This window comes from Blautia sp. NSJ-140 (genome assembly GCF_022868965.1).
GTDB lineage: Bacteria > Bacillota > Clostridia > Lachnospirales > Lachnospiraceae > Blautia_A.
Genome location: NZ_JALIFS010000010.1, coordinates 1 through 57,671, shown reverse-complemented (window position 1 = coordinate 57,671; position 57,671 = coordinate 1). Strand labels below are relative to the sequence as shown.

The following is a 57,671-nucleotide window of genomic DNA, read 5'->3' as shown; positions in this document are numbered from 1 at the left end:
AAAGCTCATTCTCCGGGATCAGACCAACAGAAAGAAGAAGCGTATCGCATTCAAAAAATTCCTCTGTACCGGGAATCGGGCGTCTGTTTTCATCTACCTCTGCAAGAGTGATTCCTTCCACACGCTCTTTTCCTTTTATGTCAACCACTGTATGGCTAAGCTTCAACGGGATCCCAAAGTCGTCCAGACACTGCACGATATTTCGCTTCAGGCCTCCGGAATATGGCATCAGTTCTGCCACTGCCTTAACCTCTGCGCCTTCCAGCGTCATACGTCTGGCCATGATCAGTCCGATATCACCGGATCCCAGGATCACTACTTTTTTTCCCGGCATAAATCCTTCCATGTTTACAAGGCGCTGTGCTGTTCCCGCTGAATAAATGCCTGCCGGTCGATATCCCGGAATGTTCAGTGCACCTCGCGGTCTCTCCCTGCAGCCCATGGCAAGGATCACAGCTTTTGCCCGGATCTGATACATTCCCTCCTGGCGGCTCATGGCAGTGATCACCTTATCCTGGCTGATATCCATGACCATGGTGTTCAGCCGGTACTCGATCTGCTGCTCTTTTACCATCCGGATAAAGCGTGCCGCATATTCCGGTCCTGTCAGCTCCTCCTGAAATGTATGAAGGCCAAATCCATTATGGATACACTGATTCAGGATCCCGCCCAGTTCCTTATCACGTTCCAGGATCAGGATACTCTCTGCTCCCTCTTTCTTTGCAGCCAGGGCTGCTGCCAGTCCTGCAGGGCCTCCGCCTATGATCACGATATCTCTCTTCACCATAATCTTATCACTCATGGTTCTCGCCCTCCTCTGCAATTTTCTTGTTGATTCCTTCGATCAGTCTGGAATCTCCGCCTGTTTTTGTGATCTCCTCCATGGAAATGCCAAGCTCCCGGCTGAGGATCTCCATTGTTCTGGGAGAGCAAAAGCCTGACTGACATCTTCCCATTCCTGCTCTTGTACGACGTTTTACTCCATCCAGAGATTTCGCTCCGAGAGGTCTTCGGATCGCATCCAGAATCTCTCCCTCAGAGATCATCTCACATCTGCAGATGATATTTCCATATTCCGGTGATCTTTTGATCAGCTCATTTCTTTCTTCCAGAGAAAGCTCTGACGGATCCAGGATCCCTTTTCTCACCGGATCAAAATCCGGATTTACTTCCGGATGTAATTTTTCTTTTACGATGTCAGCAATCATACAGCCAATGGCCGGTGAGCTGGTAAGTCCCGGGGATGCAATTCCTGCACAATCGATAAATCCGGGTGCATCCTCCACCTCTTTGATCACAAAATCCATACCATCCTCGACAGCACGGAGTCCCGCAAAGCTTGTGATCACCTTCCGCAGTGGAATATCCTTTACTGTTTTACCGGATTTGACGCTTACTGTCTCCATACCCTCCGAGGTAGTTGCTGTTTCCTCCCGATCCTCCAGATCCGTAGCTGTAGGTCCGATCAAAAGGTTTCCATGAACAGTCTGTGTTACCAGAACTCCTTTTCCGCTCTTGTTTGGAAGTGCAAAGATCGTATGATTCACATGTGTTCCTGTACTTTTATCAAGGAGCATATACTCACCCTTACGAGGAGTGATATGCAGTTTTTTCTCACTTACCATATTATGAAAAACATCCGCATAGACACCGGCAGCATTGACGATACAGCCTGTCTCAAGATCACCCTTTGAGGTTTCCACAACAAAACCTTTTTCCTGTTTTCGGATGTTCTTTACTTCTGTGTCAAATTTAAATTCCACACCATTGTTATATGCATTCTCTGCCATTGCAATGTTCAGCTCAAAGGGACAGACAATTCCGGCTGTCGGTGCATACAGTGCTGCCAGCACCTGATCAGACAGATTCGGCTCCATGGCAAGTGCCTCTTCTCTGTCAAGGATCCTCAGTCCCTCTACTCCGTTTTTCAGTCCTCTTTCACGCAGCTTATGCAGCATGGCGATTCCATTCTCAGTCGTACAGACAGTCAATGAACCAGTCTGTTTAAAAGGAAAATCCAGTTCCTTCGAAAGCTGTCCCATCATATTGCTGCCCTTCACATTCAGTTCCGCCATAAGGCTTCCCGGTTCTGCATCATAACCGGAATGAGCGATTCCGCTGTTTGCCTTGGAAGTTCCACAGCATACATCCTCTTCTCGCTCCAGAACGCAGATTTTCAGCCGATATCTTGAAAGCTCTCTCGCCGCTGCCGCTCCGGAAACTCCTGCTCCGATAATGATCACATCATACATAGATCTGTTTCTCCTTTCCTGTTTGCGGATCTTCTGAACTGTCCCCGGCTTTCTCTGCGCCGGAAACAGCAGAATATCCGTTGCAACACAAGCATTGCCGTCCGCAGGTAAATATTCTGCGAGGAGTACTGCTTACGAACAGCAATCTTTCAAGTGAATATGCCATTATTTTTATGCCATAACCCTTTGTAACCCTTGTAATCCTTTTGAAACATTAACATTTGCGCATAAAAATAGCCGGCATAAAAACACACTTATCCATGTGTCTTCATGCCGGTCTCTGTTCTCAATGGCATTCTCTGTATTCAGCAAGCTGAATCAGATTCCTTCTTCACTTTGTATTCATTGTATCAGACTATTCTTCATATTTCAAGTGCATTTTTCGTAAAATACATCGTTTTTTCTTTAACATGCTCTTAACTTTCTCAAAAACATGATAAGTTTCATTGTATTCCCGATTCCCGATCATATTTCCTCCACAGAAATAACTCCTTCCTGCTGTCTTACCTCACGAAATACAGTATGGCGTGCTTTCCATTTGGCAGCTTCCATTGTTGCCTGGATCACCACACTCTGTGTTTTGGATCTCTTTTTGATGATAACTACGTTGGAGATCAGGATATCCTCTTCCCGAAGCTTCTTTATGACCATACTCATCTTGTCTTCATTTTCAAACTCCATATATACGTCATAGGTATTGGAATGCTCTTCCACATAAACCTCTATATATTTCGCATATTTGAACACCAGAATAAGTCCCAGCGTGGTAAAGATCGCACCGCTGTAAAAACCGATCCCCACAGCAAGTCCGATGCACGCGGAAGTCCAAAGACTGGCTGCTGTCGTAAGACCGGATACATGTCTCTGTCCGGTCACGATGATGGTTCCCACTCCGAGAAAACCGATTCCGCTGACAACCTGTGCGCCAAGTCGTGCAGTATCTCCGATTCCTGCCCCATTAGAATATACATGGATAAAATCGCCCGTCATCATAACCAGAGTTGCCCCCATACAGACGATCATATGTGTTTTTACACCTGCCACACGCTTCTTCATTCCACGGTCAATACCGATCAGACATCCAAGAAACATCGCAAGAATCAGCCGAAACAGCGTCGATCCCATATTTAAAGTGTGCAAATAATCCGATATTGCATTGCATGCTCCGAGAATTCCGCCCATAAATTTGCCCCTTTCCTGTTGTAACATTATTTTCTGCCGATGATAACGCCAATAGCGCATCACTTCATTTTGCCCTGCACGAACGCCGCAGGCCACACTCACTCCATTCGAAAGCTGTCTAGTCAGCCGGACTCACTCCGTCCGTCTCACTACACAGTTTTTCATATGATCCTATACCCCGGATATACATGATCTGTAGTCTCACAGCATGTAAAACAGCAGGGATACCGGCGCCCGGCGGCGGTATCCCTATCTGTTGCTCTATCTACTGATCAGAGGGCATTCTGATTATTTAATAGACTCGTTATAATTCTCGATTGCTTTGTTTACAGAAGCTGCAAGCTGATCAACAGCGTCCTGAGTTGTGAGCTTGCCATCATATACCTGCGGCATGATCTCATTGAATGTAAGACGGGCTTCTGTCTGTACGCCGGAGAGAACACCTGCTGTATTGCAGTTTACAGGAGAATCCTTCAGCTGGTTGATAGCTGTCTCGAAATTCGGGTTTTCTTTGAGGTAAGCCTTCATATCATCTGTCTCATAAGCTTTCTCGTTGATTGCAAAGTATCCTGTGCCCATGGACCATTTAGCCTGTACATCAGGAGTTGTGATGTACTCGATGAATTTCCATGCTGCATCTTCGTTAGCTTCGTTACCTGTATCTGTAAGCCACAGGGATCCACCACCGATGATAACACCGCCTTCATCATTCTGCTCGATTCTCGGGAGATATCCTGTACCAACTTCGAACGGAGAAGAATCAACTGCGTTTTTCAGGATAGCAGTAGACTCGATGATCATACCAACCTGTCCGGAGAAGAACGCTGTCTGCGTATCTGCTGTTGTTGTTCCGTAATCTTCGAAATATCCGGAATCATACAGCTTTTTCCACATGTCAAATACTTTCAGACCGCCGCCGTTGGAATCAAAATCAACAGCTGTAACTGCCTCTGTACGTCCATTGTCATTGTTTCCGTATGTTACGCCAAGTCCTGCAAGCTGCTGCTCAAAGAACCATCCGTAAATAGCCTGTGAATAACCAACCGGAGCTGCTCCGCTCTCTACGATCTTCTTGGCATCCTCAAGAACCTCATCATAAGTTGTCGGAGGAGTTTCAGGATCAAGTCCTGCTGCCTCAAATACGTCTTTGTTGTAATACAGCATAGGTGTGGATACGTTAAATGGCATTGCATACTGCTTGCCTTCTACGGTATAGTAGCTGCTGATAACATCCATAACGGAACTCTTATCATAGCCTGTGCTCTCAAATTTGTCTTCTACAGGAATGACAGCACCACTGTCATACATGAACTTTGTTCCTACGTCATACATCTGGCAAACATCCGGAAGACCGGAGTCACTCTGCATAGCAGCTTTCAGTTTTGTGATGGTATCATCATAGGTTCCCTGATACTCAGCTTTAATCTCGATCTCATCCTGGGATGCGTTGAAATCATCCACGATCTGCTGAAGCACCTCACCGTTTGTGCCGCCCATTGCATGCCAGAATGTAAGTGTTGTTTTCTCAGCTGCACTTACTGAGCACGGAGCTGCCAGAGATGCAGCCATGATTCCTCCTAAAAGAATCGCCATCCATTTTTTGTTGTTCATATAAAAACCCTCCTTTTATAATGGTCCGACCCGCCCCAATACAGGTCGGACAAATTAACATTTTTGCTACTTGCTCTTATGTGATTGGATCAACCCTTAACAGCACCTGCTGTCAGACCACTGATCATCTGCTTCTGGCCAATGATAAATACAAGGATCGACGGAATCAGGATAACCATAGCACCGGCCATAACCGGTCGGAAGTCTGTTGCCTCAGCACCCTGGAGCATACCAAGACCGATCTGAACTGTTCTCATATTTACACTGTCAGTTACAAGCAGTGGCCACAGATAGTAGTTCCAGCTCTGAAGGAATACATAGATGATCAGAGCACCCAGTGATGGTTTGATAAGCGGAACACCGATGGTATATAAGAACTTGAAATTTGTACATCCGTCAATCTCTGCCGCCTCATGGATCTCCTTCGGCAGTGTCAGGAATGCCTGACGCATGTTGAATACTGCAAAAGCTGCTGCTGCATTAGGAAGGATCAGCGCTGCGTATGTATTACGGATACCCCAGTCAGCAATAGTCAGGTAGTTTGCGATGATGATCGCCTGGCTCGGGATCATCATGGTTGCCAGCATAATATAGAACAGGACCTTTTTGCCTTTGAACTCCATCATTGCAAAAGCATATGCTGCAAGAGCACCTGTAACGACCTGAGCAAATGTGATAACACCGGATACGATCAGTGAGTTCTTAATGAAGGTAAAGAACGGTGCAAGCTGAAATGCTCTTGTGTAGTTCTCGATAGTCAGATGGGACGGCCAGAACTTTCCGCCGTAGATCTCCTTCAGATCCATCATACTAACATTGAAACAGTAGATAACAGGAACAATAATAATAATTGCAAAAATAATATTCAGCGCATACATCGCCACTTTTACATATGGTTTTTCTTTCATCAGTAGGTCACCTTCTTTTCCAGTCTAAACTGCAGTGCAGTCAGGATGATCAAAATAACAAACAGAATTACGGATTCTGAACAGGCCACACCGAAACGGCTGTTGATAAATGCCTCCTGGTAAATCTCATACACGATAACGTTGGTACTCTCTGCCGGTCCGCCCTGGGTCATCATCTTGAACTCTGCGTATGCCTGTACGGAGTTGATGACATTGATGATGAGAAGGAAGAACAGTGTCGGAGAGATTGACGGAATCGTTACATGACGGTGCTTCTGGAAGAAATTCGCTCCATCCAGGGCAACGCTCTCATAAAGCTCAGCCGGTACACTCTGGATCGCTGCAGTAAGGTAAATGAAATTCATACCGATCGCCATCCATACACTAACGATCGTAACTGCGATCAGTGCATATTTCTTATCTGTCAGCCATCCGATATGAGTTCCGAGCGCCCTGTTCAGGATACCCAGAGAGCTGTGGAAAATAAACATGAACACTACAGATGCCGCTGCTGCGGAAATAGCCATCGGAAGTGCATATACAGTACGGAAAAATCCCTTTGCCCTGATCTTCTCTGTACTGATGATCGCCAGTATAAAACCGAGCACAATAGAAAGGATAACTCGCATAACAGAGAATTTCAGTGTTGTCACCAAACTGTTAAGGAACGTTCCATCTGTAAAAATATTCGTATAGTTGTCAAGTCCTACATACTGTGCCACCTGACCAAGAGGTGTGGTTCTGGCAAAGCTCAGCTGGATCGTCTTAACGAACGGCCAGAATACAAACAGTATAAAAAGGATCATTACAGGAACCAGATAGAGATAAGGCTCCACTGTCCTGAAAAAAGATTTTTTACTTTTCATTGTATATCACCTGCTTTTCATAAATTTACGTACTACCGATCAGCTGCATCATCACGATATCTCTGTCCCCCTGACAGTGCTGATCATGTTGCTCATTACACATTCTGCTGAAAAACATTTCCGTTATATCTTCCAGCAATTACCCCAATACATTAAGCAAAACTCTCATTTACGTTCTGCTGTCAAAAATGCCCTCCCACTACCCTCCTTTGTATTTGCGCGTTTGTTATCTTTACCAACTTTTTACCAAATGATAACATATTTCTTGCATATAATCAACAGCTATTTATCTATTTTTTAATATTTCTTTATTTATTTTATACAATTATCATTTAATAACAATTATTTTTTTATCTATTTTATACAATTTGCCGTACCTCAATAAGGCAATCCATTCTGATTACCTTCCATAAAAAAATAGATAAAAAAATCGGCAGAAAATAACGCATCCTTCGATGCATATCTTCTGCCGTTCTCTCTTCTCAATGGCATCATCTGTTTTTATACAAAACAGACACAATCTCAACTTGTTAATCCAGATTATACAGTAAAATCCACTATAAATCAAGACCAAACACGTATTTTTTATGCAAATCTTATAAATACTTTTTTCACAAGCAATCCATTTCATTACACGGAAATTGTCTTTAATTCACAGCTGTTGTGGAACAATTACACTTTTTTCTTCCTGTACCAGGATATTAAATACAAAACTATACCAAAAATTATCAAAAATGGAGCAACTGCCACCAAAACAGTTGTTAAAAGTATCACAATTAACGCTGCAATGGCGATCACGATTGCCTTCCCATACCATGTGCTCAGATCCAGTTTAAAGCTTCTTGCCTTTCCGGCACTGCTCTCCGTCCCATTATCCGCATAATCATCTGCACCGTAGCTCTCTTCAGAATAACCGGACTCATCATAAACAGCTGCACTGTCATCTGTATCGATCAAAGTCTTGGCGATCAGCCTGGGATCCCCCAGTTCTGCCAGAACATCTGATTCACTTCGACCGTTCCGGACCTGAGACTGAATGTAATCCTCATAATACCGCACATGAGCCGCAGCTCTCCCCTGGGTCATCTGTCCGGACAGCTGCCCCCGTAAAACCTCAAGAAACTCTCTTCTGCTCATAAATATGTCAAACCTTTCTTATGAAATATAATGAAAAAAACAAAACTCAAAACAACTCCAGAAACCTCACCTTGAAAACTTCTGCAAATTCTTTTTTATTACTCTCTTAAAATTTTTCTCATTATACCATAACCCATAAATTTAAATCAGAAACAAATCATAAAATTTTGATTAAAAAATAAAAAATCATAGTACAGCGCAAAGGGCGATTCATTTCCGGATGCCGCCAAAGCCGCATTCGGAAACGAATCGCCCTCCATGACGTTCGTTATGCCGTCAAAAATTACTCAACATGAACAGCCCCTGTACTCCTGATATTCATCGGATAGACATTTTCCCTTCCAACATACTGAGCCATATAGTCCACATACGCATCTGCGTTCTCGATCGGAAGCACGCACATGATAACTCCTGCAAAACCACCACCATGAACTCTGCAGATACCAGCACCGATCTTATTCAGAAACAGCTTGGTAAGCGCCAGACTCAACGTGATCTTCTGCTCCTTGCAATTCTGCAGAGAATAACAGTTCTGCAGCCACTCCCAGGAAGAATTACCGGACTCCTCAAGAAGACGCAGGAATCCCTCACCGTCTTTATTCTCAACAGCCTTCACAGCATCTGCAACACGTCTGTTCTCTTCATAAAAATGCATCGCACGAAGAACAGCACGGTCATTCGGAATATCCTTCACATGTGCCAGAAGATTCTCCATATTGGACTCACAGAGAAGCTCTACGCCCATAGCCTTCGCAGCCTCACGCATCTCCATAGGAATAGAAGAATATTCCTCACTGAGATCTGCATGGCCCTTACCGGTATTTACGATCACAAGTCTGCAGCCCATATCCTCAAAGGAAAATGCGATCTTCTCACAGCTGATATTCTCTTTATCAGAGAAATCCAGAAGGATCGGACCACCGGCAGCACAAGCCATCTGGTCCATCAGACCGGAAGCCTTTTTCCAGTAAACATTCTCAGCATACTGACCTGCTCTCGCATACTCGCCATACTCCAGCTTACCTTCATTAAAGAAATAATTGGTGATCGCACATACAAGCATCTCAAAGGAAGCAGAGGAGCTTACACCTGCAGCGGCAATAACCTTGGTGGAAACATAAGCGTCAAATCCACCGGTAGCATAGCCTTTTTTCTGCATATACTCCATAATACCTGCAACAAGAGCATCTGTACCTTTTGTATAGGTTTCTGTGCTGAGCTTGTCAAGATCAACAACTACTTCCTGTTTGTAACCCTCACTGATCATATGGATCACATTGGTTCCGTTTGGATAAGCAGCACCGATGGTATCCAGATCGATACTTGCAGCAATGATCTGACCGCCGTTATGATCAACATGGTTGCCGATGATCTCCGTACGGCCCGGAGCAGTAAAAAACTCTGCCTTGTCATGATGATATTTCTTCTCGAAATTCACAGCAAGATTGGTATAACGGGCGCTGCTCTCCTCTGTCTCGCCATAGATTTTTTTCAGCACTTCTGCTGCCGGAATTTTAATTGTTCCCATTTTTTCTTCCTCCTGTTATATAGTTTACACCCCAGATCCGGAAGAACCTGAAAAAATCTTCCGCTCTGTCACGCTTCATGGTTACTGTTCACTCCGTTCTCAGCAACACACTTCGCAATGCGCGGAATATTACCAGTGAATAGTAACGCTTCATGTACTTTTATTATAACAGTTCCGTCTTTTCTGTCCATAACAATTTTGTGTAAAAACCGTATTATTTTGTGGTGATCCCGGAATATCCCTTTGCATTTTCTGCCTTTTCTGATAAAATAAATTCCACTATGAAAAGCAGATATACACTTCAGAATCCGCGCACAGAAGGAAGGAGGTAACACCTTGCAGATCATCACAGATCCCGCCGGAAAAGAACTGAAAAAACACGGAGACAGCTCCTTCCCATTCCTGGTAAGCTACGAGCGGCTTTCCGGCTATGAGACCGGTTCCTTTCTGTGGCACTGGCATCCGGAGATCGAGCTTACCTATATCGAAAAGGGCGAAATGCTCTACAAGATCAATCAGAATACCTTTCACCTGAAAGAGGGACAGGCAATCTTTGGCAATGCCAATGCCCTTCATGCCGGATATATGTATCAGGATCAGGACTGTCAGTATATCCCCATAACCTTTGACCCCAAACTGATCTACGGATTTTCGGGAAGCCTTCTTTTTCAGAAATATACAGAACCGATCCTCCGAAGCTTTTCCCTGTCCGCCGTACCGCTTGATCTATCCTGTAAATGGCATTCCGAGGCCATAAAAGATATCCGTGACATCATCGACCTGGACAGTAGCCGGGAACCCATGTATGAATTTGAGATCATCGCCAGACTGCAGCACTTCTGGAAGATCTTGTATGAAAATACGATCTCCCGGACAACTCTTCCATCCGGTCAGGATGAAGAAAACTACCGCCGCATCCGTCAGATCATGTCCTATATCGCAGAACACTACTCTGAAAAGATCCTCCTGAATGATGTTGCAGACCTGATCCACTTAAGTCCCAGCGAATGCAGCCGGCTTTTCAAAAAATGCATGAATATCACTCTCTTCGGATACATCCAGGAATACCGCATTGAACGCAGCCTGGAATATCTGGAAAATCCCTCCTGTTCTATTACGGAATCAGGACTGCTGTCCGGTTTTTCGGACTCTAATTATTACACAAAGGTCTTTACAAAAATCAAGGGCTGTACACCAAGACAGTACAGAAAAAATCAGGAGCTGTGACATGCTCCTGATCTTTAACCGTTCAGTGCTCCATACCTATGAAGCAGAACAATATTTATCCGTGAAAATGGCTGTTATCTGAACAGCTCTTTCATTGCCGGATACAGTTTGCGGAATTTCCGGTATTTTTCTTCATATTTTGCAACCAGCTCCGGTTCCGGTTCTACCGTATCTACTACCCTGACCAGCTTATTACAGATCGTTTCCACATCCGGGTATTCACCGCAGCCTACTGCTGCCAGCATTGCACCGCCCATGGACGGACCTTCCTCATTCTCCGGCACATCCACCTTCAGGTTCATCACATTTGCAATGATCTTTTTCCAGAGAGGGCTCTTAGCTCCGCCGCCGCAGATCTTGGTGCGCTCAATATGGATTCCGAGACTTCTTGCAACCTCAAGGGAATCTCGAAGTCCGAAAGCAACTCCTTCCAGAACAGCCTGGGTCATATCTGCTCTCGTGGTATCCATGGACATTCCGAAAAATACGCCTCTTGCATCCGGGTTGTTATGCGGAGATCTCTCTCCCATCAGATATGGAAGGAAGAATACCTGATTCTCACCAAGCTTCCGGATCGGTGCCTGCTCTGCCACGAAATCCTTTGTCTTAAGAATCTCCTCAGACCACCATTTGTTGCAGGATGCAGCACTTAACATGCAACCCATAAGGTGATAGCTTCCATCTGCATGGTCAAAAGAATGAAGTGCATTGTTTTCATCTACTCCAAAATCTTTGCTGGAAATAAAGATCGTACCGGATGTTCCAAGAGAAATGTTGCACTGGCCGTCACCAACAGTTCCTGTTCCGACAGCTGCTGCCGCATTGTCGCCTGCACCTGCTACAACCTTCACATCTTCTGAGAAGCCAAGCTCTTTTGCAACTTCCGCTTTCAGGTTTCCGACTACCTGCCAGCTCTCGTACAGCTTCGGAAGCTGTGCCTCTGTGATATGGCAGATCTCAAGCATTTCCTTTGACCAGCAGCGGTTCTTCACATCCAGAAGAAGCATACCTGAAGCATCGGAAACATCTGTGCAGAAGGATCCGCTTAAACGATAGGCAAGATAATCCTTCGGAAGCATGATCTTTACAACCTTTTTAAAATTCTCAGGCTCATGCTTCTGCATCCAGAGGATCTTCGGTGCGGTGAAACCTGCAAATGCAATGTTTGCTGTGTACTGAGAGAGTTTATCTTTTCCAATGACTGAATTCAGGTATTCTGTTTCCTCACCTGTACGGCCGTCATTCCAGAGAATCGCCGGACGAATCACATTGTCATCTTTATCCAGAGTTACAAGACCGTGCATCTGGCCGCCAAAACCGATTCCTGCTACTTCTTTGCGATCAATTCCTTCTGTAAGCTCTTTGATTCCTTCCATGCTCTGAGTAAACCAATCCTCCGGATTCTGCTCAGACCAGCCCGGATGCGGGAAAAACAGCGGATATTCTTTTGATACAATGTTGCAGATCTTTCCGGATCCTTCCATAAGAAGAAGCTTTACAGCTGAAGTTCCAAGATCAACGCCAATATAATACATAATAATTTTTTCCTCCTGTAAATACAGAAACCGCGGCTCTCAGTTCGCAGCGTCTGCACGCCTGAGAGCTCGCGGTTTCTGAATCGTATTTAACCAAATCAAGAAAGTCCCCTGCGAGGTTACGAAAAGCAATAAGCAGTGAGTGGGGACTTGCTTGTATCAGGCAGCACGTACGGATGATCTTACCTGCCTGTTTTAATTATCTCCAAGGATTCTCTGTCGGATATCTCACGCCTGCCGGCTGATTGTAACCGATCTCTTCAACCGGTACACCGATGTATTTGAACACCTCGAAGAGAGCTTTTCCGTGATGTCCGAATGCTACAGCACCGTGATGCGGGAATCCTCCCTCGATCAGCACGTGACGGTAGAAACGTCCCATCTCCGGAATTGCAAATACACCGATAGCACCGAAGGAACGTGTTGCAACCGGAAGAACCTCGCCGTGTGCGATATATGCGCGAAGCTTGTTGTCCGCTGTACTCTGCAGACGATAGAAGGTGATATCGCCAGGCTTGATATCTCCCTCAAGAGTTCCGTTTGTAACCTCGATCGGAAGGGATCTTGCCATGATCATCTGATATTTCATCTCACAGAAGGACAGCTTGCTGGATGCTGTGTTTCCACAATGGAATCCCATAAAGGTATCCTGAAGCGTATAGTTGAATTTTCCTTCGATAGATTCTTTGTACATATCCTTCGGAACGGAGTTATTGATATCAAGAAGTGTAACGATATCATCACTTACTACCTGTCCGATAAACTCACTTAATGTACCATAGATATCAACCTCACAGGATACCGGAATGCCCTGTGCTGTCAGACGACTGTTTACATAACATGGAACAAATCCAAACTGTGTCTGGAATGCAGGCCAGCATTTTCCTGTCAGTGTTACATATTTACGATATCCTTTGTGATCTCTTACCCAGTCCTTCAGAGTCAGCTCGTACTGTGCAAGCTTCGGAAGGATCTCAGGTTTCTTGTTTCCCGCACCAAGCTCTTCTTCCATCTCTTTTACGATCGCCGGGATCCTTTCATCGCCTTCATGCTTGTTGAATGCCTCGAAAAGGTCCAGCTCTGAGTTCTCCTCAATCTCAACGCCAAGGTTGTAAAGCTGTTTGATCGGTGCATTGCAGGCAAGGAAGTTTGTAGGACGCGGTCCGAAGCTGATAATCTTCAGGTTGCTCAATCCCTCGATTGCTCTTGCGATAGGAAGGAATTCATGGATCATATCCGCGCAGTCCTCTGCATCACCTACCGGATACTCCGGAATATAGGCTTTTACATTACGAAGCTGCAGATTATAGCTTGCATTCAGCATACCGCAGTAAGCATCTCCACGTCCCTGGCAGAGATTATCCTGTGTTTCCTCAGCTGCTGCGATAAACATCTTCGGTCCCTCGAAATGCTTTGCAAGAAGGGTCTCAGAAATCTCCGGTCCGAAGTTTCCAAGATATACACAGAGTGCGTTACAGCCTGCTTTTTTGATATCCTCCAGAGCCTGGACCATATGGATCTCACTCTCTACGATACAGACCGGACATTCGTAGATATCCTTTGCATCGTATTTCTTTGTGTAAGCGTCTACAAGAGCTTTTCTCCTGTTTACGGAAAGGCTTTCCGGAAAACAATCTCTGCTGACTGCAACGATTCCGATCTTAACTTCTGGCATGTTGTTCATAATCTTCATTCTCCTTTTTATATCCGGCAGATTTTCCACCGGTGATATTATTGTTCGTTTGTAACTATTCACTTCACCCAAAATCAGTCAAGTGTGATATTTTCACCCTTCAATCCGTTGAATGCGCCTTCGATCTTCGCATCCTCATGAGCGATAAGCCATTTATTTCTGGCTGTCATCAGACCGTCCTCTCCGTCCTCTGACATCGGAAAATCAATCTCTGTGTTGGTTCCTTTCGGAAGAACAACTACACACTGAAATCCACTCTCATTCACATGACACGGTGCATAGTGGAGCGTTGTGGCATAAACCTCGATCCCGGTTCCTGCCGGTACCAGAAATGCCTCCACCTTTGAGGTATCGTATGTAAGATCCTCTTCTATATCCTGCTGATGTCCGATAAGCAGTACAAGATCTGTCACTGCTACATTGATCTCGGAATTCCGATGATATTCCAGGGCATTCAGCTTTTTATTGTGACCATTGCAATATCCGATCTGGACAGGTAATCCACCAAACGCTCTGTTTTTCAGCTCTTTTTCCACATCGAGAGCTTCCAGCTCCTCTGCTGACGGAACATATACCACATCCTCCGGAACCGGTGTATGCTTCATCTCCTTCAGAAGCGGACCGAAATTGTATCCCTCCAGAACCTTTCCGTATCTGCGGAAAGCCGGATCTGTTACTTTCTGAATTTTCACGATTTAACCCTCCTTACAAAATTACTGTTTCACAGCTTCTCTGTATCTTCGTTTTGAACTGAAAAAAGCATACCACATCATGGTATGCTTTTCGCCGCTTTTCTTGACTCATTCATAGCACTTTTTTGACATTTTTATGATTCTGACGCTCCACTCTTCCCGGCAGGATCCCGTAACGCTTTACAAATTCCCTGGAAAAAGCCCTGCTGCTTGCAAACCCGTTGTCAAGTGCGATGGAGCTGATGGTATGATCTGTATTCAAAAGCTCCTTATAGGCGTATGCCATGCGGATATCCTGTAAATATGTCTTAAAATTGACCTTCGCATATTTCCGGAACATCCTTGACAGATATGCATCGGAATATCCGAACATGGCTGCAAGTCCGGAAAGCCTGAGATCCTCCTTGTAATGCTCCCGCATATAAGTGGTTATTTTTGACAAAGCATCCAATCTGCGGCTGATCTTCAGCGCATTCTCCTCCACCTCTGTTTCCCTGTATGCGGAAACCATAAGATAAAGGACTTCATAGAACACTGCCCTGATACGGAATTCATACCCCGTTTCCCCGGATACGTACACCCGATACATCTCCCGGATCAGAGAAACCATCCGCCTGTCTGTTTCCTCAGACTCTTCGTTTCTGCTCCGAAAACGGATGAACCTCTGAGCGGTAAAATAATCCGAAAACTGCTTCAGCGGGATCTGCAGTACGATGGTCTCATTACGTACTGGCGCCTGAATAGAATGTACTTCATTGGAATTAATGATCAGAAACTCCCCTGCCTTCAGCGGATACTCTTTCTCATCGATATAGAAATAAAGGCTCCCCTCCATCACCGCAAAGATCTCGATCGAAGTATGCCAGTGTTTTTCCCGTACATAATTTCCGTTTCTTCCTTCAAAAAGAAAAAGCTTAAAAGGAAATCCCTCATTGGGAATGATCAATTCATGCTGAAACTCCATGCTCCTTCTCCCTTTCCTGCTGTCCGGTCTGGATCCGGCGCATCATACTTCCGTAAAAAGCCGCCAGGATCTGCTGAAATAACGTTCCGATCATAACCGGAAATAATGTTTCCGCCGGAAAATACGCTCCTGCGATCACCGCACCGGCGCTGATATTCCGCATTCCGGAACCATAGATCATGGAAACCGTTACCGCTTTATTCTGCCTTGTAAGAATGGCAATGATCCAGCCGATGGCATATCCCCCTGCTGCCAGGACCAGGATCGCTGCTGCTACCTCCAGCCGTTCTCCGTTAAGATGCTTCATATAAGGAGAAACCTTGGAGGAATTGGAAGTTACCACAAAGATCAGGCACATTTTTGAAAAAGGTGCCAGCTTTTTCGGCCAGGTCTCCATAACCTTTCCATGGCTGACTTCATTAAGGCACATGGCAAGGACTGCCGGCAGAGCAATCATGAAAACCAGCTCCTTCATCATTCCCACAGTATCCATTTTTACGCTGGAGCCCACCAGAAGCTTCAATACTGCCGGGATCAGAAAGGGAGCCAGGATCGTATCGATCACAACCAGCGAAAGTGACAGCGGACTGTTTCCATTATAAATGGATACCCACATCAGACTGATCACCGCTGCAGGTACGGAAAATTCCAGCACCATTCCTGTGATATAATTCATATTGCCCGGGAACAGAAGATGTCCCAGACCGCAGGCGGCCACCGGTCCCAGCACATGAAGGACCAGCAGCATCAGGATCAACGGAAGCGGCCGCTTAAACACATCTGCCACATCACGGAATCTGGATTTCAGTGCGCCGATAAAGGTCATAAACGCAAAAGCATACGTCACATAGGGCACGCCATGCTTCGCAATATCCGGAAACAGTACCCCCGTAAGCAGACAAGCCGGCGTCACAAAAGCCATCCATTTCTCTATAAAGCTGTTAAATTTTTCCAGCATATCACACCTCTTGTTTATCTTTTTTTACAGTTTATCACAAAAAAACAGCGGTGCAAGAAAAAAATCCCCTGTTTTATAGCCGATTCCGGACAAATATGATATGATAGTACCCATCCAAAAGCAACCTGAAACCAGGGCGGACTACAGATAACCGCCAAAATGATCATTTTTTATGATCTGGAAAACGAGGCAAAAAATGATTTCTTTAATTATACCATGCTTCAATGAGGAAGAATCCCTTCCGCTTTTTTACCCGGAAGCCACTTCTGTCCTCAGGCAAATGAACTGTGATTATGAACTGATCTTTGTGAATGACGGTTCCAGAGACAGAACCCTCGAGATTTTAAAAGAGCTTTCCGAAAAGGATCCTCATGTGATCTATCTTTCTTTTTCCAGAAACTTCGGAAAGGAAGCTGCCATGTATGCAGGCTTCTGCAATGCCGGCGGCGATTATGTAGCAGTAATGGACGCTGATCTTCAGGATCCGCCGTCCCTTCTCCCGGAAATGCTGGAGAAGCTGGAATCCGGAGAATATGACAGCGTTGCCACCAGACGTGTCAGCCGTGACGGAGAGCCACCTATCCGGAGCTTTTTTGCCCGGAAATTTTATCAGCTGATCAATAAGATCTCGGATGCAGATATTGTGGACGGTGCCAGAGACTTCCGTCTGATGAAACGCAGTATGGTGGATGCCATTGTCTCCATGAGTGAGTACAACCGCTTTTCCAAGGGAATATTCGGCTGGATCGGTTTCCGCACCTGCTGGCTCCCCTACAAAAATATCGAACGCGTAGCCGGTGAGACCAAGTGGAACTTCTGGAAGCTGTTTAAATACGCAGTCAGCGGCATCATCAATTTCTCTCAGGTACCGCTGACCATCGCCTCCTGGTTCGGAACGACCATGACCGGTTTTTCCTTTCTGGTCCTGGTAGCCATCATCGTCCGAAAGCTGATCTTTGATGATCCGGTCCCAGGCTGGGCTTCCACCATCTGTGTCATCATCTTCATCGGCGGCCTGCAGCTTTTCTGCCTGGGTATCATGGGACAATACATAGCCAAAACCTATATGGAGGTCAAGCAGCGCCCCCATTACATCATAGCAGAGTCCAACAAAAAGGACTTTACACCCATACGTTGATTTTCTATTCTGTCGGCAGCTCGACCACCTGATATTCGTGGCCCAATGCCGGCAGGATTTTTTCTTTTACATCACTGGTCTTCATTAACAGAGTGGAAGTATTGATACACGGATGGCATCCGAAATTTTCTTCATCCAGGACTTCTTTATCGATCACCAGGTGTACCTTCTTTTCTTTATCAAAGATCAGTCCCATCAAACTTAAGGACCCCGGTGTAATGTTCAGATATTCCTCCATCTGCTCTCCGTCTGCAAAGGAAAGTCTGGCTGTTCCGATCTGTTTGGAAAGAAATTTTGTTTTAAACGGCTTCTCTCCCGGCATCAGCAACAGATAGAACTCCGTTTTCTGTCGGTTGCAGAGAAAAAGATTTTTGCATATCTGCGCTCCCAGAAGCTGATCCACTGCCTCGCAGGCCTCCATGGTCATCAGTGCTTCATGATCTGCTCTTTTATATTCAATCCCAAGACTGTCCAGAAAATCGTACACTGCGATTTCCTTCTCCAGACGGCCCTCGGTATTCTCCGGTCTTCCTGTATAGATCGTTTTGTCAATTCTTGGTTCTTCCATGGTGTCTCCTCCGTTATTTTTACATTCTTATATGTGCAAGTCTTAGTCGCAGCATATTACGCTTTGCTGCTTCACCCGTAACCTGCCGATTTGTTTAATCATAGCACACCTGTAACAAATAAGATACTCCGGATTTCCGTCTGACTATTGACGATATCAGCCTCGGATGCTATACTCTCAGGCAGAAAGGGAATGAAGTTCTCCCCCGATCTTTATCGAAACCGCCAATGAGCTGATGACTTCTGTGCAATGCACGGGGTTACCAGCTTTTTTTGATGGATTTTTAAGATCCGGGAGATTGAAAGGAGTTACTATGACAAAAGAAACTATCCAAAAAGAACATCGGATCCTACAGCTGAAATATGCTGTCCTTGCAGTGGTCGTGGGAATCTGCGTCGGAATCGTAGATACCATCTTCGGCCGGGGCCTGCTGGCGATCTCTGATCTTCGCACCGCACACTGGCGATATCTGCTGCCCTTCCTGCCTCTGGCCGGACTTCTTATTGTGTGGATGTATCATCATTTCAGCACCTTAAGCTTAAAGGGCATGTCCCTGATCTTCGAAACCGGGCAGAAAAAAAGAGACCAGATTCCTCTGGCCCTTGTCCCTCTGGTAATGATCGGCACCTGGATCACTCATCTCTTCGGAGGAAGTGCCGGTCGTGAAGGTGTTGCCGTGCAGATCGGTGCTACACTCTCTCACGAGGCAGGACGCAGGCTGCATATCCGGGAAAATAAGCCTGTCATGCTGATCACCGGTATGGCTGCCGGTTTTGGCGGTCTGTTCCAGACGCCACTGGCCGCTGTATTTTTTGCCATGGAGGTGATCGTTGCCGGATATCTTGAGTACGATGCGCTGCTGCCGGCACTTATTGCCGCATATACAGCCTCCTTCACCTCTCATTTCCTGGGACTGGAAAAATTTGCTGTGGATATCCAGGACACCTGGACTGTGACCGATCTCCGAAGCATGATCTCTCTCATTGCTCTCGGGCTTGCCTTTGGTCTCGCCGGACGATGCTTTTCCGTACTTCTTCAGAAAGCAAAGAAATTATTCGGGGAAAAAATTTCAAATCCTCTGATCCGCATCGGTGTCATGGCCATTCCACTGGCAGCTCTGCTGTTTGTGATCCACGGCGGACGCTACACAGGTCTTGGAACCAATCTCATCTCCGCTTCCTTTGCCAGAGAAACGATTTACGGATATGACTGGATTCTGAAGCTTCTGTTTACTGTATTTACACTTGCCATCGGTTTTCAGGGCGGCGAAGTGACACCACTGTTCTCCATCGGCGCTTCCCTTGGAGTCGTCCTGGGTTCCATCCTCGGGATCCCTCCCATTATCTGCGGGGCACTTGGCTACGCCGCAGTATTCGGCAGCGCCACCAATACCCTCATCGCCCCGATCCTTATCGGCCTGGAAGTCTTCGGCACCCGAAATACCCTTCCCCTCATCCTGGTATGCATCCTCGCTTATCTGATCAATGGAAATCACTCCATTTATGGAGCACAACAGAAGGCGCTTTGTAGGTTTGAGGAGTAGATATGTACATATTTTTTATTCGGTCATGGCTGACTCGGTTGTGACCGAATAAAAAGCGGTACTTTTTTAGATTTTTTCTTGCATACGAGAGCAACTGCCAATGCAATAAACATTAATATTGTTATAACTCTTTCGAAAATGCTCAATATCAGATTCGCCATATGATTCCTTTCTTCAGCTATTAATGGATTCTATCTCCGAATCATCATATATTTTCTTTAACTCTTTTCTCATTTCCTTATTGATATTCATATATCTTGAATTATCATCAGCCCATTTTACTTTCAGGATATCGTGTTTGCGTACATATAATACAGGCAGCCGGCTTCTGTGCTTAGCCATAAAGATTCCCCCGCTTTCATAAAAAGTTTCCTGCAGGTAATCATTTATTTCATCTACCTGGATCACAAATGTAAAACGAATATCCTTCTTTTTTTCTTCTCTGGTCATCTCATTGATCCAGAACTCTGCAAATTTATCATTTAACAACAAAACATCATTTCTATCCATATCTGTAATATCTATAAGCGCCCAGATATTCACCTGATTATTTCTATTTTTCTTGAAAAAACTTACTTTTCCTTTTTCGTCCAGTTCATATTCTGACTTTTTTTGGTACTGGTTATGTAAAAGCCCTTTGTGAACCTCCCACGACTGAAGTCGCGTGCTTCCAGACGCTTTAGGCGTCAGACTGAATATCGGCGGATACGCCTATAACTTAGGTGCGCAGTTATGCGCATTTCCCATGCCGGATATGGCTGGTTCCCACATTACAGGTAGTCCGCTGTATATCTGCCTGTATCTATTCTACTTTTAAGAGTTCCATTTCTGAATGGAGTTTTCTCAGATCTGCATAGACACATGAGGTTCTACGCTTTACAGAAGGGACTTTTGCCTCCAGTAAAGACCTTTCCGTTGCCGGAATGGGTTTTAAAAGTTCTCTGATAAAATATCTCGCTCCTATATTACAGGCTGCTGACAGGTCACAATTATATCGTTTTCCTGTCTGGAAAGTACAGAGGCTGTGATTTTCCCAATCACGTGTTACCGCTCCGGAACCATCATAAGCCAGTCTGCTGGTATTCCATGCGCAGATCCTGGATACCCGCATCCCTTTCCTGTGTGCCTGATGTCCACAGCGCCTCTGTATATCCCGCTTTCTCCACAGGTGCAGTTTCTGTTTTTTCTTTCCCGCTATCTTCCCCTGCATCTCCAGATACTCGAACACGATCACATCTGCATGGTTTTCTTCCGCATATCTTACAATCGCACCTGCAGTCTTTTTTCCAAGTTCCGTGTTCAGACGTTTCGTATATGCCCATCTTCCCTGTGTCTGCGCAGAGCCATGTTCCCTCTGGGATCTGCGGATCCGTCCCAGTGTGCGGTACATCCGGTCTTTTTCACTGGGATGATCTATGAATCTTCTTCCCAGGACAGTTCCGTCTGCCCGCATGATGGTACAGACTGCATCGGTATTGATCCCTAAGTCCACGCTGCAGATAACCTGTTCTTTCACAGGTGTTTTGGTAAGTGTTACTTCTTCTGTATAGGAAAAACGCAAAAAGTATTTCCGGTGTCTCTTTTCCAGAGTCGGGGCAGATGCCTTTTTCCCTGACCAGTATCTTCTCAGATGTTCCATATCTGTATGCTCCAGACGTACACAGGACCATTTCCAGTCATGACCGTCATAGAGTTTCAGGTATGCTTCGTCTTTCCCTTCCACTCCTTCACGGTACATGACATCACGGTAGAAAACCGGCATGGCGTGATTTTCATATACAAGCTTTGGTTTCCCGCTCTTTCCGTCTGTCTTTTCCCATAGATCCAGCCGTGTTTTATAAGAGGATACTGTCCCCAGTGCATGCTGGATGGCAGATCTGCGCAGATAGGAAGGCATCTTTGGGAACCGGATATCAAAATCAAAACAGGCATGATTTTTCTTCGTAGTATGTACCAGATGTTCTGCAGCATTAAAACGCCTCTTTGCATCCGGGATTTCTGCTAATTCTTCCCATACCTGCACATAAATTCCAATCAGATAGCTGACAGCAGCACGATAAATCTCCAGTGTCTGGCGGATCGGGATATTCTGTTTTCGTAATTCTACACCATAACTGGATATTATCTGCATTTTTATTTCTCCCTGATAACTCTTTTCTCAGATTCTGTTGTTTTTTCTACTATCCATGGCTATATTTTAGCACATATAGTGCCATAAGTAAACATGTGTTCTTTCTTTGGGTAAAAAATTTGCGCGTCTAACTCATCACTAAAGTAACGAGAATGCGACGCGCAGTTATTCAAATACAACGTTTCGTTCTTCGACCTCTTCTGGAAAAGTTATTTTGATATCTATTAACTTCTCATATTTGTAACAAATAAAACTGAATGGCATCCAGATTTCTTTTTTATTCTCTATATACCTATAGCTTCTTGCATGAATCCTAACACTATGCTTCAGAAATTCAACATACCCCGCTATCATTAAAATATGCAGTGATAATAACGCTTTTTCAATCGCATCATTCCCACTGCTATTCGTCCAACATTTCCAACAGGAATATACTGCTGCAAAAAAAACATCTGTCAAAAGCAACATTTGAAACAGAAAACACACTCTGATTCCGGAAAGCCATTTTCTATTTTTTCTCATCATCCCATAAACATATAAAGGATTTTCATCTACACTTTCCGAAGAAATATCCTGATCCGGTGTTTCGCCATGTCTGAATACCCATCCAGTCAATGTCACATATCCCAAACCGGCTACTGCAAATGTGAAGCTATCATCTTCAAAAATCCAACGATATGACAAAAATAAAATACAAAATAACAAAATTTTTTCAGGTATATTATTTTTTCTTTTTCGGTTTATTATGATCACCCCTAGTCGTCAGGCCTGTACAACATCCGATATTCCCAGACAATCCAACAGATCTTTTTTCATTTTCTCATATTGTTTTTTATATCTCGAATATCTATATACCGGAAGGATTTCCAGGCGATTATAATAACGGTTATATACCGCTCCAAGACGGTATCGTCTTTTATACATCATTATCCCTGAATTATTCCGTACAATGCTCTTCAGAATACGATTATCATCTTCTACTTCCATCACAAAGGAAAAATATATTTCCTTTTTTTCCTCTTTCGTTGTAATATACTGTTTCCAAAATTCTACAAAAGCTTTATTTAATTTTCCGATATCCGCTTCCTGAAACAAATCTGTTTTTACATATGCCAAAATATGTATCTCATCTGTTTTGTCATATCTGTAGAAAAAAGTTTTTCCATTTCGAGGAGCTTTATACGTATTTATATATTGATAAATTCCAAAATCTTTTTCCATTACATCAGAATGTATCTGTAAATCCCTGTAACACACCGGATTTTCATAATACATATTGATATTCTGGCACAGAAAACTGAATGGCGCCCAATTTCCTTCTTTATCTGTTGGGTATTTATAATTCTTTTTATAAAATTTCACATAAAATATCCACATGCATGATCTTGCCATGATCATAAAAGCCAGCGAGATATTCAGAAGGATTTCTATCACTGTACTATTTATACCTGGATTTACATACTGCATCCCCAGATATGTAAAATACACTCCCAGCCACAGAATCATTATTTTTCGCAAAAACAAAAAACTTTTTAACTTTCCGTTTTTCCTGATAGGAAGAGCATATTTCGATTCCTTTTTGTCATTTAACATACCGTGTACATAAAATGGATTCTGACAGTTATAACTATCCGGCACATTATAAGGGGTTTTCCATCTTGACGGTATAATAACCGTAGGAATAAATAGAATATTTGAGATCATCAGGCTTACCAGAACCGCCAAAATTTCCATTACACCGACCGGCGCCAAATAGAAATAAAAAGATTTCAGTAATCCTCCAAATACCAGGGCATATACGCATAAATAAATTGATTTGCTCAACATGTCGATCATTTCTCTGTATAATTGCCTCTTTCTTTTCTAATACATATTCTTTTAATCAAGTGATATCTTCTCTCCATTTACAGAAATCCAGTAATCTTTCGGTTTGTGTTCCATGTATCCATAACATATCTTTTCATTTTTGTTATTTTCTGCTTCCAGAAATTTTGTTCCCACAGAATCCTTCACATCGGCTATTACATAATTATCATCATTCGGTGCTACCAGTACATACCATTCCCCATTGATTTCTATCGTTGACATATCGATATTTATCTTTACATCTTGATACTCTCTGCCTGTACCATAAAATATAGAATCTGGCAATTTCCATTTTCCAGAACTTTCCGGAAAGATCTTCCCCTCTACTGTTCCTTCATTATCCATGATAACATATGTAGAATTTTCTCCCTGGAGAATACGGATAATCTCAGCATTATCACCATATGCTTCTACAGCTTTCTCTACAGAACTGAAACTTCGGTGAGTATATATTGTATCACACACAAAGAGTCCGATTCCTAATATAACAATTGGTACAACAACCTTAACTGGTGTCTTTTTTGATTTTCTTTTATAAGAAATAGCGATCACCAGATTAACAATAATTATCAGATATACAATTGGTTCTATCACTTTGATCAGCATATTTTTTTTCACATTCCCTTTGCATACAGTCTACCGATCTATATCCCGTCTTCCGATCACCCGCTTCAGTTCTTCTCTCATTTCTCTGTAAATATTTTTATATCTGGACTCACGGTCCGTACATTTTATTTTTATGATGTCATGTTTTTTCTCATACAAAACGGCCATACGACTTCGATGTTTATACATCCGTATTCCTGATCCGTCATAAAAAATCCTGCCTATAGCATCATTGATTCTCTCAGTCTGGATCACAAAGGTAAAACGTACATCTTTCTTTTTTTCTTCTCTGGTCAGCTCATTACACCAGAAAATCTCAAATGCATCATTCAGAAGCTGGATATGCATTTTCTTCATATCTGCTATATCAATGATCGCCCATAAGTTTACCTGTTGATTTTTTCTTTTCTGATAAAAACAGATTTGGTCATTCTCTTTTAATATATAATTTGCTTTTTTAGCATATCCGTTTTTAAAAAGACATTCTTCGAACACCAAAGGCTGATTTTTCTCCATTTCTTCTGTTGGATCAGGCAGTATCCTTCCTGCCAGTCCCTGCATTTCATATCCGATAAAGCTGAATGGCATCCAGATACCTTTTTTATTTCTCGGATAGCAGAAACTTTTCTTATAAATATGGATATAATATGCCTCCACTACACCAAGACTCATTATTATTCCCCAGTAAATCCAGAAAAATTCCAGTCTGATTTCCTGATATCTTCTATGTATTATATGATCAGAAATGAACCCTGCTGTCATCAGAAGAACATAACTCAAAAGCAAAATCTGTACTACAAAATATCCATTTATCCCGGAAAAACATTTCCTCTTTTTCAACATTTTTCGTACATACAGAGGATTCCTGTCATCATATAAATTTGCAAAAGGAAAACTTTCATTTCTTGCCCAAATTCTATCTGCCGATAATACAGCTTCTCCCATTGCCGCCAATACTAATGCCATTCTGATCTCCGGCATGATCTGGTAGCAAGCTGGTGTCAGAAGTAATGTTATCAGAAAAAAACGTTTTGTTTTTTCACTCAAGTGATATCTTCTCCCCATTTACAGAAATCCCATAATCTTTTGTTTTATGTTTTATGATATCTATTATTTTAATGACTACTTATTATTTTCCATCCAGAAGAATTTTTTTCATAGCTCTGACCCAATCCTTCAAAATCCCGATTGGAACCATCTTCTGTCCACTTGCAGAAACCCAGTAGTCCTCTGGGTATTTTTTCAGATATCCATAGTAAACGTTTTCGCTTCCTTTTGCTTCGGAAAATTCTGTTCCTTCCGAATCGTATACATTCGTTATGGGAGATTTTATTCCCGGATATGGTGACACCACAACATACCATTCCCCATCAACTGCTACGGTAGATACGTCGACTATAATCCGGTCTCCTGTAAAACGCTTTGTGTCCTGAAACTCTGAATCTTCCGGAAGTTTCCAGCCGCTTTCTGTTTTTTCAAAAATCTGTGAGTCCATCACATCTCCATCATCCATAATAACCAATGCTGAAGTTTTTCCTCGTAATGTCGCCACGACATCTGACCGATCATCATAGGCTGTTACTGCTTCCTCAAGTGTATGGAAACTTTGTTCAGCCTCTTTGTTATTTTCGGACATCATAAATATGATGACCACAGACAAAAGCGGAACCAGTATAAATATGGATATTTTTCGTGGGATTCTTTTTCTGGAATCCACAACTGCCACTATCATGAGCAACAGCAATAAGATTCCCCACGACCACCAGTTAGACAGTGAAATATTCATTTTTATGTTCTCCTTTTCCTACAATCTTGACGCTTCACAGATTGATCGCTACTTTATCTCCATCTACAGAAATCCAGTAATCATCTGGTTTCGTTTTCAGATATCCATAATATACCGTTATATTCTCATATTCCGCTTTTAAAAATTCTGTTCCAGCCGAATCGTGAACCTCATTTATAGAATACTCCCCCATAAGATAATGTGGGAGTATTACAATATACCATACTCCATGTATTTCTATTGATCTCATATCAATATTGGCATCTTCTGAAGGATAGCTCATACTTTTTCTGAAAAATGCTGAATCCGGCAATTTCCATTTCTTTCCATTTTTTGGAAAAATTCTTCCTTCAATAGATCCATCTTCATCCATGATAACATATGTAGATTTCTCATCCTGCAAGGTTGCTATTGGCTTCGCCTTAATATCATATGCCCGAATCGCTTTATCCAGCGAGCTAAAATTTCGCTGCACAAATACTGCCTGAAACATGATAAATAACAAGCCAACCAAAAAAATTGGTCTGATTATAAAAAGCGGTACCTTTTTAGATTTTTTCTTGCATACGAGAGCAACTGCCAATGCAATAAACATTAATATTGTTATAACTCTTTCGAAAATGCTCAATATCAGATTCGCCATATGATTCCTTTCTCAAAAGGCTACTATAATCCAATTGAATAGTAGCCTTTTTGCTAATTATTAAGCCATAAATTTTACAAAGGCAGGCATTGCCACCATTAATTCAGGTATAAGTAAGCACCCTAATGCCGCTGCCAGAACCATCCATGAAATTTCTACTGATATTTCAGTTGTTGTTTCACTTTTATCGGATGTAACTGTATAATCTGTTGCCACTATAAGAGACCCTTTATTGTTAAGACCCACACTACCTCCTATAGTTTTCTTTTTTCCTATACTTAAACTTTGGGTTAATGTCCCCTGACTAATAGAAGTGCCTGAGTGTACAACACCTACATCCATAGAATAACCCCATTCAAAACTCTTACCATTAACATGATTTGCATATACCGTTACCATTTCTGAATTGGAAGAAGTATTACGCGTCGATATGGTCTGAGTAACTTTAACCACTCCATCTACTAAAACTTCATCTACTTTACTGGTATGATAACTTTTTGTTCCAACAAATGTTGCAATATTTTCCCTTACAAAATTATATACCTTAGCAACCGCTTTCTTCGTTTTTTTCCATGTAGATTTAAAAAAATGCACTATCTGTTTAAAGAAAGTTCCCTCTGGGTCGCTATTAGATACCGGATTATTTCCACAATAGCAGAATACATTGCACATTGTGCTGTTAAATCCGGAAATATACGAATCCGCACTGATAAATCTCCGGATCTCCGGATCATAATACCGGTTCTTCAGATAGTACATTCCGGTTTCTTCGTCGTAGTAATAGCCTCTGTAGCGGAACGGGTTTGTTTTTCCGATGGTGCCGGCTTTGCTGCCGGTGATGCTCAGGATTTTTCCCCAGCTGTTATACTTGTATTCTACTACAGTCTCTCCGGTGTCGTCAATCAGTGCAATGACATCATTCTGGAGATTTCTTACGTAAAAATAGTCTTTTCCTGACACTCGCATTGAAACAGGATTTGCTGCGGAATCATAGTAATACCAGATTCGGCGTCCCTCACCTTTTTCGGTTACCAGAAGATCTCCTGCCATGCAGTATTTAACATTTGAACAGCGTGTTAATATCGAGAAAGGTCTTACCGAGAACAAAAGCTTCTCAGAAATTGGAAGAATTACCGGTAAAGATCCCTTAACAGTATCTAAGAAAGTGCGCCTTCATGCACGTATCAAAAAGCGTCCGGATTCGGGTTATACCAATCAAAAGAGATTGCAGATGGATGAATAAGCAGAATTAGAACGGCAGTACAAGATATTAAAACGGATACGAAGTGGACAACCAAGCATTAAGATCAAATAATTGATAAAAAGACGTGAACCATAGAAATGTGATTCACGTCTTTTAAAAGATACAGGTGTTTTGAACAATGTTAAGATTTGCCAGAATCAATGGAGCAACAACTTGATATTGACATAGGAATGGTTATGCGAAAAAGCGTTCCCTTTCGTGTTGATAAGAGTTCTATATCTCCCTGGTGTTGGAGAAGAATCGTTTTAGTGATAGAAAGCCCAAGACCATTGGAGCCATTGTAGCCTTTTGCAAATGGCGTAAAGATTTGGTTTTTTAACTCGGGGCCGATAGATGCTCCGTCGTTATAAAATAATATGATAATTTGATCTTTCTGATTTTGGTAAGCCCTGATCGCTATTTGAGAATCTTTGTATTTAAGCTGATTTTCCAAAATGTTTTCCAGAACTACCCGTATTTTATGCCTGTCAGCAAAAATATTTAAATATGGATGGATGTGAAAATGTACATACTTTACCATGTGGATTTGTGTATGATAATCGGCAAAAATCGTATCAAACATATCAGACAAACTAAAAATTTCTTTTTGAATTTCTTTCGTACTAAGCGTTACATACTGTAATAGTGACGAAACCTTTTCTTTCATTCTGGTTGTTTGCTCTAGTATAATATTTAAAGAATCATCTAAAGTTCCTATCGGATAAATTTTTTCTTTAGCTGAAACGGCATAGCTTTCTATAATCATGATAGGAGATTTCATTTCGTGAGAAATATATTGAAGAGAACTTTTTTGCAACTGTTCTTTTTTTAAAAGTTTAATATGCATTTCATAAAAACTATTTTCAAGTGCATCTATAAGATTATTATTATTGCATGGCTTAACTGGTTCAGTGTTTAAAGCCAGATTTTCCAGTTTGTGTGCATATGCTTGAAGTTTTGCCAATTCAGAAGAAAATTGTCTTTCAATAAATCGAAAATAAAAATATAAAATAAATACAAGTAAAATAACAAATGCAGCTAAAGATCCCACAATATATGGGAATACTTCATGATAGAGATCTCTGATAACAGAGTATTTATAAAAAAATTCCCCATTTTTTGGCGTTAAAGAAATACAATAAATTAATTCTTTATTATCAATTTTTTCACGATAAAATTTTTCGATTTCCTGTTGGTTCAAAGCTTGCTGGTAAATATGATCTCTGGTCTCTTCGTTGTATGTAGCTTCCAAAACATCAATAGAATCTGTACTTACGCCCAAGAGCCATTCGTTTTTGATGCCCATTTCTGCGGCATATTTGAGATTTTCTTCATCAATTATGCGATCTTCAAAAATATGATTATAATGGTAAAATGACCAATAGTAGATGATGCAGAGAGAGGCAGCAGCAATTGCAAAAGCAAGAATAACAGAAATAATAAAAAAATTTTTGTAAAATCGTTGATTGATTGCTTCTTTTCTTATCATAATGTGCACCTGTATCCGAAACCGTAGATTGTTTCTAAGTGAAATTTTGGAAGTTTTCTACGGATATTTTTTATATGATTATCTACTACACGGTAATAGCCATAGTAACTTTCACCCCAAATATCTGTAAGAAGCTGATCTCGCGAAATGGCAACTGAAGGATGCATTACAAAATAAAGGATAATATCAAACTCCTTACTGGTAACAGGTATTTGAAGCTGTTGCTCAGTGCAGATCGTTCGTTTGGCCTCATCAAGGCTATACCCATTAAAGTTGATAAGTTTTTTGAGAGATATATTATTGTTTTTTAACAAATTAGAAACACGATAACAAAGTTCTGCTGGTAAAAAAGGTTTTGCTAAATAATCATCACACCCCATTTCAAATCCTAATACACGATCAATGCATTCCCCACGGGCAGAAATCAAGATAACGGGGATATTCCTATTTTTATCTTTAATCTTTCTCATCAATTCGGTGCCACTACCATCTGGAAGCATGATGTCAATAATATAAAGATCATACAATGAGTACCAGTTTGCTTGCCTATAGATATCTTGTATGCAGTAATAGGGAGCAACTGAGTGACCATCGCGTTCCAAATAGGTTTTTAATACTTGATTTAATGCTTTTTCATCATCAATTAGACATATATTTGCCATATTCATCCCTCCTAATTTGTGTAGATATTTTATCATATTTTTATTTTATAAACATAAAAAAACACAATTTAACACAATTTATTAAAAACAAACAAAATATAAATAAAAAAAAACGAAATAGTATCATATTTGACACAAAATTAAATCGTATACTATGAGTACAGCAAGCAAAACTGCATAAATATCAAAAAAAATTGGGGGAGGGAACTATGAAAGATTCAGAGCAAAAAGTAAGAAAGAAAAAATTTGAAATGCCATCATCAATTTGTATTTTGATAATACTGACGATCGTGTTGGCAATTTTAACACATCTTATTCCTGCGGGCGAATATACTCGTGTGGATAATGTTCCGGTAGCGGGAACTTATATGCAGGTAGAATCGAATCCACAGGGAATTTGGGATATTTTGGCTGCACCAATGCAAGGATTCCGTGGTGCAATTGACATTATCTTATTTGTATTCGTGTTAAGTGGATGTTTGGGAATTATAGGAAAGAGTAGATCACTTGATGCAGGTCTTATGTATGTGATCAATCGTTTAAATGGTCGAGAAAAACTAATGATTCCTATAGTAATGTTTATCGCATCCATTGGTGGAACAACGTTTGGATTTTCGGAAGAAACTATTCCATTTTATCCGATTCTTATTCCGATGTTTATTGCAATGGGCTATGATGCAGTGACTGCTTGTATGGTTTTATTCCTTGGATCTGGAGCGGGAATTGTTGGTGCGTTGATCAATCCTTTCTCGGTAGGAATAGGTTCTGATATTGCCGGAATTTCTCTTGCGGATGGTATGCTGATTCGAGTTGTTATTTATATAGCCACAGTAATCGCTTCTATTCTTTTTACTATGCATTATGCAGAGAAGGTTCGTAAAGATCCGACCAAATCGGTTGTTTATGATATACGCGATGAAATAGAATCACATATTCATAAATTAGGTACCGATGATATTCCTGAATTTACCAGACAAAGAAAAGCTATTTTAACAGTGTTTGCTTCTTCCTTTATCGTAATGATTTTAGCAATCATTCCATGGAGCAGTAAATTCAATATTTACGTATTTGATAATATTCACGAAAATCTTTGTCAAATTCCATTAGTGGGACGTCTCATTGGAAACATGCAGCCCTTGGGAGGCTGGGGAATGAAAGAACTCACTGTAATCTTTCTGCTTGCAGCTGTTATTATTGGCAAAATGTCTCATATGAAAGAAAAGGAAATGATTTCCCTGTTTGTTGGAGGCTGTCAAAATATTCTGGGAGTTGCCATTACTCTAGGCTGCGCGAAAGGTCTATCTGTCATTATGACAGATGGCTTGATTATGGATACAATTCTTCATTTTGGAGAAATCTTAATGAGTGGTGTTAGCAGAGTTGTATTCCCAGCTCTTGCATATATTGTATACATATTTTTGTCTTTTTTTATTCCATCATCATCAGGATTAGCAACGGCAACCATTCCCATTATTGGTTCATTAGGTGAATTTCTTGGTGTTGGTAAAGAATTTGCAGTCATGGTTTGTGCAGCTGGTTCTGAAACTATGAATCTTATTTCACCTACGCAGGCGGTTCTCATGGGGGCATTAGCAATTGCAGGAGTTCCTTTTCCACGTTGGGTAAAGGCAGTTCTTCCGTTCTTCTTTATTGTGATTGCAATTGTTAGTACTATCGTAACCATTGCAGTGCTTTTATAAAATTATATTAATATATTAAAAAGGAAAAGGAGATTATTGCATTATGAAAACAACGAAAAAAATCACAGTGATTGGTGCAGGAAATGGCGGAATGGCAATGGCATATAGTTTGGGCCAGATGGGGCATGATGTCTGTATTTATGATTCCCCTAATTTTCCGGCTCAGATTAATGCAGTTAATGAAACAGGGGGAATTGAGGCCGTTGCTGAACTACATGAATGTCCTATGTTAAATGCAGGATTCTCAAAAATTGCGTTGGCAACTACAGATATTAAGGCTGCTATGGAATTTTCAGATATCTTTATGATGGTTTGTCCTTCCTTTGCGCAGGAAATTATGTTCAATAGTATGATTCCATATTTAAGAGATGGCATGAAAATCTTTATTGTTCCTGGAAATTATGGTGGATTAATCTTGAACAAATGCCTTCAGAAATCAGAGAAAGCGGGTATGGACATCACATTTTTAGATACCATTAGCTTGCCTTGGGCAACGCGTTTAGCTCATGCTGGTGCTGTAGCTATTATGGGTGTAAAGGAATTTATGCCAATGAGCATATTCCCGAATAGTAAGAAAACTCCAGAATTGATGAATTTGGTTAATGAGGTATTCCCGATTCGACCGGAATTTTTATCAAATCCTATTGTGGCTGCTTTTGAAAATATCAATTTTGGTGCACATCCGGTATTGTCAATTTTGAACATGGGTCTGTGCGAGAACTTTGATGGTCAGTTCAATTTTTATGCGGATTGTTGCTCTACAGCGGTCGCAAAAGTTGAGGATGCATTGGATTTAGAACGTCTTGCAGTTGGAGATAGTTTACATATGCATTTGAGAACAGAGCTGGAAGCAAATAATGTTCTTTACGCATCGCATGCAAAATGTATTTATGACTTTAATCGTGAGTCGAGTGTTCATTCTAAAATAAAAAATGCACCTAACACATCAAAAGCTCGTTATATTACGGAAGATGTTCCATATTTGTTTGTTCCGTTTTGTGAGCTTGCAGATTTGTGCGGTGTAGATGTTCCGATTGCAAAGGCACTTGTAACAATAGCATCTTATTATAATGATGAAAATTATATGAAAACTGGAAGGACCCTGGCGAAGATGGGATTTAATCATTGGACAAAACAAGAGATTCTTGAGTTTTTAGAAGCATAAATCAGCCATGTTTTCCAAAGTTCCGTTTTTCGGATTAACGAAAAACTCCACAATGCAAAGCAGGGCCTTGCCCTAACAAGAAAAAAGCCAGGAAAAAACCCCTGATATTAAAATCAGGGAAGTATTTCCTGGCTTTGAGTCTGGCTCTTACGCAATCTACAGTTGCCGGCCGGCTTCTCACTCAGTTTTTATGTGGTTTTCTTATCTCTTATGTGTTCTGTAATAAAAGATCTGCTTTCTGTATCGCTGTTCATTGCAATGTGCCAGCTGTATCTCCACCTCTTTTCTGCATCTGGGACATTTGATCCGGAGGATTCTGGAACAGTCACCTGTCAGCTCGAACAATCTGCTGTTGGAGCAACTCGGGCAATGTACTCGTATTGCTTTTCTGTCGGGTGTTCTTTCTTCGATGTCCACCACTTCTCACGCTCCTCTTTTTTCGAATATATGTTCGTTTCTTATATTTTCCATTATACAAACTTGTGTTCGTTTTTACAATAGTAAATTTTCCCTCCGACAGCTTTCCAATCTCCCACGTTCATGCTATACTGAACTTATCTCTGTCTGCCCGTTTCAGTCATGGGGCAGACTTATTTTTTTCAGGAAAGGATTTATTTATGAAGCGTATCAAAAATATCGATCTGCTCCGTGCGGGGGCGATTCTCTACATTATGCTGTATCACTGCTACGTTCTGTCCGGGCAGCCATGGCAGTCGCATACAGCCATCCACACACTTCTGACTCTTGGAGGTGAAGTAGGAGTTACACTGTTTTTCCTGTTAAGCGGATATGGGATCTATCTTTCCCTTTCTTCTTCGGAGGCGCGAGGCTGTCTCCCCGGCTGGCGGGCTTTTATGAAAAAGCGCTGCATCCGCATTATGCCCCAGTATTATGTATGTATCACGGTCCTTCTGATCTTTATGTCCACGCAGATGTTCAGCAATGAGGGACTTCGGCATATCCTGGCGTATTATACTTTTACGGAGAACTTTTCCCCAGTGACACATGGTTCCATCAATGGTGCGCTGTGGACGATGGGCGTGATCTTTCAGTTTTATCTGATTGCCCCGTTCCTTTATAAAGCAGTCCGGAAAAACTGGCTCGCCTCTGCCATTGTGTCCATTGTTTTCACTGTTATCTGCCGGTTCGCAGTCGTCCGTTATCTCCACGCTTCCGGGATTTCGGATACCTCTGTATATTTTGTATACGAGCGTCAGGTATTCTCTGCGCTGGATAATTTCGTGCTGGGAATGGCTGCTGCCGCTTTCTGGAAGCAGACCGGAGATCGTATGCAGGATTACCGGCTGAAGCCTGGACTTACGGTTTCTATTGCAAGCGCCGCACTGATCCTGGTATGGATCTTTTATTATCACAGTCACGGGCTTTATGGCACTGCTCCCTCCGGTTATCCGGCACATTCCATCCTGGCGGTCCTGCTCAGTATACTACTTGTGGGATTCTCCCTCCTGCCGGAAATGGATTTCAGGTTTCTGCGTCCACTGTATTTCGTGGCACGGAACCAGTACGGGATCTATCTGTGGCATATGCCCATCATTATGATCCTGCAGGCCAATGCTCCATGGTTCAACACCATGAGCCAGCAGCGCTTTTGGCTGTTTTTACCATGTATGGTTGTCATCACCTGCGTATTCGGCTATTTTGCAACCCGTTTTATCGATCATCCCGCTTCTGCGAAAAAGAAAGGATAACTTCCCATGAAAGACAGAACCGCCGTTAACCACAATATCCGCAAGCATTTTAATGAACTGATATACAACACAGCCCGTTACACAGAGATCGTGTTATCCATCGTGATCATTATCGTGATCGCACTGTCCGGACTCCGACTGATCCTTACAACTGCCGGTACCTCCGTCATGGATATGGACACCAGCTTTTTTACCAGTTTCCTGTCGCAGGCACTGTCCCTTGTAGTCGGTGTGGAGTTTGTAAAAATGCTCTGCCGCCATTCCGCCCAGACTGTTGTCGAAGTCCTGCTTTTTGCAACAGCAAGGCAGATGGTCGTGGAACATCTCGATCCTGTACAGACACTGATCGGGATCATCGGTATCGCCATTCTTTTTGCCGTCCGGAAATATCTGATGACGGACAGTGATGATATGACCCCGCATCAGAAGAACGCTTCAGAAGAATCTTCAAAAAAAGCTTTCTCTTCTGAGTGTAAATGAATATAATTACAGAAAAGCTCCAACTGTATCCCAATATTGATACAGTTGGAGCTTTTCTTATAAATTGCATTGGTATAAACTCTATACGATACTATTGTCCACGTCAGACCAACTGCATGCCCACAGCAGCTATCTCCAGATAATATACCCTGCATAGATCAGGTACATACACACCATGGAAATTCCCTCTTTCCGGCTGATCCTCTGCTTTGTCGCCGCATAGATCCACACGATCAGCGAGAACACGATAAGTATGACAATATCAATAATATTTTCCCGGATCAGTGCCACCGGATTGATGGCAGATGCAACTCCGAGAACCATCAGAATATTGAAAATATTGGAGCCTACCGCATTTCCCACAGCCATATCCACTTCGTTTTTTCTGGCTGCAACCACGGAAGTCACCAGCTCCGGAAGGGAAGTTCCGATAGAAACAATGGTCAGTCCCACCAGTGTCTGGCTCATTCCAAGATCAATGGCAATGCGGCTGGCAGCATCCACGGTAAGATCTCCGCCAAAGGCAATGGCAAGTGCGCCTCCCACAATAAAAAGGATGCTCTTCGGCCAGGAAAGGATGCCGATTTCTTCTTCCAGCTCTTCCATTCCTTCCATGTCCACGTTTTTTCCTGCTGCCCTGGCCTTCATGGCACTTCGGATCATTGCCACAATATAACCTGCAAAAAATCCCAGCAGGATCATTCCATCCAGATGACCAAGTCTCATTCCGATCGTATCTCCTGCTGCCAGGATTCCAAGCCCCAGAAGAAGGAGCGCACAGATCATGGAAAACGGAATATCCCTCCGAATGGTTTCCTTCTGTACAAGGATCGGCGTCAGGATGGAACAGACTCCAACAACCACCATCAGGTTAAAAATATTGGAACCTACCACATTGCTGACCGCAAGCTCATTGTTATTGACCAGTGACGCTGTAACGCTGACTGCGGTTTCCGGCAGTGATGTTCCCATTGCCACAATAGTAAGGCCGATGATGATCGGCGGCACCTTCAGCCTTTTTGCGATACTGGAGCTTCCTTCTACAAAGAAATCCGCACCCTTCATCAGGAAAGCAAAGCCGATCACAAGAAAGACTAACACAAGGATCAGCGGTGAACTGTTTACCAGATTTTCCATTTTTCTTCTCACTTTCTGTTTTTATTTCCCATAACCAGAAGATTCATTTGTCGCCTGCCCTGCTGAAAAAAATTCTTTCCGGCATTCTTTTGTTACATAAAAAAGACCCATGTATGCCCTGCTGCAATAAAATATAACAGAGCATACATGAGTCTCATTCTTTAAGATTTGCCAGGTTTTTCAGAAAAACCGGGTCTGTTGACAAATCACACTTACGTGCGAACTACTCCCTCATGGAATTGAAATTTTCGATTTTTTTCAATTTAACAGAATTGTTTTTAAAAGTCAACCCCTGTCCGGTGACTTTTCTTTACCGGAAGCACATATTTTATGTATCTTTATTGTTTCCCGCTTTCAGAAACAATCCCTTTCAGGATCTGTAAGACTCCGTCTTCACTGTATGACGGACATACTTCCCTGGCTGCTGTCTGCACTTCCGCTCTGGCATTGGCTACTGCATAGCTCATTCCCGCTTTCTGGAGCATGGCAATATCGTTGAGGTTATCTCCGAATGTACAGGTTTCCTCCGGAGAAATTCCTAACTGTTGCTGGATAAATTCGACAGCTGTACTTTTTTCGCCCTCCGGCGGAGTACTGTCCATCCATTCTTTTCCGGCAGCCGCCAGTGTTACCTTATCCCTCCATGCCGGTGTAAAATACGGTGCACAAAGCTCCTCGCACCGTTCCGGGTGATAGACAGAGAATTTCAGCACCTGTTTTCCCTGAAGAGAAGAAAGATCATCCACTTTTCTCATATCATAACCATAGGAATCCCGCAGCCACCGGAACATCCTTCCATTCTCATTCTCCGCATAGCAGCACTCCGGTGTGGCAATAAAGCAGTCACATTCCGGCATTTTTTCTTTCACCATATGATGCATGCGTTTCCAAACCTCATTCGGAAGTGTATGTACCTTCAGGATCTTATCATTCTTCCGGATCACCGTACCGCCATCCGACACAAAATACACCAGATCCTTCACCGGCTCAAACAGCTTCCTCTCACTGTCATACTGCCGCCCGGAACACACCACAAAGGTGATTCCCAGCTCAGTCAGCTTCCGGATCACTGTCATATATTCCGGATTGATAGTCATGGTCCCGTCTTTTACAAGAGTTCCGTCTACGTCTGTTGCAATCAGTTTTATCATGTTGTTTTTACTCCTCTACATCGGACAGCTTCTTTTTTCCTCTTTATCCATATCTCCACGGACATATCTGGCATTGAACTCCATATTGATCTCACGGATCTCTTTTTTTCCATCAATATAATCCTGATACATATCCGCAAGTCTCGCCATACAACCATCACAGTTTGCGGAGATATTTCCCAGAGATTCCTCTACGATCTGTTTACGTTCTTCTTTTGTTGTATCTTTGATCAGATATCCTGGCATTGTTTTTTCCTCCTGATAGATTCACCTGTATTTCAGGTGTTTTGTCCTTTCATTATTGTTCACTTTTTCTGTAAAAAAAACTGCTTGTATCAAACAAACAGCTTTACAAAAATTTTCCTTTTCTGTTTTTTTATTCTACTCTGGCCAAATGTCAGTGTCAACACAATTTACTTACTTTCACCTGATATCACTCCGTAAGATTAACAGTAATAAATAACACATGCACAAGTGCTTCATTTCTGATTATAAATATCTATAAATTTATGTAGCATGCAGTTTTCAGGTCAACAACTATATTTTTTATAAAAAAAGAAACGAGCACCCCACCCAGGCAATAGCCGTACGGTAACAAACCCGTTTCTTTCTTTTTTAAGAGTACTATAATCCATATACTGATGTCAACAGCATTTATGTTAATTTTTCTTTTGATCATTCAGCATCGCAACAATATTCATTGCCGGTAATAAAATAGGTGCCATTCCCGGCTGAGTTGTTATGGTAGAAATATAGCTTCTAATATATGGGAACAGAATAGCAATAGCATTTCTTTCAAGAATACTCATGTTTTCCTGCTGAGTATTGAATATTGCTCTTCCTTTTACCCAAACACATACTTTTTCATCTTGATCTGCAACTTTAGTTGTAAGAATAAGTTCAAACTTATCATCACCGATTTTATTCAGACTATGATCAACCTGAACTCCTAATTCCAGATCATCTAACGATCCATCTTTTTTTCTAAATCTACTTTCTATAATTTCAATTTTGTCTAAAATAAGAGCACTTTCATATTTAGATCTGACTTCCATATTTTTTCTCCTAGCATGCAGTTGCGTAATCATCCATAAAATCAAACTCTGGCTTTACATTACTTGTATTAATGTTGTTATTCGAATAATCAAAATACTTCTGAGGCGGCGTCAAAATCTGTTTTACATCTTCCTCTGTAATTGCATGCACTCCCTCTGCATCTCTTATCATAGGAGTTTTAGCAGTTTTACTCAATTCAACATTATACTTCTCGCACAATGAAAAGAACAATTCTTTATCTAACATTAAATCACCTCTTCTTCTTCATTATATATTAGTTTTGTTGATTTAATACATTCTTTTTTTGAAACACAAATTTGACGTTCATTAAATCCAAGGCCTGTAATATTCACTATTTTCTTCTGTAATTCTTTATCCTTCTTGTTTCTTCGCATTGTATAACCTGCATAATCTTTCTGAAATGTTCTGGTAATAACAGCGATATTCTTTTTTTGCTTATAATAATCAAAGAAAAGAGCACGAAAATTTTTATCATCAAATACAGGCATATTTCCAGAACAATTTTTTTTAATTTCATCTATGCATTGGATAATCTCAGCGAAAAATGCATCCAGTTGTTTATTATCATCCAAATCCAATACTTCTTCATCCGGTGCTTCTATAGTCGCCCTAAAAATCACTCTTCCAAAATCGTTATTATGTAAAACAGCTGTTGCAGACCACCATAATGCTTTCTCATAATCGTCAAAAAAATATACTCCCTGTCCCAACCAATGATCAGCACGATAGTTACATTTCGCAGGATCAAATCCATTGCTTTCTATACTGTCTTTGTGTTTTGAACAGGTTCCATGATATCCTATTTCATTCATTCTTTACTCTCTTTTGGATTTTTATCAACGTCACTTTTTAAGTAACTCAATTTCAGATTTTATTCAATACAGATATGATTATATATTTTACCACGCTCAAGCAAGCTCTGCAATCTCATTTCCATACAATAACAATAGAAGAATTTTTTTATCACTTTTACTTTTTCAAAATCACTTTCCTTTTATCTCTCTTCAAGCCACTGGTCAATGTTCCCAAAATGTACCGCCTGCAGGTTATCTACATCAACCAGTTGCGGGAAGCTGTTTCTGCCCTACCTGCGGAAACAAGTATTCCATGGAACGCACTACTTCCATGTCTTTTAAACTTGTTAATGTCTAGCACCGCCATTGTGTTTTTACTATTGATAAAAACCTTCGTGACTTTTTTCTTGAAGACCGTACTCTGCTCGACTGCCTCTTTCACTGTTACCAGTGTCGTCTCACGTATGTTCTTCAAAATGAATAAGTCTAAATGATGACGAACTTGATGACGATTTTGGAGAGGAAGGCTTTTATATCTTCTAATCCAAGAAGCGTCTTGTCGTTGTGCCCGCCTCCGTGCGGGCATTTTTTTATTTAGGAGAACGCCGCAGGCTGTCTTTCCTATAAAAGAAACGTGCGCCGCCAGGCGCACGACGCAGATATCGCTCAGGCACTGGACGCAATTTAATAGAATCAGGTATGTTTCGAAAAAGGAAGAACTCAACGCTGTTCTTCCTTTTTTTGTGCTTTATTTTGTGGATTTTTCATATGTATTTTTTTGTATTAATGATATATTATTGGTATAATATACAAAAAATAACTTGTTCACTTGCATATGGAGGTCTAAAAAAAAAAATGAAAAAATCTGATCGCTACAATATCGGCATTCTTATTGGTGGCGTGCATACTTATTTTCCCAAAGAACATATCCGCGGCATTACCGAAGCTGCCAGAGAATTAAATGTTAATGTGTGTTTTTTTCTCGGAACACAGACCAAAGATTTCTTTGAAGATCTGCTAGGTGGAACTCACAAAGATTCTTTTGATTATCAATTCAAAACTATCCACGATTACAGTCTTATCGGTGGTCTTGACGGATTGATCATCAACTACGGAACTCTTGGGCTTCAATTAAAGAATGAAACTGCGGAAAGATTTGCATTGAAATTTAATTCGATTCCTACAGTATTTCTTACAGAGATTGTTCATTCTCCAAACTGTCATTCCCTGATCTGTGACAACAAAAACGGAATCCACATGGTCATGGAGCATCTGATCAATGAGCATCATTGTCGAAAAATTCTTTTTGTAGCGGGTCCTTCTCAGAATACTGATGCAAATGAACGCAAAAACACATATCTTGAAAGAATGGCTGCGCACAATCTGCCGGTCACTCCACAGATGATCGCACAGGGTGACTACTCTGAATTTGTTGACCGCCAGGTTCAGCACCTTCTGGATGATAATCCGGATGCACAGGCCATCGTATTTGCAAATGATGAAATGGCATTTTCCGGATACCGCGTGTGTGAACAATGTGGTCTTGAAGTTGGCAAGGATATCCTCATTACTGGTTTTGATGACTGCGAGCGCGCTTCCGGTATGGAGCCTCCTCTTACAACCGTTCAGCAGGATGGCGTCCTGATGGGAAAAATGGCTGTCTATGATCTGATAGCCAAACTGGATGGCAGGGAAGTTTTGTCCCGAAGAGTTCCTGTTTCTCTATGTGTCAGAGAATCCTGTGGATGTCAGGAGAAAATTCCGGAAATCCGCAGTACTCCTGTAAACCTTACTGAACAGATTCATAAGTTAAATCGCACAATCACAAATATGAAACTTGAACTGATCAACTTTCAGAGAAAATCCTGGTTTATTCCTTCCTTAGCCAGAAATCTGAATGACTGTATGGATGATGAATATGCTTTTCTTCTGTCAGCAATGGAAAACATGCGTGAGCTTCGAACCAAATGTACTTACCTCTTTCTTCTGGATGAACCAGTCATCTATCATCAGAATGATGAATGGATATGTCCACAAAATCTTCGGCTTGCTGCCTATTATCGAGACGAAGAAACAGCTGCTTTTCATCTTTATGACCGCCAGCCTGTAAACGCTGAAAATGGCATCTGCCAGTTAATGGCAGATAACGACCGTCACCAGTTTATGGTATTTCTGCTCTTCTCCGGAGAAAAGCAATATGGTCTTCTTGCATGTGATATCCAACCGGAAGAATTTCCGTTCTTCTATGTGATAAGCCTGCAGATTGGCCTTTCTCTTCATTATCTTGAAATCAGTAAAGTAGAAGTTCTCCGTCGTCAGGAAATGTCCAGGGATCTTGAGCTTGTCCGTGAACGTAACCGGGAACTTGGATTAATCTCCAAATATGATGAACTGACAGGACTTCTTAACTTAAGAGGTTTCACTGAACAGATCAAGAATTTTTGCAGCAAAAGCGAACATCAGCGCGCCTATATTATCTGCGCTGATCTGGATCACCTTAAAGAAATCAATGATACGTGGGGACATCCGGCAGGCAATTTTGCCCTGCGAAGTGTCGCTAATATTTTTAACGGCTGTCTCCGCAGCCAGGACGTCGTTGCCCGCACTGGCGGTGATGAATTCCTGATCCTCCTTAACTGTCAGGAAAAAAACTTCCAGGATATTTTCCGCAAACGAGTCCGGGATGCATGTGCTGCTTTTAATGCAGAATCCGGCAAACCATTTCTCGTGGAGGTTTCTCTTGGAATCACCGAATTCAAGCCAAGCCCGGAAACAGATATTCCTGCAATCATCGAACACGCTGATAAAGACCTTTATGAATCCAAAAAGCTCCGCAAAAACTCCGTTCGTCGACCGTAAAACGGGATGCAATATATTTTAAAATGGGGCTGTCGGGAAATAGATAGCCCCTTAGCTTACAAATATTTATACATTGATTTCAAATACTGCGGATTGTTTTTCTAAATTACCATCATAGGTGTAAAAATTAATCTTAAACATCCCCGAAATAGATAAGTCACAGGTTTTTACACAAACCTGAAAACGAAAAAAAGCCGGAAACCATTGATTTTTCAAGGTTTCCGGCTTCTTAAATTAGCGTGCGTTAGAGGATTCGAACCCCCGACCTTTTGGTCCGTAGCCAAACGCTCTATCCAGCTGAGCTAAACGCACATCTTTGTTGCTTTTCCTTTGTGATATTTCGTATCACCGCTGCAACAATATGTATGATACTCTAAGACCTATAAAATGTCAAGGGTTTTTTGAAACTTTTTTTTATTTTTTTTAAAAATATTTTTTATTGCTATTTTTGATGCAAAAGCAACAGTTTTTTAATTCCGTCTAAGTGCCTCGATCGGGCTCAGTTTCGCTGCCTTTTTCGCCGGATAGATTCCGAAGAATACACCTACTGCGCAGGAGAACAGCGTAGCCGCCAGGATGGTTCCCGCACTAATCCCAGGTGTGATGGTCATTCCCATACTGCTGCTGATCACCGCACAGATCCCATAGCCGCCTGCAATCCCCAGCACAATACCGATCAGCCCGCCTATGATCGTCAGGATCGCTGCCTCCGCAAGGAACTGTAACATAATGGACGAGGTTTTCGCTCCAAGGGATTTCCGGATACCGATCTCCCTGGTACGCTCTGTAACGGACACCAGCATGATGTTCATAACACCAATACCACCTACCAGAAGGGAAATTCCCGCAACAAAAGAGATAAACGCAGTGACCATGCCAAGCATCTGGTTCATGGATTTCATGACATCCTGGAAGCTCTGTACCTGGAAATACTCATCTTCGGCACACTGGTGACGTCTCTCAAGAAGATTTATGATCTTGTCTGCGACTGCCTGGGAATCCAGACTCTTATCCGCCTGAACTATGATCTGATAAAATTCTCCGCTGCTTCCGGTGAAGTCGTCCATGGCCGTATAAGGCACATTTATGGTCACCGGCATTCCATCGTAAGTATAGCTGACAAAGGTTCCGTTTTCCTTCTGTGTGGTAACTCCGCAGATGCGGAATGTCTTGGTCAGATCATAGCAGGTGATGTCCAGTGTCATTCCCACTACATCATCCGTTCCGAAAAGCCTCTTCGCATCGGCATCGGAGATCACGCAGACGTTTTTTCCCTCTTCGACCTCCTTCTGCCCGAAATAGCTTCCGTACTTCACAGAAGCATTGTCCACCAGCTTGGCATCCTGGGCCTCCCCGGTCACTGTAAGATTAAAATCACCCTTTCCGGTTACGGTCTCGCCTGTATAGGAATCTGAAACATTAACACCTTCCACGCCATCCAGCTCCCGGACTGCATCAATATCTTCCGGCTCGATCCAGACCTGGTCTGCTATGGCATCATCACTGCAGTAAACAGCGATCTGGCCGCCGCCGATATCATTGATCTCGCTGTTCATCTGATTCTTCGTACCCTCACCGATGGACACAATGGCGATCACAGATGCGATACCGATGATGATCCCTAACATGGTGAGAAAGGATCTTCCCTTATTGGCCATGATATTATGGATCGCCATTTTGATATATTCATAAATATTACTCATTAGCAGTCTCCCCTGTCTCTGCTGCACTGTCACTGTCTGCCGCTGCTGCCTCTGCCTTCATTCCCTCTTCCAGGGAGCCCAGATCCTCGATGACCTCATCTCCGGCTTTAATTCCATCTGTGATCTCAACAGAATCTTCGGAACTGATTCCTGTAGTGATATCCTGTTTTGTGATCACACCATCCTTCAGCACATAACAGAAGGAACCATCCTTGCCGATATTTACCACTCCAGCCGGAAGCGTTACCACATCCTCTGCCTTTTCTGCATAGATCTTTACCTTCGCATCTACTCCCAGAAAAATATCTTTGTCTGGCTTGTCGATGCCCACTGTGGCAGAGATCAGTGTGGAGCCTTTTTCGTTGGTTGTGGCAATGTGACTGATCTTAGTCACCTTACCGGTATATTTCCTGTCGCCGATGGTAATGTCCGCATTCTGGCCTTCCTTTACCTTATCGTAGTCATACTTAGACACATTGATATCAACGCTGACCTTATCTGTATTCTGCAGGGTAAAAAGCTCCATTCCCTGTGTTGCCGCTGCGCCCTGCTGGACTGCTGATTTGGAAATGACGCCGTTAAAATCCGCCGAAATGCCTTTCTTTCCTTCTTCTACCAGCTCTTTCGCAGATTTTGCATCCAGCTCAGTGAGATTGTTACTGACACGCATTTTTTCTTTCTCTTCTTCTGTAAGGCTGGCAGAATCTGCCTCTGCAATAGATTTCTGGGAAGCAAGGTCCGACTGCAGATCCGCCAGATCAGAGGTTGCCTGTTCGATCGCATTCTCAATGGCAGAAGTATCCACTGTACTTCCTGCAGAAGAAGCATCCGCAGATGCATGATCTGTCAGCCCCGGTGTTTCCTCTGAAGCTCCATCGGTAACAAAATCACCGGCCGCACTACTGCTGTAATCAGAATACTCCGGCATTTTTGGCTGGCTGGCCTTCTTATCCTCATAAGCTTCCTTTGCTTCCTGGCAGGTGATCTCTGCCTGACTTCTTGCTGCTTCCGCTTCATCCAGCGCCTGGGCATTCTCATCGCTCTGCTCTGCCTGCCACTGTGCAAAAGCCATCTGATACCTGGTATCTGCCTGATTATAAGCATTCTGTGCCGTTACATAATCGGAATTCAGCTGTCCCAGCTCCTGCTGGTACTGCGGAAGTGTCTCATTCTGATATGTAGTCAGCGCTTCTGAATACGCTCTCTGAGTCTCTGCATCCCTGGCAGCCTGGGCCTCTGCCTTTGCCTGGGCCTCTGCCTTTGCCTGGGCCTGCGCATCTGCCGCAGCCTGAGCCTGTACAGACGCCAGCTGTGATCTCAGGGAAGCCAGATAATTCTGCTGCTCCCTTACCTGATGTTCCAGACTGGAAACCTTTGCTTTTGCGCTGTTCTGCTTCTGCTGGGCCTCATTAGATTTATTGATGGAATTTTTGTAATCATACTGTCCGGACTGTACATTCAGCTCTGCTTTCTGATTATCCCTCTCCAGATCCTTCACTTCAAACTCTATCAGCTTCGTTCCCTTTGAAACCGTATCACCTTCTGCAAAGGATACGCTTTTGATCTGTGCGTTCACAGGAGAATAAAAGGTCTTCTGCTCATCACTGACAACGGTTCCGGTTGCATCTACGATCTCCTCCACATCTCCTGTCTCCGCTTTGGTAACAGCAACCTGCGGAATCTGTGATCCCCCGCGGCCTGCACCGGATGCCGCATAAATACCACCTGCCACAACAGCCACTGCTGCCACACCGATCACAATCTTTTTCCCTTTTTTCATTCTTAAGCCTCCTCGACAAATTCCTCATTGATCGTATCTGATTCAATTTTTCCATCCATGATCCGGACTACACGTCTGGCCTGAGCCGCGATCCCATTATCATGGGTGATCAGGATCAAGGTTTCTCCCGATCTGTGCATTCCCTTCAGGATCTCCATAATTTCCCTGCTGGATGCAGAGTCCAGGTTTCCCGTTGGTTCATCTGCCAGGATCACCGGCGGCCTGGCTGCGATAGCTCTGGCAATAGCCACACGCTGCTGCTGTCCCCCTGACATTTCGTTTGGCTTATGATCCATACGTTTCTCAAGTCCGACTTTTTTAAGAGATTCCACAGCAAGCTTTCTTCTTGTTTTCCGGTCGATCCCACGATAGATCAGAGGAAGCTCCACGTTTTCCAGCGCCGTAAGATTTGCGATCAGATTAAAGCCCTGAAAGATAAAACCAATCTCCTTATTTCGTACCACCGAGAGATCATTATCCTTCATTGTGGATACATCTGTTCCATTCAGATAATATTTCCCGGAGGTGGGGACATCCAGACAGCCCAGCATGTTCATAAAGGTGGATTTTCCGGAACCGGACTGTCCGATAATAGCCACAAATTCACCCTTATGGATCTCCAGGTCCACATGATCCAGCGCCCGCACCTCATTTTCTCCGGGATTGTAAACCTTGCACAGATCTACTACCCGTACCAATGCATCTTCCATAATAAAATTACTCCTTGTAAAGTAAATCAGTCCCAGGCAAGCCTCTCCTCTGCTTATTGCTTTTCGTCATTGAAGCAGAGAGCTTCCCTGATCAGGTAAAAAATACAGAGCGAAGTCTGCAGGGGATACTGCTGTTTCTCGTCGGAACGCTCCAAGCCAAAACAGCAGCAGGCAGACTGCTCTGTCATTTCCGGGAAATCCCCGCTCATTGATCTGTAACGAAATGATCACCTGAATGTCTTCAGAACTGACGCACATTTATACATCCGTTTACGCATCAAGTAAAAATGCCTTATATGCCTTGTATGCCTCATATACATCTGCCTTGCTGGTAACCTCCCACGGAGCATGCATACTCAGCACTGCCACGCCACTGTCAATAACCTCCATTCCGTAAAGTGCCGCAATATAAGCGATGGTTCCGCCTCCACCAAAATCAACTTTTCCAAGCTCTGCTGTCTGGAAAGCAACATTGTGATCATCAAAAATCCTGCGAACTCTTGCAACGTACTCTGCATTGGCATCGTTGGAACCGGATTTTCCTCTTGCCCCGGTGAACTTATTAAGAACAATACCACGTCCAAGATATGCTGCATTCTTTTTCTCAAAAGCCTCACCATAGGCCGGATCATAGCCGGCACTTACATCGGAAGAAAGCATGCTGGAATTACGGAGAGCTCTTCTTAATGCAAGCTCGGAATAGCAGCCCATTCCGTCCAGAAGCTCTGCCACGCTGTTCTCAAAAAATCTGGACTGCATGCCTGTGGCACCAACGCTTCCGATCTCTTCCTTATCTACAAGGAGACAACAGCCAGTACGCTTCGGCGTCTCCTCCATCTCCAGCATTGCCGCAAGGGATGTGTAAGCGCATACACGGTCATCCTGTCCATATGCTGCGATCATGCTGCGGTCAAGTCCACAGTCTCTTGCCTTTCCTGCCGGAACGATCTCCAGCTCTGCCGAAAGAAAGTCCTCTTCCTCAATACCATATTTCTCATTTAAAATCTTCAGCACATTCTGTTTTACCGCATCCTTTTTTGAATCATCCGGAAGCTCTGCAAGAGGTCTGCTGCCGATCAGGATATCCAGCATCTCACCCTCAATAACCTCTGCTGCCTTTTTCTGGAGCTGTTTTCCGGAAAGATGGATCAGAAGATCTGTGATGTAAAGTACCGGATCCTCCGCATCCTCACCAATGCTGATCTCCACAATGCTTCCGTCCTTCTTTGCAACAACGCCATGCATGGCAAGAGGCAGTGTCACCCACTGGTATTTCTTTACGCCACCATAATAATGGGTATCCAGATAAGCCAGGTCCGTATCCTCGTACAGAGGATTCTGCTTGACATCCAGTCGCGGAGAGTCGATATGTGCACAGAGAATGCTCATACCTCCGGAAAGCTCTTCCGTTCCTACATGAAACAGAGCAACGATCTTCTTCATCCCTACTGCATAAACCTTGTCACCGGCCTTGATCTTCTCGCCTTTTTCAAGCTTCGACTCAAGAGATTCATATCCGGCAGCCTCTGCTTCCTTTACGATTTCTGCAACACATTCACGTTCCGTTTTTCCTTTATCCAAAAATTCTCTGTAAGCCTTCGCAAGCTTCTCCATTTCTGTTTCTTCTGCTTCCTTATAAGAAAGCCACGCATTTCTTCTTTCCATTTTAGTGGTCCACCTTTCTTTATAGCTTCCGGCAGCTGCCGTTTCTCATCATATTATCTGCAATCTGTCTACTATTATAGGTCAAACATTTACGAATTTCCACCGCAATTCCCATTCTTTACAAAATCTTTATGATTCGTTATAGTAGTTCTTAAGAATTGGCCCTGTATCCAAAATTTTCAGGTATCTTACACACGGAAAGCTTTCTGTTTCACCGTAGACTTTACCTGTATGCTCCCACAGGGCAAAGGAGGAAACAACATGCAATCATCTGCTCAGTTAAAAGAGCTTCTTCACAGCATCAACCGCAAAAGCTATCCTGCATACAAGTCTCTGCGGGGTGCATACCAGTTTGACCGTTATATTTTGTCCATTGACCACGTACAGGGGGATCCTTTTGCCTCTCCCTCTCACATCAGTGTAAAGCTCTCCCACCGCGACACCGGATTTCCTGCAGAATATTATAAGGATTCCCTGACCCGCATCACACTGGGAGACTTTCTGAACCGCCAGTTTGAACAGCAGGTAAACCGTTATACCTTCCGTGCAAAGGGCTCCGGAAAAAGCGGCCTGATCTCAGTAAGCCACTGCGGTCAGGAGGTTCTTGCACGTACTGCCTGTGAAATAACGGAAAAAGGCATCACTGCACGTTTTTTCATCGGTTTTCCGGCCAATGGCAGAACCATCAACTCCCCCGAACTGGAAAAAATCCTCTTCGATTTTCTTCCGGTCTGTGTTCACAAGGCATTTTTTTACCGGAATCTTGACCCGGAAGCGCTGAGAAAAGCCATCTGCCTTGCCGAAGATCAGGCATTTATCCGTCAGGAACTGAAAAAGCGTTCTCTGGCTGCCTTTGTCAGTGACGGCGCTATCCTCCCCAGAGAAAGCGGCATCTCTTCACGCCCGATGAAAAACTCTGTTCCTTTTGTTTCTCCGGAAAGCCTGAGGGTTTCCATGAAGCTGCCCCACAGAGGAACCATCACAGGCATGGGCATTCCCTGCGGCATCACCTTGATCGTAGGTGGCGGCTACCATGGCAAATCCACCTTACTTAACGCACTGGAGCTGGGAATTTATGATCACATTTCCGGTGATGGCCGGGAGTATGTCATTACCGATCCTTCTGCCCAGAAGCTCCGCTCCGAGGACGGCCGTTTTATCAAAGATGTGGATATTTCTCTTTTTATCAACGATCTTCCAAATAAAAAAGACACCCTCTGCTTTTCTACAGAGGATGCCAGCGGCAGCACTTCACAGGCTGCCGGTATCGTGGAAAGTATGGAGGCAGGAAGTAAAGTCTTTCTCCTTGACGAGGATACCTCTGCTACCAACTTTATGGTTCGTGATTCCTTCATGCAGCGGGTGATCTGTCGGAAAAAGGAGCCCATCACTCCATTTCTGGAACGTGCCCGGGATCTCTATGAAAAGGCAGGGATCTCCACTATCCTGGTTGCCGGAAGCTCCGGAGCTTTTTTCCATATTGCGGATACTGTGATCCAGATGGATAATTATCATCCGGTGGACATCACAGCAGTTACCGGAAAGCTCTGCCAGGAATATCCTCTCTCAGACATTGAGGCCCCTGCATTCCGCCTGCCGGAAAGCCATCGCATCATGACCAGGGCCAAAGTGGCTCCATCCCGCCACAGCCGTCCCGGACAGCCGGAAAGACTGAAAACCAAGGTTCACGGCAAAGATGGCTTTTCTCTTGGAAAAACCGAAGTGGATCTCCGCTATGTGGAACAGCTGATCGACTCCGAACAGACTGCATCCCTGGCGTTGCTTCTGAAATATACCTGCGAGCATCTTATTGACGGAAAACGTACTCTGCCGAAGATCGTCGCTTATCTGGATGCTCAGCTGAAAAAGCAGGGATTGTCCTTCTTCTCGGAAGGCTCTTATATTCCATGCGGTTATGCCATGCCCAGGATTCAGGAAATCTACTCCTGCTTTAACCGCTATCGCAGGCCGTAGCCGTGCCTGAAGCTGTATATTCAATAATCTCAGCCAACAAAAAAACGCTGCCGATAAACATTGGAAACCTTCATCTCCTCTGTCATTCGGCAGTATTTTTCTGCAATGCAAAACCACCGTCCTGTCGGCTCTGTCTTGCCAATGGAACGGTGGTTTATCTTCATACATATTTTAGGGAAAGGAAAGAGTTTTTCTTAAGAGCTTCTGTTCTCTTAAGATGTTTATATCATACAGGATAAATGTGAGAGAAATTTGTACAATTTCTAATAAATTTATAAAATTTATTAACGAAGTCTAATCATTTCCCAAAATAATCCTGCGGATCATTATTTTCTATGGTTATTACAACCATTTCTTTCGCTTTTTAATCGTGTCTCTGCTCTTTGTTATCATATGTCTCACAGAATCTGGCAGCAAAAGCCGGCGGCTCCTGATGTGCATACAGATGAGAAATATCTCCAAAAGAGCTCATGCGGAAGGATGCGATCCCTTTTCGCCTCTCCTCTGTAACAATGGTACTCACCGATGACGGCGCCGCACAGAAATTCTGCAGCATCACCAGCGGAGAAATACTGAGAAGATAGCTGATGAGTACACAGCTTACACCGAAATGGCAGAAAAACACAAGCGTATCTTCATTGGCTTTTTCTGCTCTGTAATAATGTCCTTCCCGCACATAGCCATGCTCTGCCAGAACTTTATCAAAATTCTGTGTAACCCAATCATACTCTTCTTTCATTTTTCCCTCTCTCAGGATGTCATTATCCCACCAGCGGTCAAAGCTGTAGAAATTTTCGATCTTCGTCCAGTCCTGGGGAAGCCAATCCCAGGGAATGATCTTTTCCCCATGAAGATCCGGTCTTCTGATCTTTACATCGAATTCTCTCAGCCACTTGCATTCTGTAGCTGTTCTTCCGTTTTTCTTCAGCGTGCAGGATGCGGTATCCTTTGCTCTTCCAAGCGGAGAAACATAAAAATCCCTGACATCAAGAGCTGCGATCTTCTCAGAAAGAAATTCCGCTTCCTTCCAGCCCTTTTCGGTCAGGGAATCTATTGTGTAATCCGGGTCTCCATGTCGTATAAAAAGTAATTTCATCTCTTGGTGTCCTCCATTTCATAACCTGGATTTCCATTATATTCTTATTTTTTCAGTTGTCAATTCCTGATATCTTCTGCTGCAGGGATCAAACCTGATCTGCGGTTTCTCCATGGAGCACAGCCTGCTGCTCCCTCAGCTCATAAACTGCCTTTTTCAATGCCAGAAAGCTCTCCTCACTGATTATGTGCTCGATCCTGCAGGCATCATGAAGCGCTGTTTTTTCCTGGACTCCCAGCATCATCAGCCAGGAAGAGATCAGCTGATGACGTTCATATACCTTATCGGCAATCTTATGTCCATCCTCTGTCAGACGGATATCTCCGTTGTCAGCTACTGTGATGAGATTTTTCTGACGAAGATTCTTCATGGCAACACTGACACTCGGTTTCTTAAAGCCCATCTCTGCCGCGATATCCACAGCTCTTACAAGAGAGCTCCTGTTTCCAAGGATCAGGATCGTCTCTAAATAATCTTCAGATGATTCATTTGATCTCACGTTATTTACACCTCCCTCGGTTTGTCAAAACTAACCAAGTTAATCATAACATACTTCGGGAGAATGAGCAATGGTTTTTACTGCTTTCTGTTTAGTTCTGCCTCAATTGCCAGAAGGCTCTGGCTGGAGCATATCTGCAGAATTCTGGAAATTTCCAGGAGTTTTTCCCTGGAGCAGTTTCCCCGGAGCAGTTCACAATATCCCTGAAATTTCATCTGTACCAGGATATGTACCAGCTCGTGATCAACTTCTTGTCCACATTCCTTTTGAAAACGTTCATTAAGGATCTGCTCCATTTTCGTGCAGGCATCCTCACGGAAATTCTCATATCTGGTACCTTCAGCTCCATCCATGAGGATTTTTGCGATATCCTTGTTTTCCCAGATAAATTCCATAAGTATCCTGTCATATTCTTCCGGATGCAGTTGTTTTTCCTGATCCGTAAAGTCTCCCATGATCCGCTTCAGATCCTCTGCCGTCTCTTCCACGATTTCTTCAAAAAGAGCTGCTTTACTTTCAAAGAAGAAATATAGCGCTCCCGTAGTCACATCTGCTTTTTTGCAGATCGCACGAAGAGAAGCCTTCAGAAATCCCCTGTCTCTGAATTCTTCCTTCCCCGCTTCCAGAAGTCTGCTCCGCACAGCATTTTCTGATTTTTCCATATTTTACGCACTCCATCATTATTCCTGCATTCCGCTTTGCAGGAAAATTCCACTTATTTCTGACTAGTTGTTAATATTTTAGCAATCTGGTCTTACTTGTATTTTACCTTAAATCGCTGAAAAAAGAAAGTATTTTGTGCCCAGTGTCAGTCTGTCATCGGGGAATCTCCACGATCTGTAACGATTTCATAACCTACAGACTCCACACGTCTGGCAAGACACCCTCTGCACTCTGCTGCTTCCTCGCCTGTACAGATCTTGTTATCATAAAGTTCATACTGTTTACGGTTCTTCACCGGAGAAAGATTGGGCATTACTACATTTGCACCCGCCTGAAAACCTTTTTCCCTGCCTCTGGGGTCCAGTGTCCCCAGTGCTGTGGTTGCCGGAAGAAGTACCTGTGGAAGCATGATCCGGATGACAGACAACAGAAACAGTGTCATATCCACACTTCCTGCCGGTTCCTCTGCAAATTTCGTATCATGGTGCGGGATAAATGGTCCGATTCCCACCATATGCGGATTCAGGTCTTTAAGAAAAACAAGATCTTCCGCCAGATACTCCAGCGTCTGTCCAGGCGCACCTACCATAAATCCGGCACCTATCTGATATCCCAGTTCCTTCAGGGTATAAAGACACTGTTTACGATTTGCAAGACTTAAACTCTCCGGATGAAGATAACGATAATGTTCCTCGCTGGCCGTCTCATGACGGAGTAAATAGCGGTCTGCTCCGGCATCTTTAAACCTCTGATAGCTTTCTTTTGATTTCTCCCCAATGGACAGCGTGATCGCGCAGTCCGGATATCTCTGTTTGACGGACCGAATGATGTCAACCATCCGGTCATCATTAAACCATGGGTCTTCCCCTCCCTGGAGCACAAATGTCCGAAATCCCAGCTCATAGCCATTCTCGCAGCACTGCAGGATTTCCTCCTTCGTAAGGCGGTAACGGCTGGCATTCCTGTTAGAACGGCGGATTCCGCAGTAATAGCAGTCATTTCTGCAGTAATTGGTAAATTCTATCAGACCTCTTGTATATATTTTGTTTTCAAAATATTTTTTCTGTATACGGACAGCCTCTTCCCGAAGCAGACGAATCGCATCCGGATCCTGATATAAGTGCAGAAGTTCCGGATATTCTTCCTTTGTCAGCTGTCCTAATTTTATAAATTTTTCAACGATCCCCATACTTTATCTGTCCTTCTCTTTTATTTACAAAACTATCTGTAAAAAATATTTTATCACAAAAAAACAGATATTGCACAATATAAGTATACATGCAATATCTGTTCTTACAGAATGGTTACTGTTCATTCCGTTCTCAATAACACAGAATGATTCAATTTTTATTTAATAAGATCCTTTACAACCTCACCGGCAATGATCAGTCCCACTACGGAAGGCACGAAGGCATTACTTCCCGGTACCTGACGTCTCTGGGTACATTTTCTTTCTGTTTCCGGAGGACAGATGCAATGAGACTTGCAGCTGATCGCCATATCATCAATTGGAGTCATGGGCTTCTCCTGTGAGTAAACCACCTTCAGTTTTTTGATCCCCCGTTTTTTCAGTTCACGACGCATAACCTTTGCAAGGGGGCAGACAGACGTTTTATAAATATCTGTCACCATGAAACCTGTCGGATCCATCTTATTTCCGGCCCCCATAGAGCTGATGATCGGTGTTCCTGAAGCCTTTGCCTGCTCTACGAGCATCAGCTTTCCGGTTACAGTGTCGATCGCATCGACTACATAATCATACTGGGAAAAATCAAAGGAATCCGCTGTCTCCGGCACATAAAATGTTTTGTGGATATTTACAACTGCATCCGGATTGATTTCAAGAATACGTTCTCTGGCCACATCAACTTTATATTTTCCTACGGTCTTTCTTGTTGCGTAAATCTGACGATTGATATTGGTGAGGCATACTTTGTCATCATCAATGAGATCCAGGGTACCTACGCCACTTCTGACCAGTGCTTCCACCGTATATCCGCCAACACCGCCAATTCCGAATACTGCGACTCTGGAATTTTTCAGCTTTTCCATTCCTTCTTTTCCGATTAATAATTCTGTTCTTGAAAACTGATTCAGCATTTTCTGACCTCTCCTTATATTCTTTCCATGTATATTTATACCGACAACGGATATTTTTTTATATCTGTCCGATTCGTTTTACAACTGTCAGGATTCTATCATGGGAAAATAGCCTTGTCAATATCCCTACTAATAAGCTAGGAATATTTTCCCGTTTTCATCAATATATTTTATGACACAAAAAAAGATCCCTGAAAAAGGAATCTCACTGATACTGCGGGTAGCCGGACTTGAACCGGCACGGAGTTGCCCCCGAGAGATTTTAAGTCTCTTGTGTCTGCCTATTCCACCATACCCGCATATTCAATTAATTTGTTCAAAAATGGGGCCTATAGGGCTCGAACCTATGACCCTCTGCTTGTAAGGCAGATGCTCTCCCAGCTGAGCTAAGACCCCAAATATGAACGACCCAGAAGAGACTCGAACTCTCGACCTCCGCCGTGACAGGGCGGCGCTCTAACCAACTGAGCCACTGGGCCATACAAAATATAAAACTTTTAAAATGGACCTTCGGGGACTCGAACCCAGGACCGACCGGTTATGAGCCGGTTGCTCTAACCAACTGAGCTAAAGGTCCAAAAAGCCGATGATCGGACTCGAACCGATAACCTGCTGATTACAAATCAGCTGCTCTGCCAATTGAGCCACATCGGCGTATTAAACACCAAATGTTGAATCGAGTCAATGAATATCCAGTTTAGTTTTAAGTGACTCCAAGGGGATTTGAACCCCTGTTACCGCCGTGAAAGGGCGGTGTCTTAACCGCTTGACCATGGAGCCATATTTCTTTTTTTGTGTTTCGCTGTTTTGTATTTCCCTCAGCGACGAGTTAAATAATACCATACCTTTTTTATAATTGCAAGCTTTTTTTTGAAAAATTTCAATTTTTTTTACAAACCTGCAAAACTGGCCTCAAGCCCTTATAAAATGCGGAAGTTTTACTGTTCACTCCGTGATCCACAACACGTTTCGCATTGTAATTCTCGTTTTTTCATCATCTATGAGCGTCCTTCAAGAGATTGACTTTATTTTTTGTACGTATATAATGATGTTAAAAGAATTTTGAAAGGATGATCATTATAATGAAGGTTTTATTACTGAACGGCAGTCCGCGCAAAGAAGGCTGCACCTATACAGCACTCACAGAAGTTGCCAACACTTTAAAAAAGAATGGTATTGAAGCTGAGATCTTCCAGGCTGGAGATCCTTCCCGCGAAAATGTCACAGCCGCAGCTGAAAAAATGAAAGAGGCTGATGCTCTTGTTGTCGGCTCTCCTGTTTACTGGGCTTCCCCATCCGGACAGATCATGGAATTTATGGATAAATTTGCTTCTATGGCAGGAAAATATATGGTCCACAAGCCAGCCGCAGCTGTGGCTTCTGCAAGACGCGCCGGCACAACTGCAACTCTGGACGTTCTGACTAAATATTTTACATATCATCAGATGCCGGTAGTCTCCGGAAATTACTGGACAATGGTTCATGGTAATACCCCGGATGAAGTCCATAAAGATGAAGAAGGTCTTCAGATCATGCGTACACTTGGCAACAACATGACATGGCTTCTGAAATGTATTGAAGCCGGAAAGAACGCCGGTATCAATACTCCGGAAACTGAAGAAAAGATCAAGACTAATTTTATCAGATAGTTTTATCGGGAGACTATTTTCCCTTATTATAGTAGTATACAGCGTAGCGAAGATTCACCGTTCGCTGCGCTGTATTATTTTTCATCTGTATTTTCAACATGGTCCTATTACATTTTATAATTATGACACGTCCAATATTTATACTGCCATAATTCTTATTCCCTCTCCAGTGCCTCCATAACCTCATTCCGCATTGGCACAGATGCTGCTGCTCCTAGCCTGGAAACAGCGATTGAAGATGCTTTTGCGGCCATTCTGAGACCTTCTTCCGGGCTCATTTTTTCCAGAACAGACGCGAGGAAATAGCCGGTAAAAGTATCTCCGGCTGCCGTAGTATCAACAGCCTTTACCGGAAAAATCCCCTGTCTGTATATACCTTTTTTATCCTGATATACAGCTCCGTCTCCTCCAAGTGTCAGTACTACAGAAGCATCTGGATACATCTGACTGAATTTCTTCAGAATCTCATCTGGTTCTTTCTCTCCTGTGATCTGCTCACCTTCAATTTCATTCACAAGAAACAGGGAAATCTTATTTAGATCGCATTTATCCAATTTATTGTTATAAGGAGATGGATTGAGAATGATCTGCATTTCTTTCTCGCTGGCTTTTTCTATGATGTAGTCCAGTTCGCTGATCTCATTCTGCAAAAGCAGCATATCTCCCTTATCGAAATGTGAAAGGACTTCATCTACAAATTCTTTCGTAATGCTCTGGTTTGCGCCACCATAGAGCAAAATACAGTTTTGACCATTCTGATCTACCTGTATCACTGTATGTCCACACGGACCTGAAATCTGATGGATAAATTCGGTATTTACATGATTATCACGGCAAGTTTCCAGCAGAATTTCTCCACCATCTCCGATCAATCCTGCATGATAAACCGGCACTCCTGCCTTCGCCAGAGCAATAGACTGATTCAATCCCTTCCCACCACAAAAAATCTTACGGTCAGTCGATGCCTGTGTCTCGCCCGGTATCAAAATACTATTTACCTGATATACATAATCCAAATTCAGCGATCCAAAATTCAAAACCTTCATTAAAACCCCGCCTTCTGATTTTATCTGCATTATCTTCTATTCTTTATTATACAAAAAAATCCTGCAAACATAAAGTTTACAGGAAATAAAAAAACTCCCCCTGTTGGACTCGAACCAACGACACTGCGGTTAACAGCCGCATGCTCTACCGACTGAGCTAAGGAGGATTACTAAAATATTTAATTTAAGGTTTGTACCTTAAAAACTACATACATGCTTGTTGATTGTTAATCAAACTCTTGAATCAATTCTTAACCTGCGTTTCTTGGTCAAGCCCTCACCCGATTAGTAACAGTCAGCTCCATGTGTTACCACACTTCCACCTCTGCCCTATCTACCTCGTCGTCTTCAAGGGGGTTTACTTCACTAAGAATGGGATATCTCATCTTGAGGGGGGCTTCACGCTTAGATGCCTTCAGCGTTTATCCCTTCCGGACTTGGCTACCCGGCCATGGCTTTGGCAAGCCAACCGGTCCACCAGCGGTC

52 protein-coding genes, 8 tRNA genes, 1 rRNA gene, 1 pseudogene and 1 riboswitch (1 of these 63 running past the window's edge) are annotated in these 57,671 nt (G+C 42.9%); of the genes and pseudogenes, 12 read left to right on the top strand and 50 right to left on the bottom strand.

Annotated features, from left to right (window positions below):
• The 8 genes from MUB50_RS12170 to MUB50_RS12135 form a co-directional block, all read right to left on the bottom strand.
• Positions 1–787: the 5' portion of an NAD(P)/FAD-dependent oxidoreductase gene (locus tag MUB50_RS12170; protein WP_186582413.1), read on the bottom strand. It extends 500 nt beyond the left edge of the window; 787 of the gene's 1,287 nt are visible here — the first part of the coding sequence; its start codon is at positions 785–787; its stop codon lies off the left edge, out of view.
• Positions 788–794: 7 nt separating this feature from the next.
• Complete coding sequence (locus MUB50_RS12165; protein ID WP_244791230.1) at positions 795–2,252, bottom strand: NAD(P)/FAD-dependent oxidoreductase; 1,458 nt, start codon at positions 2,250–2,252, stop codon at positions 795–797.
• 465 nt (positions 2,253–2,717) lie between these two features.
• Positions 2,718–3,434: an MgtC/SapB family protein gene (locus MUB50_RS12160; protein WP_015527451.1), complete on the bottom strand. Its 717-nt coding sequence runs from the start codon at positions 3,432–3,434 to the stop codon at positions 2,718–2,720.
• A 288-nt stretch (positions 3,435–3,722) separates the two neighbouring features.
• Positions 3,723–5,045: an ABC transporter substrate-binding protein gene (locus MUB50_RS12155; RefSeq protein ID WP_186582407.1), complete on the bottom strand. Its 1,323-nt coding sequence runs from the start codon at positions 5,043–5,045 to the stop codon at positions 3,723–3,725.
• A gap of 89 nt (positions 5,046–5,134) precedes the next feature.
• Positions 5,135–5,953: a carbohydrate ABC transporter permease gene (locus MUB50_RS12150; protein ID WP_021651865.1), complete on the bottom strand. Its 819-nt coding sequence runs from the start codon at positions 5,951–5,953 to the stop codon at positions 5,135–5,137.
• Positions 5,953–6,819 carry a carbohydrate ABC transporter permease gene (locus MUB50_RS12145; protein ID WP_022426943.1) on the bottom strand — a complete coding sequence of 289 codons (867 nt, stop codon included), beginning with the start codon at positions 6,817–6,819 and terminating at the stop codon, positions 5,953–5,955. Before MUB50_RS12145 ends, MUB50_RS12150 begins: the two co-directional genes overlap by 1 nt.
• A 672-nt stretch (positions 6,820–7,491) precedes the next feature.
• Positions 7,492–7,956: a DUF1700 domain-containing protein gene (locus tag MUB50_RS12140; protein WP_022426942.1), complete on the bottom strand. Its 465-nt coding sequence runs from the start codon at positions 7,954–7,956 to the stop codon at positions 7,492–7,494.
• 283 nt (positions 7,957–8,239) lie between these two features.
• Positions 8,240–9,475, bottom strand: a complete 1,236-nt coding sequence (locus MUB50_RS12135) for a galactokinase (RefSeq protein WP_431833222.1) — start codon at positions 9,473–9,475, stop codon at positions 8,240–8,242.
• A gap of 345 nt (positions 9,476–9,820) precedes the next feature.
• On the opposite strand from MUB50_RS12135, the gene MUB50_RS12130 reads away from it, so the two are divergent.
• On the top strand, positions 9,821–10,711 hold the full coding sequence (locus MUB50_RS12130; protein ID WP_173753950.1) for an AraC family transcriptional regulator: 891 nt from the start codon (positions 9,821–9,823) through the stop codon (positions 10,709–10,711).
• Positions 10,712–10,785: 74 nt separating this feature from the next.
• On the opposite strand, the gene xylB is transcribed toward MUB50_RS12130, so the two are convergent.
• From xylB to MUB50_RS12105, 5 genes are all read right to left on the bottom strand, one after another.
• Positions 10,786–12,246 (bottom strand): xylulokinase, encoded by a 1,461-nt coding sequence (gene xylB / locus MUB50_RS12125; RefSeq protein ID WP_118625910.1) that lies wholly within the window; start codon positions 12,244–12,246, stop codon positions 10,786–10,788.
• A 199-nt stretch (positions 12,247–12,445) separates the two neighbouring features.
• Positions 12,446–13,930 carry an L-fucose/L-arabinose isomerase family protein gene (locus MUB50_RS12120; protein ID WP_015527462.1) on the bottom strand — a complete coding sequence of 495 codons (1,485 nt, stop codon included), beginning with the start codon at positions 13,928–13,930 and terminating at the stop codon, positions 12,446–12,448.
• Positions 13,931–14,013: 83 nt separating this feature from the next.
• The gene (locus tag MUB50_RS12115) at positions 14,014–14,631 is read right to left on the bottom strand and encodes a DUF4867 family protein (RefSeq protein WP_114002067.1); all 618 of its coding nucleotides are present in this window, start codon (positions 14,629–14,631) and stop codon (positions 14,014–14,016) included.
• A 112-nt stretch (positions 14,632–14,743) separates the two neighbouring features.
• Positions 14,744–15,595: an AraC family transcriptional regulator gene (locus MUB50_RS12110; protein ID WP_118608656.1), complete on the bottom strand. Its 852-nt coding sequence runs from the start codon at positions 15,593–15,595 to the stop codon at positions 14,744–14,746.
• A complete protein-coding gene (locus tag MUB50_RS12105) occupies positions 15,579–16,553 on the bottom strand; it encodes a bile acid:sodium symporter family protein (RefSeq protein WP_244791232.1) in 975 nt (324 codons plus the stop codon). Before MUB50_RS12105 ends, MUB50_RS12110 begins: the two co-directional genes overlap by 17 nt.
• A 196-nt stretch (positions 16,554–16,749) precedes the next feature.
• Here MUB50_RS12105 and MUB50_RS12100 point away from each other — a divergent pair, with 196 nt between their 5' ends.
• Positions 16,750–17,691, top strand: a complete 942-nt coding sequence (locus MUB50_RS12100) for a glycosyltransferase family 2 protein (protein WP_015527465.1) — start codon at positions 16,750–16,752, stop codon at positions 17,689–17,691.
• Positions 17,692–17,695: 4 nt separating this feature from the next.
• Here MUB50_RS12100 and MUB50_RS12095 read toward each other — a convergent pair whose 3' ends face one another.
• The gene (locus MUB50_RS12095; RefSeq protein WP_244791234.1) at positions 17,696–18,259 is read right to left on the bottom strand and encodes a prolyl-tRNA synthetase associated domain-containing protein; all 564 of its coding nucleotides are present in this window, start codon (positions 18,257–18,259) and stop codon (positions 17,696–17,698) included.
• Between the two features lie 179 nt (positions 18,260–18,438).
• Positions 18,439–18,511: riboswitch (Fluoride riboswitch) on the top strand.
• Positions 18,512–18,572: 61 nt separating this feature from the next.
• On the opposite strand from MUB50_RS12095, the gene MUB50_RS12090 reads away from it, so the two are divergent.
• Positions 18,573–19,802 (top strand): chloride channel protein, encoded by a 1,230-nt coding sequence (locus tag MUB50_RS12090; protein ID WP_244791236.1) that lies wholly within the window; start codon positions 18,573–18,575, stop codon positions 19,800–19,802.
• A 174-nt stretch (positions 19,803–19,976) separates the two neighbouring features.
• Here the strand turns inward: MUB50_RS12090 and MUB50_RS12085 are convergent, their stop codons facing one another.
• The 9 genes from MUB50_RS12085 to MUB50_RS12045 form a co-directional block, all read right to left on the bottom strand.
• Complete coding sequence (locus MUB50_RS12085) at positions 19,977–20,312, bottom strand: hypothetical protein (RefSeq protein ID WP_244791238.1); 336 nt, start codon at positions 20,310–20,312, stop codon at positions 19,977–19,979.
• A gap of 292 nt (positions 20,313–20,604) precedes the next feature.
• On the bottom strand, positions 20,605–21,933 hold the full coding sequence (locus tag MUB50_RS12080; protein ID WP_244791240.1) for a transposase: 1,329 nt from the start codon (positions 21,931–21,933) through the stop codon (positions 20,605–20,607).
• A 165-nt stretch (positions 21,934–22,098) separates the two neighbouring features.
• Positions 22,099–22,686: a hypothetical protein gene (locus tag MUB50_RS12075; RefSeq protein ID WP_244791242.1), complete on the bottom strand. Its 588-nt coding sequence runs from the start codon at positions 22,684–22,686 to the stop codon at positions 22,099–22,101.
• 9 nt (positions 22,687–22,695) lie between these two features.
• The gene (locus MUB50_RS12070; RefSeq protein ID WP_244791243.1) at positions 22,696–23,049 is read right to left on the bottom strand and encodes a hypothetical protein; all 354 of its coding nucleotides are present in this window, start codon (positions 23,047–23,049) and stop codon (positions 22,696–22,698) included.
• 762 nt (positions 23,050–23,811) lie between these two features.
• Complete coding sequence (locus MUB50_RS12065; RefSeq protein WP_138276602.1) at positions 23,812–24,405, bottom strand: hypothetical protein; 594 nt, start codon at positions 24,403–24,405, stop codon at positions 23,812–23,814.
• A gap of 30 nt (positions 24,406–24,435) precedes the next feature.
• Positions 24,436–25,452 carry a hypothetical protein gene (locus tag MUB50_RS12060; RefSeq protein WP_138276603.1) on the bottom strand — a complete coding sequence of 339 codons (1,017 nt, stop codon included), beginning with the start codon at positions 25,450–25,452 and terminating at the stop codon, positions 24,436–24,438.
• Between the two features lie 82 nt (positions 25,453–25,534).
• Positions 25,535–26,191, bottom strand: coding sequence for a hypothetical protein (locus tag MUB50_RS12055; protein ID WP_138276604.1), 657 nt, complete (start codon positions 26,189–26,191; stop codon positions 25,535–25,537).
• Between the two features lie 34 nt (positions 26,192–26,225).
• Positions 26,226–26,834 (bottom strand): hypothetical protein, encoded by a 609-nt coding sequence (locus MUB50_RS12050; protein ID WP_244791245.1) that lies wholly within the window; start codon positions 26,832–26,834, stop codon positions 26,226–26,228.
• Between the two features lie 60 nt (positions 26,835–26,894).
• On the bottom strand, positions 26,895–27,884 hold the full coding sequence (locus MUB50_RS12045; protein WP_244791247.1) for an RHS repeat-associated core domain-containing protein: 990 nt from the start codon (positions 27,882–27,884) through the stop codon (positions 26,895–26,897).
• On the opposite strand from MUB50_RS12045, the gene MUB50_RS12040 reads away from it, so the two are divergent.
• A complete protein-coding gene (locus tag MUB50_RS12040; RefSeq protein ID WP_110102836.1) occupies positions 27,883–28,077 on the top strand; it encodes a helix-turn-helix domain-containing protein in 195 nt (64 codons plus the stop codon). The genes MUB50_RS12045 and MUB50_RS12040 overlap by 2 nt on opposite strands.
• Positions 28,078–28,219: 142 nt before the next feature.
• Here the strand turns inward: MUB50_RS12040 and MUB50_RS12035 are convergent, their stop codons facing one another.
• Both MUB50_RS12035 and MUB50_RS12030 read right to left on the bottom strand, forming a co-directional pair.
• The gene (locus MUB50_RS12035; protein WP_110102837.1) at positions 28,220–29,566 is read right to left on the bottom strand and encodes a sensor histidine kinase; all 1,347 of its coding nucleotides are present in this window, start codon (positions 29,564–29,566) and stop codon (positions 28,220–28,222) included.
• Positions 29,563–30,228, bottom strand: a complete 666-nt coding sequence (locus MUB50_RS12030; RefSeq protein WP_158293301.1) for a response regulator transcription factor — start codon at positions 30,226–30,228, stop codon at positions 29,563–29,565. Before MUB50_RS12030 ends, MUB50_RS12035 begins: the two co-directional genes overlap by 4 nt.
• A gap of 209 nt (positions 30,229–30,437) precedes the next feature.
• Between MUB50_RS12030 and MUB50_RS12025 the strand changes: the two genes are divergently transcribed.
• The 4 genes from MUB50_RS12025 to MUB50_RS12010 all read left to right on the top strand — a co-directional run bounded on the left by MUB50_RS12025 (position 30,438) and on the right by MUB50_RS12010 (position 35,282).
• On the top strand, positions 30,438–31,928 hold the full coding sequence (locus MUB50_RS12025) for a YfcC family protein (protein ID WP_110102839.1): 1,491 nt from the start codon (positions 30,438–30,440) through the stop codon (positions 31,926–31,928).
• Positions 31,929–31,971: 43 nt separating this feature from the next.
• A complete protein-coding gene (locus MUB50_RS12020; protein ID WP_110102840.1) occupies positions 31,972–33,093 on the top strand; it encodes an NAD/NADP-dependent octopine/nopaline dehydrogenase family protein in 1,122 nt (373 codons plus the stop codon).
• 617 nt (positions 33,094–33,710) lie between these two features.
• Positions 33,711–34,802: an acyltransferase family protein gene (locus MUB50_RS12015; protein ID WP_244791249.1), complete on the top strand. Its 1,092-nt coding sequence runs from the start codon at positions 33,711–33,713 to the stop codon at positions 34,800–34,802.
• 6 nt (positions 34,803–34,808) lie between these two features.
• Complete coding sequence (locus MUB50_RS12010; RefSeq protein WP_110102843.1) at positions 34,809–35,282, top strand: transporter; 474 nt, start codon at positions 34,809–34,811, stop codon at positions 35,280–35,282.
• A gap of 129 nt (positions 35,283–35,411) precedes the next feature.
• Here the strand turns inward: MUB50_RS12010 and MUB50_RS12005 are convergent, their stop codons facing one another.
• From MUB50_RS12005 to MUB50_RS11980, 6 genes are all read right to left on the bottom strand, one after another.
• Positions 35,412–36,419, bottom strand: a complete 1,008-nt coding sequence (locus tag MUB50_RS12005) for a calcium/sodium antiporter (RefSeq protein ID WP_244791251.1) — start codon at positions 36,417–36,419, stop codon at positions 35,412–35,414.
• 338 nt (positions 36,420–36,757) lie between these two features.
• Positions 36,758–37,570: a Cof-type HAD-IIB family hydrolase gene (locus MUB50_RS12000; protein ID WP_244791253.1), complete on the bottom strand. Its 813-nt coding sequence runs from the start codon at positions 37,568–37,570 to the stop codon at positions 36,758–36,760.
• Positions 37,571–37,585: 15 nt separating this feature from the next.
• Entirely contained in the window at positions 37,586–37,816 is a 231-nt protein-coding gene (locus MUB50_RS11995) for a hypothetical protein (RefSeq protein ID WP_021650258.1), read from the bottom strand.
• Between the two features lie 413 nt (positions 37,817–38,229).
• Positions 38,230–38,625, bottom strand: a complete 396-nt coding sequence (locus MUB50_RS11990) for a protein-export chaperone SecB (RefSeq protein ID WP_227752302.1) — start codon at positions 38,623–38,625, stop codon at positions 38,230–38,232.
• Positions 38,626–38,635: 10 nt separating this feature from the next.
• Positions 38,636–38,872, bottom strand: a complete 237-nt coding sequence (locus tag MUB50_RS11985) for a hypothetical protein (RefSeq protein ID WP_005424066.1) — start codon at positions 38,870–38,872, stop codon at positions 38,636–38,638.
• Complete coding sequence (locus MUB50_RS11980; protein WP_138276609.1) at positions 38,872–39,459, bottom strand: hypothetical protein; 588 nt, start codon at positions 39,457–39,459, stop codon at positions 38,872–38,874. Before MUB50_RS11980 ends, MUB50_RS11985 begins: the two co-directional genes overlap by 1 nt.
• 259 nt (positions 39,460–39,718) lie before the next feature.
• Between MUB50_RS11980 and MUB50_RS17380 the strand changes: the two are divergent.
• Both MUB50_RS17380 and MUB50_RS11975 read left to right on the top strand, forming a co-directional pair.
• Positions 39,719–39,932: pseudogene (locus MUB50_RS17380) on the top strand (transposase zinc-binding domain-containing protein); the annotation flags it as partial.
• Between the two features lie 364 nt (positions 39,933–40,296).
• The gene (locus tag MUB50_RS11975; protein ID WP_173753966.1) at positions 40,297–42,300 is read left to right on the top strand and encodes a diguanylate cyclase domain-containing protein; all 2,004 of its coding nucleotides are present in this window, start codon (positions 40,297–40,299) and stop codon (positions 42,298–42,300) included.
• Between the two features lie 238 nt (positions 42,301–42,538).
• Here MUB50_RS11975 and MUB50_RS11970 read toward each other — a convergent pair.
• The 5 genes from MUB50_RS11970 to MUB50_RS11950 form a co-directional block, all read right to left on the bottom strand.
• Positions 42,539–42,612 (bottom strand) — tRNA-Arg (locus MUB50_RS11970).
• A gap of 158 nt (positions 42,613–42,770) precedes the next feature.
• Positions 42,771–44,003: an ABC transporter permease gene (locus MUB50_RS11965; RefSeq protein WP_244791255.1), complete on the bottom strand. Its 1,233-nt coding sequence runs from the start codon at positions 44,001–44,003 to the stop codon at positions 42,771–42,773.
• Positions 43,996–45,783 (bottom strand): efflux RND transporter periplasmic adaptor subunit, encoded by a 1,788-nt coding sequence (locus MUB50_RS11960; RefSeq protein WP_244791257.1) that lies wholly within the window; start codon positions 45,781–45,783, stop codon positions 43,996–43,998. Before MUB50_RS11960 ends, MUB50_RS11965 begins: the two co-directional genes overlap by 8 nt.
• 2 nt (positions 45,784–45,785) lie before the next feature.
• Positions 45,786–46,493, bottom strand: a complete 708-nt coding sequence (locus MUB50_RS11955; protein ID WP_118608647.1) for an ABC transporter ATP-binding protein — start codon at positions 46,491–46,493, stop codon at positions 45,786–45,788.
• A 270-nt stretch (positions 46,494–46,763) separates the two neighbouring features.
• Complete coding sequence (locus MUB50_RS11950) at positions 46,764–48,158, bottom strand: aminopeptidase (RefSeq protein WP_022427054.1); 1,395 nt, start codon at positions 48,156–48,158, stop codon at positions 46,764–46,766.
• A 261-nt stretch (positions 48,159–48,419) separates the two neighbouring features.
• Here MUB50_RS11950 and MUB50_RS11945 point away from each other — a divergent pair, with 261 nt between their 5' ends.
• Entirely contained in the window at positions 48,420–50,132 is a 1,713-nt protein-coding gene (locus MUB50_RS11945) for an ABC-ATPase domain-containing protein (protein WP_244791259.1), read from the top strand.
• A gap of 364 nt (positions 50,133–50,496) precedes the next feature.
• Here the strand turns inward: MUB50_RS11945 and MUB50_RS11940 are convergent, their stop codons facing one another.
• From MUB50_RS11940 to MUB50_RS11890, 11 genes are all read right to left on the bottom strand, one after another.
• Positions 50,497–51,228 carry a histidine phosphatase family protein gene (locus MUB50_RS11940; protein ID WP_021650251.1) on the bottom strand — a complete coding sequence of 244 codons (732 nt, stop codon included), beginning with the start codon at positions 51,226–51,228 and terminating at the stop codon, positions 50,497–50,499.
• An 88-nt stretch (positions 51,229–51,316) separates the two neighbouring features.
• Positions 51,317–51,727, bottom strand: a complete 411-nt coding sequence (locus tag MUB50_RS11935; RefSeq protein WP_118515102.1) for a metal-dependent transcriptional regulator — start codon at positions 51,725–51,727, stop codon at positions 51,317–51,319.
• Positions 51,728–51,804: 77 nt separating this feature from the next.
• Positions 51,805–52,389 carry a TetR/AcrR family transcriptional regulator gene (locus MUB50_RS11930; protein ID WP_118625946.1) on the bottom strand — a complete coding sequence of 195 codons (585 nt, stop codon included), beginning with the start codon at positions 52,387–52,389 and terminating at the stop codon, positions 51,805–51,807.
• 146 nt (positions 52,390–52,535) lie between these two features.
• On the bottom strand, positions 52,536–53,579 hold the full coding sequence (gene hydE / locus MUB50_RS11925; protein WP_118625948.1) for a [FeFe] hydrogenase H-cluster radical SAM maturase HydE: 1,044 nt from the start codon (positions 53,577–53,579) through the stop codon (positions 52,536–52,538).
• A gap of 158 nt (positions 53,580–53,737) precedes the next feature.
• Positions 53,738–54,490: a tRNA threonylcarbamoyladenosine dehydratase gene (locus MUB50_RS11920; RefSeq protein ID WP_118625950.1), complete on the bottom strand. Its 753-nt coding sequence runs from the start codon at positions 54,488–54,490 to the stop codon at positions 53,738–53,740.
• A gap of 215 nt (positions 54,491–54,705) precedes the next feature.
• Positions 54,706–54,789, bottom strand: a tRNA-Leu gene (locus MUB50_RS11915).
• 24 nt (positions 54,790–54,813) lie between these two features.
• Positions 54,814–54,886 (bottom strand) — tRNA-Val (locus MUB50_RS11910).
• Between the two features lie 9 nt (positions 54,887–54,895).
• Positions 54,896–54,969: transfer RNA gene (locus tag MUB50_RS11905), tRNA-Asp, on the bottom strand.
• Between the two features lie 24 nt (positions 54,970–54,993).
• Positions 54,994–55,067 (bottom strand) — tRNA-Ile (locus MUB50_RS11900).
• A 4-nt stretch (positions 55,068–55,071) separates the two neighbouring features.
• Positions 55,072–55,144 (bottom strand) — tRNA-Thr (locus tag MUB50_RS11895).
• A 54-nt stretch (positions 55,145–55,198) separates the two neighbouring features.
• Positions 55,199–55,270 (bottom strand) — tRNA-Glu (locus tag MUB50_RS11890).
• A 302-nt stretch (positions 55,271–55,572) separates the two neighbouring features.
• Here MUB50_RS11890 and MUB50_RS11885 point away from each other — a divergent pair.
• Positions 55,573–56,139 (top strand): flavodoxin family protein, encoded by a 567-nt coding sequence (locus tag MUB50_RS11885; protein ID WP_244791261.1) that lies wholly within the window; start codon positions 55,573–55,575, stop codon positions 56,137–56,139.
• 155 nt (positions 56,140–56,294) lie between these two features.
• Here MUB50_RS11885 and MUB50_RS11880 read toward each other — a convergent pair whose 3' ends face one another.
• From MUB50_RS11880 to MUB50_RS11870, 3 genes are all read right to left on the bottom strand, one after another.
• A complete protein-coding gene (locus MUB50_RS11880; protein ID WP_118515112.1) occupies positions 56,295–57,185 on the bottom strand; it encodes a ribokinase in 891 nt (296 codons plus the stop codon).
• Positions 57,186–57,279: 94 nt separating this feature from the next.
• Positions 57,280–57,352: transfer RNA gene (locus tag MUB50_RS11875), tRNA-Asn, on the bottom strand.
• Positions 57,353–57,450: 98 nt separating this feature from the next.
• Positions 57,451–57,671 (bottom strand): 23S ribosomal RNA (locus tag MUB50_RS11870); the annotation flags it as partial.

Excerpts from the sequence above, each read along its gene's own strand:
- MUB50_RS12165 (WP_244791230.1), bottom strand. The coding sequence starts at position 2,252 with ATGTATGATGTGATCATTATCGGAGCAGGAGTTTCCGGAGCGGCAGCG.
- MUB50_RS12160 (WP_015527451.1), bottom strand. The coding sequence starts at position 3,434 with ATGGGCGGAATTCTCGGAGCATGCAATGCAATATCGGATTATTTGCAC.
- MUB50_RS12155 (WP_186582407.1), bottom strand. The coding sequence starts at position 5,045 with ATGAACAACAAAAAATGGATGGCGATTCTTTTAGGAGGAATCATGGCT.
- MUB50_RS12150 (WP_021651865.1), bottom strand. The coding sequence starts at position 5,953 with ATGAAAGAAAAACCATATGTAAAAGTGGCGATGTATGCGCTGAATATT.
- MUB50_RS12145 (WP_022426943.1), bottom strand. The coding sequence starts at position 6,819 with ATGAAAAGTAAAAAATCTTTTTTCAGGACAGTGGAGCCTTATCTCTAT.
- MUB50_RS12140 (WP_022426942.1), bottom strand. The coding sequence starts at position 7,956 with ATGAGCAGAAGAGAGTTTCTTGAGGTTTTACGGGGGCAGCTGTCCGGA.
- xylB (WP_118625910.1), bottom strand. The coding sequence starts at position 12,246 with ATGTATTATATTGGCGTTGATCTTGGAACTTCAGCTGTAAAGCTTCTT.
- MUB50_RS12120 (WP_015527462.1), bottom strand. The coding sequence starts at position 13,930 with ATGAACAACATGCCAGAAGTTAAGATCGGAATCGTTGCAGTCAGCAGA.
- MUB50_RS12110 (WP_118608656.1), bottom strand. The coding sequence starts at position 15,595 with ATGGAGTTTCAGCATGAATTGATCATTCCCAATGAGGGATTTCCTTTT.
- MUB50_RS12105 (WP_244791232.1), bottom strand. The coding sequence starts at position 16,553 with ATGCTGGAAAAATTTAACAGCTTTATAGAGAAATGGATGGCTTTTGTG.
- MUB50_RS12100 (WP_015527465.1), top strand. The coding sequence starts at position 16,750 with ATGATTTCTTTAATTATACCATGCTTCAATGAGGAAGAATCCCTTCCG.
- MUB50_RS12095 (WP_244791234.1), bottom strand. The coding sequence starts at position 18,259 with ATGGAAGAACCAAGAATTGACAAAACGATCTATACAGGAAGACCGGAG.
- MUB50_RS12090 (WP_244791236.1), top strand. The coding sequence starts at position 18,573 with ATGACAAAAGAAACTATCCAAAAAGAACATCGGATCCTACAGCTGAAA.
- MUB50_RS12085 (WP_244791238.1), bottom strand. The coding sequence starts at position 20,312 with ATGGATAGAAATGATGTTTTGTTGTTAAATGATAAATTTGCAGAGTTC.
- MUB50_RS12080 (WP_244791240.1), bottom strand. The coding sequence starts at position 21,933 with ATGCAGATAATATCCAGTTATGGTGTAGAATTACGAAAACAGAATATC.
- MUB50_RS12065 (WP_138276602.1), bottom strand. The coding sequence starts at position 24,405 with ATGCTGATCAAAGTGATAGAACCAATTGTATATCTGATAATTATTGTT.
- MUB50_RS12055 (WP_138276604.1), bottom strand. The coding sequence starts at position 26,191 with ATGAATATTTCACTGTCTAACTGGTGGTCGTGGGGAATCTTATTGCTG.
- MUB50_RS12050 (WP_244791245.1), bottom strand. The coding sequence starts at position 26,834 with ATGGCGAATCTGATATTGAGCATTTTCGAAAGAGTTATAACAATATTA.
- MUB50_RS12040 (WP_110102836.1), top strand. The coding sequence starts at position 27,883 with ATGCAGTATTTAACATTTGAACAGCGTGTTAATATCGAGAAAGGTCTT.
- MUB50_RS12045 (WP_244791247.1), bottom strand. The coding sequence starts at position 27,884 with ATGGCAGGAGATCTTCTGGTAACCGAAAAAGGTGAGGGACGCCGAATC.
- MUB50_RS12035 (WP_110102837.1), bottom strand. The coding sequence starts at position 29,566 with ATGATAAGAAAAGAAGCAATCAATCAACGATTTTACAAAAATTTTTTT.
- MUB50_RS12030 (WP_158293301.1), bottom strand. The coding sequence starts at position 30,228 with ATGGCAAATATATGTCTAATTGATGATGAAAAAGCATTAAATCAAGTA.
- MUB50_RS12025 (WP_110102839.1), top strand. The coding sequence starts at position 30,438 with ATGAAAGATTCAGAGCAAAAAGTAAGAAAGAAAAAATTTGAAATGCCA.
- MUB50_RS12020 (WP_110102840.1), top strand. The coding sequence starts at position 31,972 with ATGAAAACAACGAAAAAAATCACAGTGATTGGTGCAGGAAATGGCGGA.
- MUB50_RS12015 (WP_244791249.1), top strand. The coding sequence starts at position 33,711 with ATGAAGCGTATCAAAAATATCGATCTGCTCCGTGCGGGGGCGATTCTC.
- MUB50_RS12010 (WP_110102843.1), top strand. The coding sequence starts at position 34,809 with ATGAAAGACAGAACCGCCGTTAACCACAATATCCGCAAGCATTTTAAT.
- MUB50_RS12005 (WP_244791251.1), bottom strand. The coding sequence starts at position 36,419 with ATGGAAAATCTGGTAAACAGTTCACCGCTGATCCTTGTGTTAGTCTTT.
- MUB50_RS12000 (WP_244791253.1), bottom strand. The coding sequence starts at position 37,570 with ATGATAAAACTGATTGCAACAGACGTAGACGGAACTCTTGTAAAAGAC.
- MUB50_RS11995 (WP_021650258.1), bottom strand. The coding sequence starts at position 37,816 with ATGCCAGGATATCTGATCAAAGATACAACAAAAGAAGAACGTAAACAG.
- MUB50_RS11990 (WP_227752302.1), bottom strand. The coding sequence starts at position 38,625 with ATGGAAGTCAGATCTAAATATGAAAGTGCTCTTATTTTAGACAAAATT.
- MUB50_RS11985 (WP_005424066.1), bottom strand. The coding sequence starts at position 38,872 with ATGTTAGATAAAGAATTGTTCTTTTCATTGTGCGAGAAGTATAATGTT.
- MUB50_RS11980 (WP_138276609.1), bottom strand. The coding sequence starts at position 39,459 with ATGAATGAAATAGGATATCATGGAACCTGTTCAAAACACAAAGACAGT.
- MUB50_RS11975 (WP_173753966.1), top strand. The coding sequence starts at position 40,297 with ATGAAAAAATCTGATCGCTACAATATCGGCATTCTTATTGGTGGCGTG.
- MUB50_RS11965 (WP_244791255.1), bottom strand. The coding sequence starts at position 44,003 with ATGAGTAATATTTATGAATATATCAAAATGGCGATCCATAATATCATG.
- MUB50_RS11960 (WP_244791257.1), bottom strand. The coding sequence starts at position 45,783 with ATGAAAAAAGGGAAAAAGATTGTGATCGGTGTGGCAGCAGTGGCTGTT.
- MUB50_RS11955 (WP_118608647.1), bottom strand. The coding sequence starts at position 46,493 with ATGGAAGATGCATTGGTACGGGTAGTAGATCTGTGCAAGGTTTACAAT.
- MUB50_RS11950 (WP_022427054.1), bottom strand. The coding sequence starts at position 48,158 with ATGGAAAGAAGAAATGCGTGGCTTTCTTATAAGGAAGCAGAAGAAACA.
- MUB50_RS11945 (WP_244791259.1), top strand. The coding sequence starts at position 48,420 with ATGCAATCATCTGCTCAGTTAAAAGAGCTTCTTCACAGCATCAACCGC.
- MUB50_RS11940 (WP_021650251.1), bottom strand. The coding sequence starts at position 51,228 with ATGAAATTACTTTTTATACGACATGGAGACCCGGATTACACAATAGAT.
- MUB50_RS11930 (WP_118625946.1), bottom strand. The coding sequence starts at position 52,389 with ATGGAAAAATCAGAAAATGCTGTGCGGAGCAGACTTCTGGAAGCGGGG.
- hydE (WP_118625948.1), bottom strand. The coding sequence starts at position 53,579 with ATGGGGATCGTTGAAAAATTTATAAAATTAGGACAGCTGACAAAGGAA.
- MUB50_RS11920 (WP_118625950.1), bottom strand. The coding sequence starts at position 54,490 with ATGCTGAATCAGTTTTCAAGAACAGAATTATTAATCGGAAAAGAAGGA.
- MUB50_RS11885 (WP_244791261.1), top strand. The coding sequence starts at position 55,573 with ATGAAGGTTTTATTACTGAACGGCAGTCCGCGCAAAGAAGGCTGCACC.
- MUB50_RS11880 (WP_118515112.1), bottom strand. The coding sequence starts at position 57,185 with ATGAAGGTTTTGAATTTTGGATCGCTGAATTTGGATTATGTATATCAG.